Raw genomic sequence first — 56,000 nt, 5'->3', positions numbered from 1 at the left:
TGAAGGCGGCTTCGTTTTCCAACAGCTTGGCGAAATCTTTCGCGACCAGGCTGATCGATACAGGCGCCTTGTCACCGCCGTAGATCACGGCAGGAACGAGGGCAGCGTTACGACGCAGGCGGCGGCTCGCACCTTTCCCCAGGTCGGAACGCGCTTCGGCATTCAGGTTGAATTCATTGCTCATGGTGTTTCTCCAAAAAAACCGTTCCGTACGTTCGCTTGCGACCAGCGATTGAGCGGTTCGGCAAAAAAGCCCCGCACGAGGCGGGGCCGTTGTATCAACGTCGCTTCCGCTTAGCGGAACATGGCGCTGATGGATTCCTCATTGCTGATGCGACGCATCGCTTCCGCGACGACGGGCGCAATGTCCAGCTGGCGAATACGTGTGCAGGCTTGACCGGCAGCGGACAGCGGAACGGTGTTGGTAACGACCAACTCGTCGAGTACCGAATTCTCGATGTTCTCAATAGCGCGACCGGACAGTACAGGGTGCGTGCAGTAAGCGATGACCTTGGCAGCGCCGTGGTCTTTAAGCGCCTTGGCAGCATGGCCTAACGTGCCTGCGGTATCGACCATGTCATCGACCAGAACGCAGGTACGATCCTGAACGTCACCGATGATGTGCATGACTTCGGACTGGTTGGCTTTCGGCCGACGCTTATCGATGATCGCAAGGTCGACACCCAACGATTTGGCAACAGCCCGGGCGCGAACGACACCACCGATATCGGGGGAAACGATCATCAGATTTTCGAAGCGCTGGTCTTCGATGTCGTCGACGAGTACGGGGGAGCCGTAGATGTTGTCGACGGGGATATCGAAGAAGCCCTGAATCTGGTCAGCATGCAGATCGACGGTCAAGACGCGATCGACGCCAACCACCGTGAGCATATCAGCGACCACTTTGGCGCTGATGGCAACACGCGCAGAACGAGGACGGCGATCCTGGCGTGCGTAGCCGAAGTAGGGGATGACAGCCGTGATGCGGGTAGCCGAGGAACGGCGGAAGGCGTCAGCCATCACGACCAGTTCCATCAGGTTGTCATTGGTTGGGGCGCAAGTAGGCTGGATGAGGAAGACATCCTTGCCACGCACGTTCTCGTTGATCTCGACGCTGATTTCACCGTCGGAGAATTTGCCAACGGACACGTCGCCCAGAGGTATATGCAGCTGGCGCACTACTCGGCGAGCCAGGTCGGGGTTCGCGTTCCCCGTGAAGACCATCATCTTCGACACACGCAGTTCCTGCCGACTTTTTGGGTAAACCTGATAAACAAAAAGCTGTTCAAAAGCGAGAGCGTTGGGGCTTTCGTTCTGAACAGCTTTCTAAGATATGGCAGGGGCGGCTGGATTCGAACCAACGCATGGCAGGATCAAAACCTGCTGCCTTACCGCTTGGCGACGCCCCTATAGTGCTCATCGAGTCAGTGATCGCATCTTTTGGTGCAACGGTGAAACATTGCAACCCTTCGCTACGAACCCTGGCAGGTGGGCTGGAAGTTGGGCCGAGACTTTATCAGCTTCGACTTTGTTTGGGAAGGCCCCAAATACACATCCGCCAGTTCCGGTCAGTTTTGCTGTCGTGAAATTATCCAGCCAATTCAGCGCGTTACGAATTGCTTCATAGCGCTCTGCTACTACCGGTTGACAGTCATTTCGACCGCCCCGCTCGAGAACGGTGCGCACTTTAATGGCGGGCGTATCACGTGTCAACTCCGGTGCGCAGAAAATTTCTGCTGTGCTGACAAATACTTGCGGCGCTATAACGAGATACCAAGGCTCTTCGAGGGTTACAGGCTGCAGGCGTTCGCCCACGCCTTCAGCAAAAGCGGCATGCCCACGGACGAAAACAGGGACGTCTGCGCCCAGCGCGAGGCCGATGTCGGCCAGCGCATCTTCATCGAGCCCGGTACTCCATAGGTGGTTCAACGCAACGAGCGTCGTTGCAGCATCGGAGCTTCCGCCGCCGAGTCCGCCGCCCATTGGCAGATATTTTTCCAGCCAGATATCCGCACCCGTGCCGTTTTGCGCATGACGCTGCAGCTTACGCGCTGCGCGCACGATCAAATTGTCGTCGTGAGCGACCCCCTCGATCGGGCTATGCAGGTGTATTTCACCGTCCGATCTCGGGGCAAAGCCAAGTTGGTCGCAGTGATCGATGAATTGGAAGAGGGTCTGTAATTCGTGATAACCGTCAGCGCGGCGACCCAGAATGTGAAGCATGAGATTTAGCTTGGCGGGCGCCGGAAGAATCAATGCAGCGTCTTTCATGTCAATGACCGAGCACCCGTGGCTGCCACTCCTTCACGACAAGAATCACTTCCACATCTTGGCCAGTGAGCTTGAGTCGTTCAGGAAGCGTGTAGCCGTCGAAATCGGCGTAACGCGTGTATTCGATCGACCAGCCGTCCTGCTCTAGTCGGGCAAGATGGCTTCCTGCATCCAGGGAAACGCGGCTTTTGCTATCGGGCGCGGGCAGGCCACGAATCCACCAGAGCAGATTGGATACGGGCAATTGCCAACCGACTTGCCGGGTCAAGAGAGCTTCGGGTGACTCGGCGGCGTAGCGGCCTTCGCTCGATTCGAGTTGGACGGCGCCAGGACGTCCGGTCAGGCGCGCGGCGCCACGGCCCAGGGGGCCGGAGAGCCGGATATCGTAATAGTCCTGTCGCTGGAGCCAGAAAAGCGAGCCGCTTCCGGAATCGCGCGGTGCGCGGATGCCGACCTTCCCACTGATTTGCCAACCGTCCAGCGTGGCGACGCGCGCTTTGTGTTCGGCCCATTGCCTGGGGTCGCCTTGACCCTCTACCGCTTCGCGTTGACCCACTCCGGCGCAGCCAGCGAGCAGTGCGAATACGAGTCCTAGCGTGAGATAACGTGCCAGCATGTTTAGGGTGTCTCCGATCCAGTCAGGCGTTTCAGGGTGCTGCGCAGTACCGTGCTTTCGGGCTCTGCCTGGTACGCGGTGCGCCAAATGTCTCGCGCCTCCTGTTTTTTACCCTGTGCCCAGAGCACTTCACCCAGGTGCGCAGCAATCTCGCCGTCTGGATAGCGTTGCAGCGCATCGCGCAGATGACGCTCGGCTTCAGGAAAGTTGCCTAGGCGGAAATTGACCCAGCCAAGGCTGTCGAGCACTGCAGGGTCCTCGGGAGCAAGTTTGTACGCGGCCTCGATAAGCTGTTTGGCCTCGTCGAAACGGTCGGTTTGATCCGCCAGGGTGTAACCCAGCGCGTTCAGGGCCATCGCGTTTTCGGGCTCGCGCTCTATGATTCGGCGCAGATCGGATTCCAGTTTCTTGAGGTCGCCGCCTTGTTCGGCAAGCATTGCGCGGGTGTAAAGAAGGCTCGCATCGTCTGGGAATTGCGTCAGCGCCGTATCCAATACGCGCTGGGCATCGGCGTATCGCTCGCGCTCCTTGTAGTTTTCCGCCTCGATCAAGAAGAGTTGGATGGCGAAGTCGGGCTGCGCCTGACGTGCATTGGCAAGTTGGCGCCGCGCTTCGTCTTCGCGGCCAGCATCGAACAGGATGACGGTGTGCCGTAACTGGGCGGATAGGTAGTCCGCGCCTGGGCCAACCTGCTCGTATTCACCGAGTGCGCGAAGCGGCTCGCCTTGTTCTTCGTACACGCGTCCGAGGTTGAAGTGGACCGTATCCAGATCGGTGCCCCGAGCGAGCAATTCCTCGAGATAGGACTGGGCCTCGTTCCATGCACCGGCTTCCATGCTGACCAACGCAAGGGAAAAACGCAGGTCGTCATCGGTTGGGAACTGCTGCAGGAGCGTGGCAAATTCGTTCTTGGCATCATCGATCCGGCCGTTTTCCACCAGTGTCCGGGCGTAAGCGAGACGCAAGCGTTTATCGTCGGGATGCTCTTCGATACCGTCACGCAACGCCGGCAGTGCTTCGTCGCCCCGGTCGAGTTCTTGCAGCAGCCGAGCACGCAGCAGGACCGGTGCCACTTCCATGTTGTCCCCCAGTAATGTGAGGGCCTCTTCGGATTTGCCGTCTTGCTGTAGCAGGACCGCTTTACCGAACAGCAATTGGCTGTTGCTGGGATATTTTTCCAGTAGACGATCGAAGCTGCTCAGCAGGCCTGCGCGAGTGGCAGGATCGGTTTCTGCAGCCGAGAGCGCGAGGAAGTCGAAATGTGTCGCGCCTTGCCGCTGCAGCACTTTCTCCATGTACGTCATGGCTTCGTCGTACCGGCCGGCACGTGCCAGTTGCATGGCAGCCGCGCGCTGCGCGTCCAGGTTGTTGCGTGCGGCGTCCGCCCAAATCATTGCGCTGTCCAAGGCGGCTTGTTCCGCGCCCAGGTATTCGGCGATACGAAATGCACGTTCCGCGACCGCAGGGTCGCGCGTGGCATTGGCTTGTTGCACGTAATTGCCTAGGGCGATATCGAACCGGTTCCGCTGGCCAGCCAGTTCTGCGGTCAGCAGCGCATAGAGCGTATCTGCACTGAACGAGCCGTATTGCTCCGGTGCTGCCACTGCATCCTTATTCTCCGAAGGCGGTGACGTCTCCTGCTCAGGCGGGGTGAAACTCTGGCAGCCACCGAGCATGAGAAGGGCGGTCAGCAATGCGGGAAGTTTTTTCATAGATATAGAGGGCGCTGCGGCTTACCTGCGGTTTGGTCATCATGACATATGCGATCTGGCAAGCACATGGGCGAGGTCGGCTGGAGTTACCTAGGTGTAAGACACACCTGCTGTGGGTTCGTGCGGCGCTTTTGGCGCTTCGCTATTAGCACGATCTATCGGTCAGTGGTTGTCGCATGTTCAGCGAAGTAGGACAATTGCCGGCTTCGTAGTTCCGTCTCCTATTCCGCATGGCTTTCATCGCGCTCGGCATCAATCACAAGACCGCTTCTGTGGACGTACGCGAGCGCGTGGCGTTCACGCCGGAGCAGCTGGTCGACGCGTTGAAACAGTTATGTCAGATCACGCCCAGCCGCGAAGCGGCGATTCTCTCGACGTGCAACCGTAGCGAGCTGTACCTGGAGCAGGATGATCCGGCGCCGGACAGCGTGCTTGCCTGGTTGGCCGACTATCACCACCTTGACCTCGACGAGTTGCGCGCCTGCACCTACGTGCACGCCGAAGACGAAGCCGTGCGCCACATGATGAGGGTCGCTGCCGGGCTCGACTCCATGGTATTGGGCGAGCCGCAGATTCTTGGGCAGATGAAATCTGCGTACGCCGTGGCGCGTGAGGCCGGGACCGTCGGCCCGTTGCTGGGGCGGCTGTTTCAAGCGACCTTCAGTACCGCCAAGACCGTCAGAACGGATACGGCGATCGGGGAAAATCCCGTTTCGGTGGCATTCGCCGCGGTCAGCCTGGCCAAGCAGATATTCACCGATCTCCATGACAGCCAGGCGTTGTTGATCGGTGCCGGTGAGACCATCACGCTCGTGGCACGCCACCTCCACGAACAGGGCATCAAGCGCATCGTCGTCGCGAACCGTACGCTCGAGCGCGCCGGGATGCTTGCCGAGCAGTTTGGCGCTCACGCGGTGCTCCTGGCGGATATTCCTGAGCAACTCGTGCACAGCGACATCGTCATCAGCTCCACGGCCAGCCAGCTGCCGATCCTGGGCAAGGGCGCGGTTGAGCGAGCGATCAAGGTGCGCAAGCACAAGCCAATGTTTATGGTGGACATTGCCGTACCGCGTGACATCGAGCCCGAGGTGGGTCAGCTCGACGACGTGTACTTGTACACCGTCGATGACCTGCACGAAGTCGTCGCGGAAAACCTCAAGAATCGGCAGGGCGCCGCGCAAGCGGCCGAGGAACTGGTAAGCAATGGCGCTGGCGATTTCATGTTGCGCCTGCGTGAACTGGCTGCCGTCGACGTACTCAGATCCTACCGCCAACAGGCCGAGCGCCTCCGTGACGATGAGTTAGCCAAGGCGCAGCGCGCGCTGGCGAACGGGGCGAGCCCGGAAGAGGCCATGGCCCAATTGGCGCGTAGCCTGACGAACAAATTGTTGCATGCACCGAGCGTGCAGATGAAAAAATTCTCCGCGTCCGGGCGTTTCGAGGCCTTGGGCGTCGCACAGGAACTCTTTGCTCTCGACGAGGGCGAGCCAAAATCATGAAAGCTTCACTGCTCAATAAGCTCGACACCTTGCAGGATCGTTACGAAGAGCTCACGGCGTTATTGGGGGACGCGGAAATCATTTCCGATCAGACGCGTTTTCGCGCCTATTCCAAGGAATACGCCGAAGTCGAGCCTGTGGTTTCGACCTTTCAGCATTTCCGTAAGGTACAGAACGATCTCGAGGGCGCGCTGGCACTGCTGAAGGACAACGACCCGGACCTTCGCGAGATGGCCGAGGAAGAAGTAGCCGAGGCCAAGGCACGGCTGGTCGAGTTGGAAGAAGCGTTGCAGCGCAGTCTGCTGCCGAAAGACCCCAACGATGGCCGCAACGTGTTTTTGGAAATTCGCGCCGGTACGGGTGGCGACGAAGCCGCGATCTTTTCCGGAGACCTGTTCCGCATGTATTCCCGTTACGCCGAGCGGCAGGGCTGGCGAGTCGAGGTGTTGTCCGAAAACCCAGGGGAGCATGGCGGCTACAAGGAAGTCATCTCGCGCATCGAAGGCGACAACGTCTACAGCAAACTCAAATTCGAATCCGGTGCGCATCGCGTGCAGCGTGTTCCGGAGACGGAGTCGCAGGGGCGTATCCATACCTCGGCGTGCACCGTAGCAGTATTGCCCGAGCCTGATGGTCAGGCAGCGATCGAGATCAATCCGGCAGATCTACGTATCGATACCTATCGTTCGTCGGGAGCGGGCGGGCAGCACGTCAACACCACCGATTCGGCCATCCGCATCACCCACTTGCCGACCGGTACGGTGGTGGAGTGCCAGGAAGAACGCTCGCAGCACAAGAACCGCGCAAAAGCGATGTCGTGGCTCGCCGCGAAGCTGCAGGATCAGCAGGAAGCCGCCGCGCATAAGGAAATCTCTGATACGCGTCGTCTGCTGGTCGGCTCGGGTGACCGCTCCGAGCGCATCCGGACCTACAATTTTCCGCAGGGGCGGGTGACCGATCACCGCATCAACCTCACGCTTTATTCGTTGAACGAAGTCGTCAGTGGCGCCGTCGAGCAAGTTATCGAGCCGCTGTTGCAGGAATACCAGGCCGATCAGCTCGCCGCGCTGGGCGATTGAGCCGTCCTTCGAGGAGTTCTATGTCAACGATAGCGGCGGCGCTTGCCGAAGCCCAGCTGCCGGCCTCGGCGACGGCGCGGTTGGACGCTGAAATACTGCTCTCGCATGTCCTCGGTAAAACGCGAAGCTACCTGCGTACCTGGCCGGAAAAAACGCTCGATGGGGCGCAAGCCCTTGCATTCGAACGGCTTATTGAACGCCGGCGTGAAGGCGAACCCATTGCCTATCTCATTGGGCACCAAGGTTTCTGGACGCTGGATCTCGAAGTGGCTCCGGATACCCTGATTCCACGACCCGACACCGAATTGCTGGTCGAGACGGCGCTTTCGCTGCGGCCGGACACGCCCGGCAAGGTGCTTGACTTAGGGACAGGAACCGGCGCAATCGCGCTGGCCCTGGCGGTGGAACGCCGCCATTGGCAACTGACGGGTGTGGATCGCATGCCCGGCGCCGTGTCCTTGGCCGAGCGCAACCGGTGCCAGCATGCCGTTAAGAATGCGCGGTTCCTCTGCTCAGATTGGTTCAGCGCACTGGCGGGTGAGCGCTTCGAGTTAATCGTCAGCAATCCGCCCTATATCGCGAAAGACGACCATCACCTTGATGAAGGCGATGTGCGATATGAGCCGCGCAGTGCGCTCGTTGCGGGCGACGACGGCCTGGACGATATCCGCCTCATCGTCGGGCAGGCGCCAGCCTATCTGCAACCAGGTGGTTGGCTGCTCCTCGAGCACGGTTTCGATCAAGCCGAAGACGTTGCAGCTTTACTGGTCGCACAGGGGTTTCAACAGATATCCAGCCGGCGTGATCTGGCTGGCCATCCCCGTATCACGCTTGGGAGCTATCCACTGTGAGCCACGACGTTCTCGATGACGACGCACTGTTGCGCTACAGCCGGCAGATCCTCCTGCCACAAATTGACATCGACGGGCAGATGCGGCTGCGTAATGGCCGCGCGCTCATCGTCGGGCTGGGTGGCCTGGGCTCGCCTGTAGCGTTGTATCTCGCGGCAGCGGGCGTGGGAACGCTGCACTTGGCCGACTTCGATACGGTAGACCTCACCAACTTGCAGCGCCAGATCATTCACGACACCGGCTCGTTGGGCAAAGAGAAAGTCGATTCCGCAGCTGCACGGCTTTTACGCATCCAACCCGCGGTGCAACTCCACTGCCATCGTAGGGCGCTGGACGAGGACTCACTCGACGCAGTCGTGGCGCAGGTCGATGTCGTTTTGGATTGTTCCGATAATTTCGGCACGCGCGAAGCGGTGAACCGCGCGTGCGTGAAGGCTGCCAAGCCCTTGGTGAGCGGTGCTGCCATCCGACTCGAAGGTCAGCTGTCCGTGTTCGATACCCGGCTCGAAACGAGCCCGTGCTATCACTGCCTGTATGGGCACGGCAGCGAGGCGGAACTGACGTGCAGCGAGGCCGGGGTTCTTGGGCCGCTGGTAGGGCTTGTCGGCAGCTTGCAAGCTCTGGAGGCGTTGAAGGTCATTGCGGGCTTTGGCGAGACCTTGATGGGCCGACTGTTGTTGATCGATGCCTTCGGTAGCCGCTTCCGTGAGCTGAAGGTCCGGCGTGACCCGCGCTGCGAGGTCTGCCGTGAGCGATGAGCGCCCGATAGGCGTTTTCGATTCAGGCGTAGGCGGGCTTTCCGTTCTGCGTGAAATCCATGCGCGCCTGCCGCTCGAATCGCTGATTTATGTCGCCGACAGCGGCCATGTCCCTTATGGCGAAAAGACCCCCGAATACATTCGCGAACGGTGTCGGGCGATTGCCGATTTTCTGCTGCTGAAAAATGCCAAGGCGCTCGTCGTTGCGTGCAATACCGCCACCGCTGCTGCAGCGGCTGATCTTCGTGAGCGGTATCCCGAGTTGCCAATCATCGCCATGGAGCCAGCAGTGAAGCCGGCTGCGGCCGCGACGCGGAATGGCGTCATCGGCGTTCTCGCAACCTCCGGTACATTGGCGAGCGCCCGCTTTGCTGCGTTGCTCGATCGTTTCGCGGCTGATATCTGCGTCGTCACGCAGCCCTGTCCGGGGCTAGTCGAGCAGGTCGAGGCGGGCAAGCTGGACGACCCGGAAACGGAACGCCTGTTGAAAACGTTCACAGGGCCGCTATTGGCCCAAGGCTGTGACACGGTCATTTTGGGCTGCACCCACTATCCGTTCTTGCGGCGTGCGCTTGAGCGAATGCTTCCGCCCGAGGTGACACTCGTAGATACCGGCGCGGCAGTTGCCCGACAGGTGGAACGTTTGTTATGTAACAAAAGTCTCACCTCTGCTGGCGCCAGCACGACCTCGTTCTGGACGTCATCGGAACCCGACGTTCTGCAAAAGCGACTACCTTTGCTGTGGGGCGCAAAGGCCGACGTAGGCCGCTTCTAAAAGCGGTTATTTGCGTTCTATTCGGATGACGCTCTCCGAGTGCTATCCCACCATCGAAGAAAAAAAGATAAGGACGGATCTGATGAATAAACTGTTTACCGTGACTGCAGCGGCAGTGATTGCGCTGAGCCAGGCATACGTTGCAAACGCGGCGGACTTTTCCGTATCGGTGGGGCGGACGGGGCAATCCTCGACGACTGCGCGCCTTGGCCTTCAATTCGATTTCAACCGTAGCTGGTGGCAGACGGATACGGGTCGCCTGACCGGATACTGGGACGCGGGCTACACGTTCTGGAAAGGTGACGATCGGTCCGACAATCACAGCCTCTCGCTTGCGCCTGTATTCGTCTATGAATTCAACGGCGACAGCGTCAAGCCTTACATCGAAGCGGGTATCGGTATCGCCGGTTTCAGCCGCACGCATGTCGAGGATCGAGATCTCGGTTCGGCATTTCAATTCGAAGATCGTATTGGAGCAGGCTTGCGCTTTGCTGGCGGCCACTCCCTGGGCATTCGCGCTATTCACTATTCGAACGCCGGTATCAAGGGCCCCAATGACGGCGTAGAAACCTACAGCCTCAACTACAGCATGGCGTTCTGATCTCCGGACGACTGAAAAAAGCGGCGTTTGCCGCTTTTTTTTGCCCGCAGCAAACCTTCGGAACCCCCGGATAATCGTCGCGACCCCGATGCGCGTTGCGAGCGGTGACTGATGCGTCGCGATCAGGATCGAACGCGTTGGCGACGAATGCTGTGAACGGTGGGACGCTTCCACTGCCAAAGCCAATAGTACGTACAGCGCCCGAGCCCCTATCGATCCTCGTGTTCGAAGTCGCAGACGGCAGCACGGCGAGCAAGTGGTACTGGGACGTCGATTCGCAATCGCGCTACGGGACTTGTAGACTTGCTCATCCATTTATTCTTTTCAAAGGTCTTTGCCTCATGCTGATCGCCGCCAACAAGGCCGTCTATATCGACTACACCCTGAAGAATGACGCTGGCGAAGTCATTGACAGTTCCAACGGTGGCGCGCCGCTCGCCTATCTGCATGGCGCCGGCAACATCATCGGGGGTTTGGAAAAAGCCTTGGAAGGCAAACAAGCGGGCGACGAGCTGAAAGTGGCTGTCGAGCCGGCCGATGCCTACGGTGAGTACAGTGCCGAGCTGGTCGCCAATCTGAACCGCTCGATGTTCGAGGGTGTGGATGAGTTGGAAGTCGGCATGCAGTTTCATGCATCCGGCCCCGACGGAAGCATGCAGATCGTGACCATCCGCGACATCGATGGCGAAGACGTCACTGTCGACGGTAACCACCCACTGGCGGGCCAGCGTCTCAACTTTGAAGTGAAAGTTGTCGACGTTCGCGATGCGAGCCAGGAGGAAGTTGCCCACGGTCATATCCACGGCGAAGGCGGTCATCACCACTGATCGACGCCGTGTAGAAAAAGACGCCTTTTTTGGCGTCTTTTTTATGCGCGTCGATTAAATGGCGCAACGTACAGCTGTATTAACATTTCTGTCACTTCGAGTTACATATTATGTGCCCTTGGCCGCTTTGAAGTCGTTGGCGGCGTTTGAGACTCCATCACTCTCTGCGAGGGCTTCATGGCTAATTACGTCGCTTCAGGCGGTACTCCATCCATTGATGCGGCTGGCGGCTTTTCTCGAACCAGCGTGTTTTTCGCGGCACTCATGCTTGGCGTTGGGGGTTATTTCCTTTATTGGGGCTTGGGGTACATACAGGGCAATTACACGTTCCTGTTCGTGCTGGCGACGCTGTTCGGGCTGTTCATGGCGTTCAATATCGGTGGTAACGATGTCGCCAACTCCTTTGGGACGAGTGTCGGTGCGGGCACGCTGACGATTCGCCAAGCCCTGTTGGTCGCTGCGGTCTTCGAAGTCAGTGGCGCGGTGATCGCCGGCGGTGAAGTGACCAGCACGATCCGCGGTGGCATCGTCGATCTGGGCAGCATGGCCGTGGCGCCGATGGACTTCGTCTACATCATGATGTCTGCCTTGATCGCAGCAGCGCTTTGGCTGCTGTATGCGACCCGCAAGGGATACCCGGTATCGACGACGCATTCGATCGTAGGCGCCATCGTGGGGAGCTCGATTGCGCTTGGCATCATGATGACCGGGGCGGACGCGGCATTTGCCCTGGTCCAATGGGACAAGATCGGGCAGATCGCTATCTCTTGGGTCGTCTCGCCGCTGCTGGGCGGTCTCGCCGCTTACCTGTTGTTCGCGCAGATCAAGAAACACATCCTCAGCTACAACGACGAGGCCGAGTCGCGGCTGAAAGAGATCAGGGCCGAGAAGAAGGCCCAAAAGCGTAAGCACAAGGAAGCGTTCGAGCGACTTTCCGAAATCCAGAAGATTTCCTACACGCACATGATGGCGCGGGACATGCAGGTCATTCACGACCGCGACTTCCAGCCGGAAGAGCTGGAGTCAGAGTACTACCGAGACATGTACCAGATTGACCAGCAGCGCAGCAGCGTGCATGCCCATCGGGCACTGGAAGCCTGGGTGCCGATGATCGCCGCCGTTGGCGCTATGATCATTTCATCGATGCTGCTGTTCAAAGGCCTGAAGAACATGAACCTCGGCCTGACCACGCTGCACAACTACCTGATCATGGGCATGATCGGCGCGGCGGTGTGGATGGGCACGTTCATTTTCGCCAAGACCCTTAAAGGTGAGTCACTCGGCCGTGCGACGTTCCTTATGTTCAGCTGGATGCAGGTGTTCACGGCGTCGGGCTTCGCGTTCAGCCATGGCTCCAACGACATCGCCAACGCGATCGGGCCTTTTGTCGCGATCCTTGAGGTGCTACGGACGGGGCAGGTGGGTTCGGAGGCGTCGATCCCGCCGGTGGCGATGATCGCGTTCGGGGTCGCATTGATCGTAGGGCTTTGGTTCATCGGCAAAGAGGTCATCGCCACGGTCGGTCATAACCTGACCGCCATGCACCCCGCGTCCGGTTTCTCGGCAGAACTGGCCGCTGCCGCGGTGGTGATGCTGGCATCTCTGCTGGGCTTGCCGGTGTCGAGTACGCATATCCTGATTGGCGCAGTACTGGGGATCGGCATGGTCAATCACAGTACCAATTGGGCTTTGATGAAGCCCATCGCCCTGGCATGGGTGATCACGCTGCCCGCGGCGGCAATCCTGGCCGCCATCGCGTTCGTGATCATGCGTTCGCTGTTCGGGGTTTGATTACTACTCCTAAACGCAGGCTGCGTTCGATGCTCGACATCGAGCGCAGCTTGCGCTTGAAATGGACCCGGCCATCCTCGCTCGTTGGGTATTAACTGCCGCCGGGACCGGGCTGGGTCGCTATCGATCCAGGCGGATGTTGCCCTGGCCGCCTTCCCGAACCCAGAACAGCGTCGCGCCTGCCACAGCGGCGGGCATCATCAGCACGTTGACGAACGGGATCAGCAGCACGAGATAGACGCTGCCGCCGAACCCCAGGCTGCGCCAGCGACGCTCACGCAGCCAAGTCATCATCTCGTTCCATCCCAGTTTGTTGTTGTCCGCCGGATAGTCGATGTACTGCACTGCCATCATCCAGACGCTGAACAGGATCCAGAGCGGAGCGGCGACGAGATTGACGACCGGGATGAAGGACAGGATCAGCAGCCCGAGCGCGCGCGGAAGAAAATAGCGCAGCTTGCGCATTTCCCGGCCGAACGTGCGGGGCACCATGGCGAAAAGCTCTGCCCAGCTGAAAGGTGGGAAATCGTCCCGGCCGCGGGCGACCACTTCGACTTTTTCCGCCAGGAATCCGTTGAAGGGCGAGGCGATGATCGTCGCCACCAGATTGAAGGTGAAGTAGACGATCACGAGCACCAGCAACACGAACAATGGCCAGATCAGGTACTCCAGAAATTGCAGCGCGCTCGGCAGGCTTGGCATCAACGTGTCGACCCATCCGCCGAACTGGTGAATGGCCAGCGTGAACAGACCCACGAACACGACCAGGTTGATCGTCAGCGGCAAGATGACGAATAGCCTCAGGCCAGGACTGAGCATCAGGCGCAAACCTTCGCGCAGGTATTGAGGGCCGGACAGGGCAGCGGGCAAGGGCATGGCTTACTCCAATAGAAGACGGGCCGACCTTACCGGCTTTGCCGATACGGCGGAAGGTATCTGCCGGCAGGGTGGGTAAATCCCGCGCGGCGCTGCACGGTCTTTCATCATCCTGCCTGCACGGCTCATGGGCTCGAGCAGCGTGGCTGTCTCTATGCTGGGTTCGGCACGATTCCGCCAACGCGTTGCCCAAATCCCGACATCCTTGCCTATCGATCCCATGCATTTCCTATCTTCTGGCGTTCCCCACATTCCGCGTTCCGTCTGGAACGTCACGCTCGCAGGCGTTGCGTTACTGCTGAGCGCCTGTAGCACACGAGATACCCTGACCGGGCCGCCTGAACGTCCCCCCGAGGCCGTTCGTGCGGACGTGATTCGTCTCCTGCCAGCAGCGACCACTGACAAGCCCGGCTGGGCTGACGTGTTCCAGACCGCGTTCAGCATCCAGGGCATCGAACCTTCGCCGGAGAATATTTGCGCCGTGATTGCGGTCACGGAACAGGAATCCACGTTCCAGGCAGACCCTCCGGTTCCAGGCCTGGCGAAGATCGCGCGGGCTGAGATCGACCGGCGAGCAGGGGCATTGCACGTGCCTACGTTCCTCGTGGATGCGGCGCTACGCATTCCGTCCCCGGATGGGCGTTCCTATGCCGATCGACTGGCAAAGGTCAAGACCGAAGGCGAGCTCAGCGCCATCTTCGAAGACCTCATTGGCCTCGTGCCCCTTGGCCAGAAACTGTTTGGCGGTCTCAATCCGGTGCGCACGGGCGGACCGATGCAGGTCAGCATCGCGTTTGCCGAGGCGGACTCGCGCGGTTATCCCTATGAAATCGAAGGCTCGCTACGTCGCGAAGTGTTCGGCCGGGAAGGCGGCATGTATTTCGGCATCGCGCATTTGCTCGGTTATCCCGCTAACTATGACCGCCCGCTGTACCGGTTCGCCGATTTCAATGCGGGTTGGTACGCCAGCCGCAATGCCGCTTTTCAGGCGGCGTTGAGTGCGGCGACAGGCGTGAAGCTGGCGTTGGATGGTGATCTCATCATCCACGGCTCCAGTCGCGCCGGGCAGACCGAAATGGCGGCACGCCGTCTGGGGCCACGCTTGAATATGAGCGAAGCCGAGATACGCCGTGCATTGGAGCGCGGCACAGGGGAAGATTTCGAGCGTACCGACCTATACGAGGCGGTATTCGCCTTGGCCCGTAACCGAACGGGCAAGGTGTTTCCGGCGGCGGTGCTGCCAGGCATCCGTCTGGAAAGTCCCAAGATCACGCGCAACCTGACGACCGCCTGGTTTGCCGATCGGGTAGATGCACGTTGGAAACGCTGCATGAGTCGCGCCGCGGTGCGTTAAACAGCCCCTTGCTTATGGATACAAAAAAGGCCCATCGCCATTTGGACGATGGGCCTTTTGCGTCTATTCAGGCTTTTACAGGCGTGGATAGTCGATATAGCCCACTGGGCCCGATGCGTAGAACGTGCTGGTGTCCGCCGCATTCAAGGGGGCGTTTTTCTCTAAGCGCGCAGGCAGATCAGGGTTGGCGATGAAGGTCTTGCCGAAGGCGATGGCGTCCGCCTTGCCCGCTGCGAGCCAGGCATTGGCCTGTTCCTTGGTAAAGCTTTCGTTGGCGATGACCACGCCGCCGAACACTTCTTTCAAGCCCGGCGTCAGGCTGTCTTCGGCTTCGTGTTCGCGGGTGCAGATGAACGCGACGCCGCGCTTGCCCAGTTCACGTGCAACATAGCCGAAGGTCTCTGCTCGGTTCGAGTCGCCCATGTCATGCGAGTCGGCCCGCGGTGCCAGGTGCACGCCCACACGGCCGGCGCCCCACACGGAAATGGCCGCATCCGTGACTTCCAGCAGCAGCCGAGCGCGGTTTTCCAGGGAGCCACCGTACGCATCGGTACGGGTGTTCGTGCTGTCCTGCAGGAATTGGTCGAGCAGGTAACCGTTGGCGCCGTGGATTTCGACACCGTCGAAACCGGCTGTCTTGGCATTCTCCGCCCCTTTGCGGTAAGCCTCGACAACCTCGGCAATTTCAGCGGTTTCCAGAGCGCGGGGCGTCTCGTAGCCTTTTTGCGGACGGACGAGGCTGACGTGGCCCTCCGGTTTGATCGCGCTGGGCGCGACCGGCAGTTCGCCGTCCAGATAGATCGGGTCGGAGATACGCCCAACGTGCCAGAGCTGCAGAACGATCTTGCCGCCATTGGCGTGTACGGAGCGGGTGATGTTGGCCCAGCCCTTGACCTGATCGTCCGACCAGATCCCCGGCGTGTTCGGGTAACCCACCCCCATTGGTGTCACCGAGGTCGCCTCGCTCAGGATCAGGCCTGCGGACGCGCGTTGGCTGTAATACTCCGCCATCAGGGCGTTCGGCACGCGGCCCTCATCTGCGCGGCAGCGCGTCAGTGGCGCCATGATGATGCGGTTGGACAATTCCAGTTCACCGATCTTGATCGGGTCAAAAAGCGTGGGCATGCATAAGCTCCGTGAATGAAAGCATGGTTCGAAACAGCCAAATGGCTAAAGCGAAGGTGTTCAGAGTTCGCGGGCGAGCCGTTCGAGGAATGCTCGAATAACGACCTCGTCGCGTTTGAAAAAACTCCATTGACCGACGCGCTGGCTGGTTATCAACCCAGCACGTTGAAGTGTGGCCAAGTGAGCGGAAACCGTTGATTGAGACAGCCCGCAACGTTCGTCGAATTTGCCGGCGCAGATACCTAAGTCGAATGGATGATCCTGTTGCTGAAAATAATGCTCGGGTGAACTCAGCCATACCAGCATTTGCCGGCGAACCGGGTGGGCCAGAGCCTTCAGAATTGTGTCGAGATCGACGTGCATCGCGCCTTCCCGTTCCTGCTTTGAAACCATGGGGCGGACTTTATATCGCTCTATCGCGATATGACGATCGAACGCGCGCAATAGTTGCTATCGACACGATCGATATGCGCACGTCCCCTTCAAGCAGCGTAAGCTTCGCCAATGAATTATCTGGCACATCTTCACCTGGGCGGCGAACGGCCCGAGCAAATGCTCGGAAGCCTGTACGGTGATTTCGTTAAGGGTCCACTGGCGGGGCGTTGGCCGGTCTCCATCGAGTACGGCATCCGCCTGCATCGCGCGATCGATGCCTACACCGACAGCCATCCTGTCGTCATCGCCGGCAAGGCACGGTTTCCCCGCGCGCGACGCCGCTTCGCCGGCATACTGCTGGATGTCTTCTTCGATCACTGTCTCGCCAAGGATTGGTCCCGCTATGGCGCTGAGCCGCTGGATGCCTTTACTCGCCGCGTGTATCGGGTGCTCGCGGATGAGCCTGCGTTACCTGGCCGTTTAGCTCAGGTCGCGCCCCATATGGCGCGCGAGGACTGGCTGGGCAGCTATGCCGATTTCGCGGTGCTGGAGACGGTAATCCGTGGCATGAGCCGGCGGCTGAGTCGACCCGAATGGTTGGCAGGCTCGTTCACCGAACTCGAGAACCTGTACGAGCCGCTGTGCGATGACTTCCAGGCGTTCTATCCGGACTTGATCGCTTTCGCCAAGGCGTGGGTGCCGCCGGCCGCGTCATCTGGCTGAATCCTTGGCGCTTTCCCGAAGTCCAAGAGACATGAGTCGCGGTCAGTGAACGTCCGTTGCTCTATGTCAGTACGCGGACTTCGCTTCGCGCATTGAATGCCGGATGAATACGCTGTCAGCAAGGAGAACGCCATGATCAACATGCTTGTCGCAACCGACCTGTCCGAACGATCCACTCCCGCTATCGGGCGAGCTGCGCGCTTGGTGCGCGAGTACGGTGGTCAGTGGACGTTGGTGCACGTGGTGGATAGCGATGCGCCGGCAGACCTTGGCGCTCGGCAAGCCGAGGAGGCCATGTCTGCCTTGAAAGCGTCTGCCGAACGCTTGGCAGAGCAAGCGGGATGCGCGCCCGACATCGTCGTCACTCACGGTGACGTGGTGCCTACGCTCGTCGAAACAGCGGAACAGAGAGGTGTCGATTTGCTGGTGGTCGGCGCGCATCGCAAGTCCGCGCTGCGGGATTTCTTCGTTGGCACGACCGTGGGGCGGGTCATCCGCAGCAGTCACATTCCGGTGCTGCGGGTCGTACGCCCTGCATTGCGTGACTATGTGCGCTCGTTGGTTGCGCTCGACCTTTCCCCGGTTTCAAGCGATGCGCTGCATGCCGCATCCCGTTTGGGCCTGATCGACTCGGTGGATGTCGAAGCGGTCCACGCCGCTGAGTTGCTGCCCGTGGGCGCAATGGCCGAGGTGGTTCCCGATCCAAAGCTGGTGGACGACATGCTCCTAGAAGCACGGCAGAAAGCGCGTGCGTTCTTGCAGGAGGCAGGGTTGGATCTAGCCGACGGGCGCCTACACGTACGTGATGGCGAAGCACGGCAAGTTATCGCGGATCAACTGCGGGATATGGATGCCGATCTGTTGGTGATCGGGACGCACGCCCGCCGCGGTGTGCAACGTGTCCTGGTAGGCAGCGTCGCAAGCTCGCTGCTGGACAGCCTGGATTGCGATGTTCTGACCGTTCCGCCAGCTGCCGGGCACGACGCCTGAGCGCGTCGGTCCCCGCACCACGCGTCGCCAGATTTACCTAAGCGGCCACATGTTCAGCGGGGGCCGCGGGCAGATCCAGCGCGTCGACAATCGCGGTGCGCGCGGCCCGCGCCACCTCGCTGCGCCCTCGATCCTCGGTGGGAATTACCGGTAGCAGCGTGATAATGACGTCGCACGGTGTGGAACGGAGCAAGCGGAACAGGTGCACCGGTAGCGTCTCGTCGCCAATGAAGGGCGAGGACGGGCAGGGCGCACCGTTGCGGCGATAAGCGAGCGAAACCGGTTGGATGGGTAGGTTTCGCTCGACTGCGGCGGTCAGCAAACGCCCATGAAACGGGAGCACCGATAAACCGTCGCCCGTCGTACCTTCTGGAAACATCACCAGCGGATGACGATTTTCGAGATACTCCCCCATCTGCTGAGACAGGGATTGACTTTCCCCAGCGCCACGGCGAATAAACAACGTTCCGCCATGCCTCGCGAGCCAGCCGGCCAGCGGCCAGGCGCGCACTTCGGATTTGGACAGGAACGAAACCGGCGCCAGGTGACCAATCAACGGAATATCCGTCCAGGAGACGTGATTGGCGACCCATAACATGGGTTCGCGGGGGCGCTTGCCCTCGACCCGGACGCGGAAGGGAAGCACCCAGACCAGGCAGGCCATGAATGAACGGCAGAGGGTTTGCCGCACGCTGAGCGGATCACGGACGAAGCGCTCGATCACGCAAGCCAGTACTGCCAGCAGCACGCCGTAGAGCAATACGCCTATCAAGCAAACGAGCCTTGAGTACAGCCGAAAGGACTCCATAAACATCCGGTTCGTTGGAAAGGGCCCGTATTTACCCGGTGCCCGTCTTCTCTGCAAGAACGAATGATTGAATCCGGTTGTGCGCGAACGCATCAGACGGCTGTCTTGAAGTGGCGCGCGTAGCGCGGGCAAAGGTCTTCGCGCTTGAGCAAGACGAATACGTCCGCGGTTTGAAACTCACGGTCCCAACAGGGTTCTCCGCAAATTTTCGCGCCGAGTCGCATATAGGCTTTGAGCAAGGGCGGCAGTTCTGCGGTGACTTGTTCTGGCACTTCTATTGGCGGCACAGGCGTGCGCGGGACGGCCCGCAAGTGGTCGGTGCACAGGTGGCGCTCGCGCAATCGCCGCATGATCGCTTCCACCTGAACCCCATCGTCGCGCATCGGGATGCTCGCGCAGCCCATGAGATAGCGGTAGCGACCTTCGTTGAGCACTTCCGACAGCTCGCTCCAGAGTATGGCGATGGTGCCGCCATTGCGGTGGCTCGCCAGTACGCAGGTGCGGCCAACTTCGAGAATCGGGCCTTCCAGGGCGAGCAAACCGTGCAGTGCGAACTCGCTTTCGCTGTAGAACCGGCCCAGGCGCGCTGCGCTGTGATGGTCCAATAGCCGTGTCGTGGCGACAAGTTTCCCGGTTTCCAGGTCACGTACCCCCAGGTGTGCGCAGTGCGGATCGAAGAGGTCGGCGTCCAGACCAGAGCTGCTGTCGAATGAAGCACCGAAGTCGGAACTGAACACGTTAAAGCGGAGCGCTTGTGCTTCCTGAATGGCTGCGGCCGATACGAGCCGTTCAGCCTGCAGGCGGCGAGAAGCGTTTCTAGACGTGGAAGCAAATGCCATGGCGACCTCCTTGAAGACGTCTGAGTCATGGCGCGCCGCCCAATTGCGGGCTGCGCGGCCCGAGCACCGCCAGACTAGGCAGGCGTGGTGTCGCATCCATGACGGCCAGATGATGCTTCGGTGACAACCTCTCCCGGTGTGCCGCGTCGTCGCGTCACGGATGGAACTCCCGTCCGCGGCCGCCGGACTATATGAGGGCTGCGCGCTACCGAACCCTCTTTTGTGCGTTTAAGGACGTCATGGCCCATACCCTCGAGCGTATCGCCTCTCAAACCGCCGACGCGTTGGCCCCCGGCGCGCGCCGGGGAACCGTGTTTCCCTGGCGGCGCGGGAATCGCTTCGAACTGCTGATCGACGGCGAACAATTCTTTCCGCGCATGCTCGATGCCATCACGCGCGCGACCCGGCAGATCGAGGTCGAGCTGTATCTCATCGAAGATGGAAAGTGCAGTGACCGTTTGGTCGATGCCTTGGCTGCGGCGGCGAGCCGAGGCGTCGCGGTGCGCTGTCTGTTCGACGGGTTCGGGTCGCTAAAGCTAGGGCAACCCTTACGGACTCGCCTGCACGAGGCAGGTGTGGAGGTGATGCAATACAACCCGCTGAATCTTCGTCGCGGCTGGGCAAACCTCTTCCGCGATCACCGCAAACTGCTGTTGGTGGACGACACCTACGGTTATGTCGGTGGCGCGGGGTCCACGGACGAGTTCTGGTTGCCGGACGAGGCTGCGCCCTGGCACGAAATCATGGTGGAAATGAGCGGCCCCTTGCTGCAGGACTGGCGCGCCTTGTTCGACCAGCTGTGGGCGCATTGCCAGCGCAGCGGCTTTTGGTCCCCACGTGTGCCGTTGCGCCCAGCACGCCTGCCACCGGCGCCCTCGGGAGGCGATCGCGAGGGTTGCGGCCGGGTTGCTTACACCGCCTCACGACAGCACCGTGACATCGTGCATGCGCTGTTGCGCAACCTTTCGCGGGCAGAACACCGGGTATGGCTCGCAACCCCTTATTTCTTGCCGACATGGCGGGTGCGAAGGGCGTTGGTCAAGGCCGCGCGCCGTGGCGTCGATGTCCGGCTCTTGTTGACCAGTCGCAATACCGACCACCCGCCAATCCGGTTCGCCGGTCAGCGCTATTACCCACGCCTGCTGCGTGCGGGCGTCCGTATCTTCGAATACCAGCCCAAGTTCCTGCATATGAAAATGGTGCTCGTGGACGACTGGGTCAGTTTGGGGTCCTGCAATTTCGATCATTGGAACCTGCGTTGGAATCTGGAAAACAACCTGGAGTCGGTTGACCCTCAATTGATCGCCGATGCCCAGCAGTGCCTTACCAACGATTTCGTCGCCAGTCGGGAAATCACACTCGAGCGCTGGCACGAGCGCCCGTTGGCGGTACGTGTCTATCAACGTATTTGGGGCTGGCTGGATCGACTGGTCATCAACGTTCTCGATCGCCGGCGATAGTAGGAACGGTGTGTGGTTCCGGTCGATCACCCAGTGGCTCGCGCTGAGTTTTTCAAACGAGCCAATCCGTTCATCCATGCCTGGAGGCATATCAATGGCAAAAGTTCTCGTTCTTTACTATTCGACGTACGGTCATATCGAAACCATGGCTAATGCGATGGCTGAAGGCGCGCGTGCGGGCGGCGCCGAGGTCGACGTCAAGCGCGTTCCGGAAACTGCCCCGGAGGAGGTCGCCAAAACGGCGCATTTCAAGCTTGACCAAGCTGCACCGATCGCCAAAGTGTCGGAGCTGGCGCACTACGACGCCATCATCATCGGGACGCCTACCCGATTCGGGCGTATCAGCAGCCAGATGGCAGCGTTTCTTGACCAGGCAGGCGGTTTATGGGCGCGAGGGGAATTGAACGGCAAAGTTGGCGCGGCTTTCACCTCAACCGCGTCCCAACACGGCGGGCAAGAGACAACGTTGTTCTCCACCATCACCAACCTGCTGCACTTTGGGATGATCGTCGTCGGGCTGCCTTACAGTCATCAGGGGCAGATGACACTCGATGAGATTGTCGGCGGCGCGCCCTACGGCGCCACCACTATTGCAGGTGGCGACGGCTCTCGCCAGCCCAGCGCGATCGAGTTGGAGGGCGCCCGCCACCAAGGTGAGTTGGTCGCGAAAACGGCAACCAAACTATTTGGCTAACGAAAGACGCGTCGCACTTCCATGGCGGGGGAACGGTCTGTTGTAAGGATGCACTTCTGCAAACTGCGGAACAGGTGCGTACAATAGTCGCAGTCGGGATAGTCCGACATTTTTGAAAGAGGTAAATGCTCATGTGGACCAAGCCTGAATTCACAGACCTGCGCATCGGCTTCGAAGTGACCCTGTACTTCGCAAACCGTTGATCGCTCCTGATGCCCCAGCGGCCCGAACGCCTAGCGTTTTCCGGTCGCGGGGCATTTTTCTTTTCCAAGGTTATTGAATGTTCATCCAGATTCTCGGCTCCGCGGCCGGCGGCGGCTTCCCTCAGTGGAACTGCAATTGCCCGAACTGCAAGGGCCTGCGTGCCGGCACGCTGAATGCAAAGGCACGTACCCAGTCATCCATTGCGCTGTCCGACAATGGCGTTGATTGGATTCTCTGCAACGCTTCTCCTGATATCCGTGCCCAGCTGGAAAGCTTCCCGGCGCTGCAGCCAGCGCGGGCGCTGCGTGATACGGCGATCGGCGGCATCATTCTGCTCGACAGCCAGATCGATCACACCACGGGCTTGCTGACACTGCGTGAAGGTTGCCCGCACGAGGTGTGGTGCACCGAGATGGTCCATCAGGACCTCACGACCGGCTTTCCGCTGTTCAACATGCTCAAGCACTGGAATGGCGGCCTGCGCTGGAACCGTATCGATCTTGATGCCGGTTTTACCGTTCCTACTTGTCCGGCACTTCAGATCACGCCCATTCCATTGCGCAGTGCCGCGCCACCGTATTCGCCGCACCGCAACGATCCGCACCCAGGCGACAACATCGGGCTGCTGGTGCGCGATACACGTACGGACCGCACGCTGTTCTATGCGCCAGGGCTGGGCAAGATCAGCGACGCGCTGCTGGAAACCATGCGCGCGGCCGATCTCGTATTGGTAGATGGCACGCTCTGGACCGACGATGAAATGCAGACCCGCGGGGTCGGCAGCAAAACGGGTCAGGAAATGGGTCACCTCGCACAAAGCGGCCCCGGTGGCATGATCGAGGTGCTGGATGGATTGAGTAAACCACGCAAGGTGCTCATCCATATCAACAACACCAACCCGATCCTCGATGAAGATTCGCCTGAGCGAAAAGTCCTCGGCGAACACGGTATCGAGGTGGCGTTCGACGGCATGGGCCTCGAACTGTGAGTGAGGAGGGCAGATCATGACGGCCGAGGCAATGACTCCCGAAGCCTTCGAGCGGGCACTGCGCGCGAAGGGCGACTACTACCACATCCATCACCCGTACCAGGTGGCGATGTACGAAGGCCGTGCGACACGCGAGCAGATCCAAGGCTGGGTCGCTAATCGCTTCTACTATCAGGTCAACATCCCGCTAAAGGATGCCGCCATCCTCGCGAATTGCCCGGATCGCGATACGCGCCGCGAATGGGTGCAGCGCATCCTTGATCACGACGGTGCACCCGGTGAAGAGGGCGGCATCGAAGCATGGTTGCGTCTTGGCGAGGCCGTAGGTCTGGACCGCGAGCAAGTGTTGTCCCAAGAGCTGGTGTTGCCTGGCGTGCGCTTCGCTGTCGATGCCTATGTGAATTTCGCTCGTCGTGCCAACTGGCATGAAGCCGCGAGCAGCTCGCTTACTGAGCTGTTCGCGCCGCAGATTCACCAATCGCGACTGGACACCTGGCCCACGCATTACCCCTGGATCGATCCGGCCGGCTATGACTACTTCCGCACGCGTCTGGGGCAGGCGCGACGTGATGTCGAGCATGGCCTGCGTATCACGCTCGAGCACTACACCACGCGGGATGCGCAAGAGCGAATGCTGGAAATTCTTCAGTTCAAGCTCGACATCCTGTGGAGCATGCTCGATGCGATGAGCATGGCCTACGAGCTACATCGTCCGCCGTACCACACCGTTACTCATGCGCGTGTATGGCACAAGGGTATCGCGCTGTGAGCCCGTGCTCGCCCCGCTTTCAAGAGAGTCTGCCATGACCGTTGCATTGCACCAGACGCCCGTCTTTCGTCGCGGCTACCGCTTTCAGTTCGAGCCCGCGCAGGACGCGCACGTACTGCTATACCCCGAGGGCATGATCAAGCTCAACGGTAGCGCAGCCGAAATACTCAAGCAGGTCGACGGTCAACGCGACGTCGCCGCCATCATCGCCGCGCTGGAAGCGCAGTTCCCCGGATTTCCGACCCTGAAGGACGACGTGGTCGAGTTCATCGAGGTGGCCTGTGGCAAACACTGGATCGAGCTTCGCTAAGCCTGGGGTAGTAGTCGGTCAGCCCTTCTGGTTATTGGCCGAGCTGACCTATCGTTGCCCGCTGCAATGCCCGTATTGCTCCAACCCTGTCGATTTCGCCAAGCAGGGCACCGAGCTGACCACGGACGAATGGATCGACGTCTTTCGCCAGGCGCGTGACATGGGCGCGGCGCAGCTAGGTTTTTCGGGCGGCGAGCCGCTGGTGCGGCAGGATCTGGCACAGCTGATCAAAGCCTCGCGTGACATGGGGTACTACACCAACCTCATCACCTCCGGTATTGGCTTGACGGAAAAGCGTATCGCCGAGTTCGCCGAGGCGGGCCTCGACCACATCCAGATCAGCTTTCAGGCGGCCGACGAGGAGGTGAACAACATGCTCGCCGGGTCGCGCAAGGCGTTCGCGCACAAGCTGGAAATGGCGCGGGCGGTGAAGGCCCACGGTTATCCGATGGTGCTCAACTTCGTTACTCATCGGCACAACATCGACAGCATCGACCGCATCATCGAACTCTGCATCGAGCTCGAAGCCGATTTCGTCGAGCTCGCAACGTGCCAGTTCTACGGCTGGGCGGAACTCAACCGCGCCGGGTTGCTGCCGACCAAGGCCCAGCTCGAGCGCGCGGAGCGGATCACCAGTGAGTGGCGGGAAAAACTCGAAGCGCAGGGGCATCCGTGCAAGCTCATCTTCGTTACCCCCGACTACTACGAAGAGCGCCCCAAGGCGTGCATGAACGGCTGGGGCAATCTGTTTCTCGACATCACACCGGATGGCACTGCCTTGCCGTGCCACAGCGCCCGGCAGCTTCCGGTGCAGTTTCCCAACGTCCGTGACGCCAGCTTGAAGCACATCTGGTACGAGTCTTTTGGTTTCAACCGTTTTCGCGGTTACGACTGGATGCCAGAGCCTTGCCGTTCGTGCGATGAGAAGGAAAAAGACTTCGGCGGCTGCCGCTGTCAGGCCTTCATGCTCACCGGCAACGCGGAGAACGCTGACCCGGTCTGCGGCAAGTCCGAACATCACGGCATCATCCTCGCCGCGCGGGAAGAGGCAGAAATGGCGGCGCTGGGCATGGATCAGCTGCAGTATCGCAATGAGAAGGCGTCGCGGATCATTGCGAAGGTGTGAGGGGGCGAATCCGCTTTTTAGGGGAAACGAATGCAGTTCCATGGACGGGATTTGCAAAAGGGACGGGTGTCCGTACCGAATCAGATTTACGTAGTGACGGCAGTTACGTGCGAGCGAAAGAGGGTATTCGCTGACAGTGCTTTAGCGAAATTTGCCTCTCGGCGTTTGCATGCGGCTTCAGTCGACGACTCAATCAAGACCTTGGCTTGGGTGGTCATGCCAGATCACATTCATTGGATGTTCGCACTGAAGGATGGTCCGCTTTATCGCCCGGTGCAGCGCGTGAAGTCTTTTATAGCGCGCGACATTAATGCGGTTATGAGAGTGTCTGGTCAACTGTGGCAAAAGGGTTATCACGATCGTGCGATGCGGAGTGAGGAGGATGTTCGCGCTCTTGCTCGATACATCGTGCTGAACCCGGTTAGAGCGGGTTTGGTTAGCCGCGCCAGTGATTATCCCTACTGGAATGCGGTTTGGCTTTGAATCACTGTTCGCGAGCAAGCTCGCTCCTACAGGAGGAACGCGGCACTTTTGTAGGAGCGAGCTTGCTCGCGAATGCGATTGGACTGTCCTCACCGTAAAACCGGCTAACTCGGAGAAGAGCCTCATGCCCACCACTCCCTACGGCTTTTGGCCTTCCGACTGGACCGCGGACATGGCGGCGGCTGCCAGCGCCGATTACGCGGAACTGCGGGCGGGGCACGGCGGGGTGTTTTGGGTGGAATACCGACCTGACGAAGGCCGCTGTTCCCTGTGGTTCCATCGCGACGGTCAGGCTCGGGCTTTGACACCACCCAATTACTCCGTACGCAGCCGCGTTTACGAATACGGCGGCGGCGCGTTCTGCGTAACGGATGCTGGCATCGCCTTCGTCAACGAAGCCGATCAACAAATCTACCTTCAGGGGCTGAGCGAAGGATCACCGACGCCACTGACGGCCAATGAGACTCGGCGTCACGGTGACGTGCTTTTCGACCCTATTGGTAACGCCGTCCTCTGTGTAGAAGAGGACCACACTGAAAAGACCGTGCAGCATCGTCTGGTGACGATCGCCATTCCCTCCGGCGAGCGAACGGTGATCGCCGAAGGCGCGGACTTCTACGCGTCGCCTGCCCTAAGCCCCGATGGCCGGCGACTTGCCTGGATCGAATGGGACAGACCGGAGCAACCCTGGACCTCGACACGACTGGTCACGAGCACGCGCTCAACCTGCGGCTCTTGGACAGAGCGTTGCCGGGTCGCGGGAACTCAGGGTGACGCGTCGTTGCAACAGCCGCGTTTCGATGCCAATGACCGTTTGTACTGCCTGAGTGACCGGGCGGGCGCCTGGCAGCCTTGGTGTGAAAAAGCAGGCGGATGGACCCCGGTCGACGCCGAACGCATCGCCGATCACGCGCCAGCGCCATGGCAGCTGGGGGGCTGCAGTTACCTACCATTGGAAGAGGGTAGTTATCTCGCGTGTCGGCTGGAACAGGGCTTTGGCGTACTGGTCGCCTGCCAAGCGGGTGTGGAGCGGCGTTTCGCAACGCCTTACACGCGTTTTCGTAGCCTGGCATCGGATGGCGAACAGGTTTATGTCATTGCCGCCGCGGCGCATTGTGGCTCGGCTGTATTGGCGATCACCTGGGACAACGGCGAGGTGCGCGTCTTAGCGGGTGGCCATGCGCCCTTGGCGGCAGACGAGTTGTCCACCGCGGAGCCATTCGAATACCCCGTGTCTGGGGAGCGCGCGCATGGTTTTTTCTACCGACCACAAAACGCTGCCTCTCACGCACCGGTGGGGACATTGCCGCCTTTGGTAATTTTCCTTCACGGCGGACCGACGTCCGCCTGCTATCCGGTGTTCGATCCGCGCATCCAATTCTGGACGCAACGCGGTTTTGCAGTCGCCGATCTCAATTACCGGGGCAGCAGTGGCTTTGGTCGCGACTACCGCTTCCGCTTGAAAGGCGAGTGGGGGGTTACCGACGTGGAGGACGCCGTTGCGGCGGTGGACTATCTGGCCGCTCAGGGGTGGGCGGATGGTCAACGCGCATTCATTCGTGGCGGCAGCGCCGGCGGGTATACGGCGCTGTGTGCATTGGCCTTCACCGACCGTTTCCGCGCGGGTGCCAGCTTGTACGGAGTGAGCGATCCGCTTGCGCTGGGCAAGGCGACCCACAAGTTCGAAGGGGATTATCTGGACTGGTTGATTGGCGACCCGGACCTCGACCGGGATCGCTACGAGGCGCGTGCGCCGCTTCTGCATGCCCAGCGAATCACCACGCCGGTGATTTTCTTTCAGGGCGGGCGTGATGCGGTGGTGGTACCCGAACAGACCGAGCACATGGTCGAAGCCTTGCAGCGCAACGGCATCGAGGTCGAATACCACCTCTACCCCGACGAGCGCCACGGCTTCCGACAAGCCGCAAACCTCGCGGACGTGCTGGAGAAGGAGCTCGCGTTTTACCAACGGTGCCTGTGAACACGCCCATGGATGCTTGGCCATCGTAGGCTGGGTGCGAACCTGGAGCTCTTCCAAAAAACGCCACAAAAAACCGGAAAATACGCGGGTTTCACCCGCCCTACGGATCGTTCTGTAGGCCGGGTAGAGCCCGGCTTGCGATGAGGCGGGGCAGGCTCCGCAGAAAAGCCCGCCCTAGCCAGCGAACAGCCTAAAGCTTCGCCAGCTCGTCGAGCGTCACCACATCGGTGACGGTTCGTAAGGTCCGGATGGAATCCTCGTGGTCTGCAGTTTCAGCCGCAGCACACGCCTCTTCGAGGATCAAGACCTCGTAGTCGCGATCATGGGCATCCCGAGCGGCGCTCTGGACGGCCATCATCGTACTGACGCCGGCCAACACCACGCGAGTGACGCCGCGTGCACGCAGCGCGGGGTCGAGTTGGGTGCCATAGAACGCATTTACCCGCGGTTTGGTCAGCACGATATCGGCTTTGGCGGCATCCAGGTCAGGATGGAATGCCATGCCGGGGCTGCCTTCTTCCAGCACGCCGTATTCGTGTGCCTTGCCGAATAGCTTCGAGTGCTTGGGCTGGTCGGGATAGCCTTTGGCGAAGCCAACTTTGACCAGCACGGTCAACCAACCCTTTTCCTTGGCGATCGCCAAGGCGCGGTTGGCATTGGCGATGACGTCGCGGTCGATGACCTGTTCTGCCGCGCCGGCCATCTTGCCGTCAGGGTGGGTGATATCGACGATGTAGTCCAAGCCGATGAAAGCGGTTGTCATGCGTCCTCCTGTCGAGTGTCTACGCGCGAATTCACGATGAGGTCCAATACGGACCGCAGATGACGTGCCCGAGTGCAATCGAGCGTGTCACGCCAATGGCTCGTCCGTCGGCAATGAGGTGGTAAGCGTGCCGTCGACGAGGGTTACGCTATGCCCGCCGATCCATGGATCCCCTGAACGGTAGATCACACTCACCCGCCCGTCGCGATGCAAGCGAGTCCCTTGGCGTGCGCGGTATCCATCACGTGTCTGGCTACCGTCCGGGAAGTCTTGTGTTTGCAGCAGACGTGCGAGGCAGGCATTGGCCGAGCCCGTTACCGGGTCTTCGACCAGCGAACCGTGTTCGACGAGGAACGTACGCAGCTCGTACTCGGCGATCAACGCGTCGGGCTGGGGCGCATAGATCGCAAGGCCCGTGGCGTTGCATGCGTGAAGCAGCTCGTTCAGCGCGGCGACGTCGGGCTCGAGTGCAAGGCACGCTTCGAGCGTCGGCACGCGTACCAGCAACCATGGAATTCCCGCCTGCACGCGTGTCGGAGAGGTGCCCGCACAGCGATAGGTTCCAGCCAGCGCGCGGTCTAACGTTGGTAGGTGACGGTCTTCCAACGGGAGGACGTCAGCGGCCGGTGCCCGAAAGGCGAGCGCGCCATCGCTGCGGGTTTCGATCTGGATGAGCCCCGCTGCGCATTCCTGCAGTAATTGTCCTGGCTCGCGTGTTTCCAGCCCCGATTCGAGCAATGCATGCGCGGTGCCGAGCGTTGGATGGCCGGCGAAGGGCAATTCGGTATCCGGTGTGAAGATGCGTACGCGGTAGTCGGCCTCGATCGACGTCGGCGGCAGGACAAAAGTCGTTTCCGAGAGGTTGGTCCAGCGTGCGATGGCCTGCATGTCGGCGTCCGAAAGCCCGTCCGCCTCGAGTACCACGGCCAGCGGGTTGCCTTTGAAAGGAGCCTGGGTGAAGACGTCGACCTGTTTGAAGCGGCGAATCATTGCAAAATCCTCTGGTTAGGCGGCGACAAGACGGATGCGGGTGATCTCCGAGGGTGCGGCAAAGCGAATGGGAGGGCCCCAATAACCGGTGCCTCGGCTGATGTAGACCGTCAGTTTGCCCAGGTGATGAATGCCTGCGACCCACGGCTGCTGCATGCGCACGAAATGCATCCACGGCCAGAATTGCCCTCCATGGGTGTGCCCGGACAATTGAAGATCGAAGCCCGCGTCCCTGGCGGCCTCCGAGGACCGTGGCTGATGCGCCAGCAGGATCTTGCATGCATCCGTTGGTGCGCCCGCGATGGCGGCGCGTGCATCACTCGTGTGGGACGGCTCATACGCGCCCGCGGAATAGTCGGTGATACCCGCAATGACCAGCGCTGCGCCTTCGCGCTCGATGATGCGATGTTCGTTCATCAGTACGGTCAGGCCCATGCGCCGTAGCTCGGCAACCCAGGCCGGGGCACCGGAATAGTATTCGTGGTTACCGGTCACTACGCCCACGCCATGCGCGCCGTTGAGATTCGCCAAGGGTCCGATGTGCTGAGAAAGCTGCGCGACGCTGCCGTCTACTAGATCACCAGTGACGGCCACGTAGTCCGGCTGCAAGCTGTTGACGCGTTCGACGATGCGTTCGATGTAGCGCCGCTTGATGGTCGGCCCGACGTGGATGTCGCTGATCTGCACGATCGTGAAACCTTCGAACGCCTCCGGCAGCCCCTTGAGTGGAATCTGTACGGATTTGACCGGCGCCACGCGCCGAGCGGTGTAGACGCCGACCAGCGTCACCATGCCCACGCCTACCAGCACCGCGATCGCCGAGCCCTGTGCCCAGTGCGCGGCAACGTCCACGCCTACCACCATCAACACGCCCAACACGAGCGCACGGATCAGCGCGAACACCGCCAGGCTGGAGAAGATGCCCATGGTCATCAAGCTCGCCCAGGCCAGCGGCTTGGAATTGATTCCCCGAGACCGGAAGCCGATGGGCATCAGGGCGCAAGAGGCGATCATGTAGAGGCTCGCGAGGGCTTGTCCGAGTGGGCCTATTGGCAGGAAGGGAATGAGCGAGACGGCAACGAGCAGATGAAGACCAACGATGATCGACAGCATGGTAAAGCGGGATCTGAACATGCAGGGGTTGCTCTGGTATCGGGAATGCGGGAATGCAGGGCGCGATGACGGACCGCGGGTGAATTGAGCGGACCAGCCTAACGGTCCTGTTGGGATTGCGAAAGCGCTGGCCGCTGTCCAGCGGCATTGATGTCCGTCAATGAACAGCCGTGTGCGAGCCGGCAAGCTTGCCCCTTCAAGCATCGATTGAGGACGTGGACGTGGCTCATTTCGTCTGGAGCAGTGACCTTGATACGGGTATCGACGTGATCGACGATCAGCATCGACAGATCATCGCGATGATCAATGGACTCGAAGACGCTCGTCGTGGAGTGTCTTCGACCACCGTTGCGGACATCATCGAACAACTGGTGGATTACACGATTTCTCACTTCGCGTTCGAGGAGTCGCTGATGGAGGAAGCAGGCTACGTTTTTTGTCGCGCGCACAAGCGTGTCCACGAAGTATTCATAAAGCGCGTCGAATCCTTGAGAACGCGATTTCGTGAAGGGGAGAACGTGACCGACGAGCTCGGCCAGACGCTAGGTCGCTGGCTGGTGAGTCATATCCGCAGTGACGATCGTAACTACGTCGAGGTGGTAAATCGCAATCTCAAGAAAATCACCAGCGACCATTCGCACGAGGGCTGGTTGGCGAGAGCCAAACGTACTTTTTTTGGACGGCGAGGTTAGGCATCCATAGGGGCAACCGGGCAGCCATCGCCCGGGCCGTCGTACGCTTCAGTTGCCTTCAATGTACGTTTTAAAAGGTGGATGGCTGCGTCCATCCACCCTACGGCTCCTGTAGACCGGGTGTGAACCCGGGTGCCGCCCCGACAAAAGCCACGGATTATGGCTTAAGCCATTCCTTGCGCGTGCGCGCATCGTGAAACGACCACGCCAGGAATCGGCTGCGTTTCTGGCCTTGAGCCATTTCCGCGACCCGCACCTCCACGGCCGAGGTGCGTCCTAACGCACGCTGTAGCGGGTCGAGATTGCCGCCCTTCGAGACGAGGCTCGTGAACCAGAGCACCTGCGTCGCGTAGGCTTCGCTTTCCTCGATCATTCGCCGCAAAAAGGCGAGTTCACCACCCGGACACCACAGTTCATTGCTCTGCCCGCCGAAGTTGAGCGTGGGCAGCTTTCGCTTCGGATCGAGCTTGCCTAGATTCTTCCACTTGCGCCGACTGCCGGCATGGGCCTCATCGGCATTGGTGTGAAACGGCGGGTTGCAGAGCGTCAACTCGAACCGCTCACCCGGTTGCACGATGCCGCGAAACAGCCAGTCGGGATTCGTTTGTCGACGCAGTTCGATGGCCGGTTCGAGCCCGTTGGCGGCGAGCATCGCACCCGCCGCGGACATCGCGCGCTCATCAATGTCCGCGCCAACGAAGTGCCAGCCGTAATCGCCATGACCGAGCAGGGGATAGATGCAGTTGGCGCCGGTGCCGATATCCAACGCCCGGACCGATACGCCTCGCGGTATACGGCCGGCGGCGTCTTCGGCCAACAGGTCGGCAAGCCCGTGGATATAGTCTGCGCGCCCAGGTACCGGCGGGCAGAGATAACCGTCAGGAATGTCCCAGTGGCGAATTCCGTAAAGGTGGCACAGCAGCGCACGGTTCAGCGTACGCACCGCGTGCGGATCGGCGAAGTCGATGCTGCGTTTACCGTAGGGATTGAGGATGACGAATGCCTTCAGCTCAGGCGTCGTCCGCATCAATGCGTCGAAGTCGTAATGCCCCTGGTGGCGGTTGCGAGGGTGCAGCCCCGTGGTTTTCTTGGCCTGGGGCGGTGGGCGTTTGGGCGGGGTCGTTCGGGACATGATCGGTATAGCAGGGTAGGGCGCGCTAGTGTCCCACAAGGCCACGTGGGCGGCGATCCCCGCGAGATGCCACCACTAGCCGGCATTCTCTTTTCTAGGTGTGGTGGTACCTGCAGTGGTTGGGACCGTGCCGCTCTCCATCAATTGCTCGATAGCCTGCTGATAGCGGCCTCCGCTGACGCGCATGCTGTTGTTGTGCGTGCCTCCTGGCACCAGCAGCAACTGCTTGGGATCGCGCGCGGCGGCGAACAGTTCTTCGCTGAAGCGCGCAGGGACATAACGATCGTCCGTGCCATGGACGATGAGCACCGGCATATTGATCTCTTCGATCTTGCCAACCGAATCGAAGCGTTGCGACATGATCCAGCGAATCGGCAGCGAGGTATCGGCCACCGCCGCTGCCGCGTCCGCCAGCGTCGTGAACGTGGATTCGATGATGAGACCGCGTGCCGCTACGGGTTGGCCGGAATCTGCCGCGTCTTGGCCGAGCTCGGCGGCAAGATCCACTGCGACGGCGCCGCCTAGCGAATGCCCATAGATGAGTCGCTTTGCCGGGTCGGGCTGTAATTCCGTCAGCTTCGCCCAGGCCGTGCGCGCATCTTCGTTCACGGTGCGTTCGGACGGGAGCGCCCCCCGGCTTTCGCCGAAACCCCGGTAGTCGACCGCCAGGATCGAAAATCCAAGACGGCGCAGTTCCTGGATGCGAAACAGTTGCCCGGTAAGGTTCCAGCGGGAGCCATGCAGATAAAGCAGCGTTGGCGCGTCCTTATCCTCTGCCGGCCACCACCAGGCATACAGGCTCTCATCCGCACCGAACGTCGGCACGCTCAGGTCCAGTTCCTCGACGCCAGCCGGCAAGCCGGTGTACCAACTGGCAATACCTGGCTCGATACGAAAGACCAGTTCCCGCTCGGTCTGCTCTAGCTTGGCGCAACCTACCGGCCAGCCAATGACCAGGGCGACAAGGAAAGAGAGGCTCAGCCAGCGTTTACGTAAGTTAAGAAACAATGCGGACATTGAAGCACCGTCAACGGAATGTACCGTTATAGATGCCTGCAAGCTTTCTGCCATTCAAGGCGCAGTGTCATGACCGCGTAACGATTTGTTGCTCTACGTTTAGAGTCGGGCTGCTCTGGTAGAAAAGCGATCGCCCACAAGTGGGCTCCTACAAAGGGCTCGCTTTTCTGTAGGAGCCCACTTGTGGGCGATCGCTCTTTTGCCAAGCGCCAACCCGTCAGAGCGAAAACAGCAGCGGTACCAATACCACCGTCGCTACTAGCACTAACACCGTGAACGGTACGCCGATTTTTATGAAATCCACGAACCGATATTGGCCCGGCCCTAGCACCAGGGTGTTGACCGGCGATGACACCGGCGTCATGAACGCAGCGGATGCGGCAATCGCCACGGTCATGGCGAAGGGGTAGGGCGAGACCTGCAGTTGCTGCGCAGCCGTCAGGGCGACCGGAGCCATAAGCACGGCCGTTGCTGTATTGGAGATGAATAGGCCGATGATGGCCGTGAGCAGAAACAGTGCAGCGAGCATCGCGTGCGGACTGGCGTCACCGACCACGGCGATGAGTCCCTCGACGGCTAGATTGATGCCCCCCGTGCGCTGTAAGGCAAGCGCGAACGGCAACATCCCCACGATCAGTAGCAGGCTCGGCCAATGGACGGCACGATAGGCGCTGTCCATATCGATGCAGCGAAACGCGCCCATCATCAGGCAGGCGATCAATGCCGCAACGACATTGGGGACCCAGCCGCTGACCATCAACACAACCATCACTGCTAGGCTGAGCAGTGCATAAGGGGCTTTGCTGGCCGTGGACGCGACCTCGTCGACTTCTGCGGGCAGGGTCAGTACCAGGAAATCCCGGCTTTGCCCCTGAAGAGCATGAATACGTCGCCACTTACCCGCGACCAGCAGGGTGTCGCCGGGCTTGAGCTTCTCATCAACCAATAAACCGTCGAGCGCCTGGCGGTCGCGGCGCAAACCCACGACGTTCAATTTGTGGCGGCTACGGAAACCGAGCTCTTGGATGGTTTTACCGATGAGCTCGGATTCCGGCGGAAGGGCGACCTCCACCAGTCCCAATTCATGGGAGTGAACGGCGTAGTACGAACTTTTAAGCGGCAGTGCTTCCAGACCCAGTTCGTCGTAAGCGCCCAAAAGGGCAATCGCGGGGCTGGCCAGATCGGCAAGCAGCACGTCACCGGGTAATAATTCCGTGCTGCCGGTTGCGATCAGTAGCTCAGTCCGAAAGCCCCGTTTGCGCTCGACGCCGATGACGTTGATTCCGTATTGCTGCCGCAGTTCGAGCGCGTTCAATGCCTGGTTAGCGAGGCGCGAGGCAGGCAGTACACGCAAACGGCATTCGCGCTGCGAAAGATGGTAGGCCTGAGCGAGGTCCGCCAGGGTATGGCGCCGTTGGGTATTGGATTGCTCACCCTGCGCACCGAGCCAGCGCCTGGCGAACAACATATAGACGACACCCATACCCAGAACGACAAGTCCGATGGGTGCGAAGCTAAAAAAGCCGAAACCCGAAAGACCTGCTCGTAGCAACTCGCCATGCACGACCATGTTCGGAGGTGTGGCGACGAGTGTCAGCATGCCGCTGATAAGGCCTGCGAATGCAAGCGGCATCATCAAGCGGCTTGCCGTGACATTCAGGCGAGCGGCGATGCTCAGTACGACCGGAATGAAGATCGCCACTACGCCGGTGGAGCTCATGACCGATCCTAGTCCTGCGACCACCAGCATCAGCAACACCAGCAAACGGGTTTCACTGCTGCCGGCGCGCTTGACCAACCAGTCACCGAGACGATAGGCGATGCCCGTCCGCACCAGTCCTTCGCCGATGACGAACAGCGCGGCAATGAGGACTACGCTCGGGTCGCTGAAGCCCGCAAGGGTTTCCCCTATGCTCAGAATCCCAAGGAGGGGCAGGGCAACGACGACCATCAGACCGACAACGTCCATGCGCGGCTTGTTGATGACGAACAACGTGATGCAGGTGAGCAGTAAGGCCAGGACGATGAAGAGGTCGGTGGTCATTGCCGGCTTCGCCAGAAAGGTTCGAACAGGCTATCAAGGGTAGCCGAGCGTAGCCTTGATCTGGGACAGATTCGCTTCGATCCAGCGATGGTCGATAGGGCCCCAGCTCGCGATCCGATAATGACCGGCGTTATTGCGCTCCCCCTCGGCCTGGACGAATGCGCAATCGATATCCAGATCCGCCAAGGCGAGAACGGTGTCTTGCGCTGTGCGGCGGGGCATTCCAGTAATGGCCATGAGCGCTGGAATGCTGCTCGCGCCGCCGCGGTCGATCAACCAAGCGACGTACAGACGGCGATAAAAGCTGGTTCGGGTCTTGCTCGGTTCCATGTGGCGTCCTGATCCATCGGTGGGAGCAACGAGAGTGCCAGCGCCGACCTTGGCTGGGAAGGCGCCGATATTCGCAACGGCAAGGTGCCCTTGTGGGTTGTAAGCGATGAGAAGTCGACTTAGCTCAACAACAGCGCATCGTCACTGAGCTTTTCACCCCTGACTTTTTCGAACATGGCAAGCAAATCCGGGACGTCCATGCCCTTGCGCTCTTCGCCGGACACATCGAGTACGACCTGACCTTGATGCAGCATCACCGTGCGCTCGCCGACATCCAGAGCCTGGCGCATGCTGTGCGTCACCATCATGGTCGTGAGCTGTTTTTCCGCCACGATCCGTGCCGTGAGCTGCAGGACAAAATCCGCCGTACGCGGGTCGAGTGCTGCGGTGTGCTCGTCGAGCAGCAAGATGCGCGAGGGTTGCAGGGCGGCGATCAGCAAGCTGACCGCTTGGCGTTGGCCACCGGAAAGCAGGCCGATGCGATCGGAAAGGCGGTTTTCCAGGCCCAGGCCAAGCGTCGCCAAGCTTTCGCGGAAGCCGTCGCGCATCGAGGCCCTGACCGCTTTGCCCAGGCCGCGGCGTTCGCCACGTTGCTGCGCGAGGGCCATGTTTTCTTCGATGGTCAGGTCTTCGCAGGTACCGGCCATGGGGTCCTGGAACACGCGTGCGACCCGTTTGGCGCGCTCCCACACCGGCTGCTTCGTGACGTCGGTGTCATCGATGACGATCTGGCCGCTATCGATGGCCAAGTCGCCCGAAACGGCGTTGAGGAACGTCGACTTGCCCGCCCCGTTGGAGCCGATGACGGTCACGAATTGGCCGTTTGGAATGTCCAGGGACAAACCGCGCAGGGCCGGATTCTCGATCGGCGTTCCAGGGTTGAACGTGATCTTGAGGTCTTTGGCGCTAAGCATCAGACGTTCCTCCGGCGAAGCAGGCGTTTTTTCGCCAATGGAATGACGAGGCAGATCACCACCAGCACCGCGGTGATGAGATTGAGGTCCTGTGCCTGCAGGCCAATGAACTCGCTGTTCAGCGCCAGGGCGATGAAAAAGCGATAAACGATGGCGCCGACGATGACCGCAAGGGTCGCCAGCAGCAGTTTGCGCGAGGGCAGTATGCTTTCGCCGACGATGACAGCCGCAAGACCAATGACGATGGTGCCAATGCCCATGGAGATGTCGGCGCCGCCCTGGCTTTGCGCGAACAAAGCGCCTCCCAGGGCGACGAGGCCGTTGGAGATGGCCATGCCGAGAATGATCATGGCGCCGGTGTTGATACCTTGCGCCCGCGCCATGCGTGGGTTGGAGCCCGTTGCACGAATGGCCAGACCTTGTTGGGTGGAAAAGTAGAGGTCCAAGCCGACTTTAGCCAGCAGCACGATGGCGACGAGAATCAATGGTCGTGCGATGTAATCGGTCAGCCACGTAGGCTGAAGGACGCTGAACAGGGTCGGCTCCATGATCAGCGGCACGTTTGGGCTGCCCATGATGCGCAAGTTGATTGAATAGAGCGCGATCATCATGAGGATGCTCGCGAGCAGATCCATGATCTTGAGGTGGACGTTCAGCATTGCCGTGGCGACGCCGGCCAATGCGCCCGCTGCGGTCGCGACGAGCGTCGCGGTGAATGGATCCCAGCCGCTGGCGATGAGGATGGCGGCAACGGCGCCGCCAAGCGGAAAACTGCCGTCGACGGTCAGGTCGGGAAAGCGCAACAAGCGAAAGGAGATGAACACGCCGAGGGCGACGAGCGAGAAGATCAGCCCGATCTCAAGGGCGCCAAAAAGGGAAAACAGGGACATTTAGTGGACCTGGGAAAGAATCTGGCTGTACAGCAGAGCGTTGAGATTTTCGCTGGCGATGCTTGGTAACTCAAAAGCGATCGCCAGCAAGCCCTTCGCAGCCCGGCGGGCTCCTACAAAAGCCGAAACGTTACTTGATGATTTCAGCGGCAGAGTCGAGCACGTCTTGGGACAGCGTGACGCCTTGACGCTCCGCAGCCGTGGTATTGACCCACAGGCTCAGGTTGCTGCTGGTCTCCGGCTTGATCGCGCCAGGCTTCTCGCCTTCCAGAATACGTACGACCATGCGACCGGTCTGTTCGCCAAGATCACGGTAGTCGATGCCGAGCGCCGCAATGGCGCCGCGCTTAACGCTGTCGGTGTCCGATGCGATGAGCGGCGTCTTGGTGTCGATGCCCACCTTCACCAGCGATTCATAGGCGGACACCACGTTGTTGTCGGTGTTGGTGTAAATCACGTCGACCTTGCCGGCAAGGCTGCGAGCGGCGGAGCCTACGTCCACCGTACGCGGTGCGGCGGCCTCGACCAGTTCCAGGCCCATCGAAGGAAGCAATTCCTTCAGGCGCTTCACGACCACGACGGAGTTCGCTTCGCCTGGGCTGTAGACCATGCCGACGCGCTTGGCATCCGGCACGATGCGCTTCACCAGTTCCATTTGCTTATCCAGTTCGAGCAAATCCGAAACGCCTGTGACGTTGGTGCCGGAAGCTTCCCAGCTTGGGATCAGGTGCGCCTCGACTGGGTCCGTCACCGCAGAGAACACCAGGGGTGTACTTTTAGTGCCCGCGACGACCGCCTGGGCGGAGGGCGTTGCGATGGCAACGATCACGTCCGGCTGATCACCAATGAACTTACGCGCGATCTGTGCGGCGGTGCCGGTGTTCCCTTGGGCGCTCTGGTACTGCCACTTCAGGTTCTTGCCGCTCTCATAGCCAGCCTCCGCCAACGCGTCCTTGACCCCATCACGTATGGCGTCCAAGGCGGGATGTTCGACGATGGCGGTGACCGCGACGGATTTTTCCTCGGCGGCTTGACTGCCGAACGAAACGCCTAGGGAAAGTGCCAGGGCTGCGAAGGGTAACCATTTGTTTCGTGTCAGCATGCTCATGTCTCTCCTGCGGCCTTTTGGGCCATCTATTTGTGTTGACGCTTGGTGATGGTCATATACGGTGAGCGGTGAACGCGCCTGGTGGAAATCCCGAAGGACTTCCATCGAAGCCACGCATAGGCCCCCGTGTTTCGTCGTGCTTTGAAGCAAAAGGTGGATTACGCCGCGAGGCGGTTAATCCACCGTACGTTCGGCCTTAAAGGTTGGCGATCTTGCCCCGTTGCTCGGCCAGCTTGGCGACCGCCTGCTCGGCCTCGGCGAGCTTCGCGCGCTCCTTCTCGATCACGTCGGCAGGCGCCTTGGCGACGAAGCCTTCGTTGGACAGTTTGCCACCGACGCGCTTCACCTCACCTTCGAGGCGCCCGATCTCTTTATCCAGGCGAGCAAGCTCGGCTGCCTTGTCGATCAAGCCTGCCATTGGCACCAGCACCTGCATGTCACCCACCAGGGCGGTGGCGGACATTGGGGCGTCTTCCGAGGCGTCGAGCAAGCGAACGGATTCCAGCTTCGCCAGCTTGGTGAGCAGCGGCAGGTTTTCCATCAGACGGCGACGGTCTTCATCATTCGCGTTCGCGAGGATGACGTCGATCCGTTTCGCCATGGAGATGTTCATCTCGCCGCGAATCTGCCGGACACCGAGCATGAAGGCTTTGACCCATTCGATGTCGCCTTCGGCGGCGGCGTCGATACGCGACTCGTTGGGCACCGGCCACGGTTGCAGCATGAGCGTTTCACCGCTGACGCCCGCCTGCGCCTTGATGCGCTGCCAGATTTCTTCGGTGATGAAGGGCATGAACGGATGCGCGAGGCGCAGGATCACTTCCAAAACGCGGATCAGCGTGCGGCGCGTGCCACGCTGACGCTCGATCGGCGCGTTTTCGTCCCAGAGCACGGGCTTGACCAGTTCCAGGTACCAGGCGCAGTACTCGTCCCAGATGAATTCGTAGAGTGTCTGCGTCGCGAGGTCGAAGCGGAAGGCATCGAGGTGACGGGTGACGTCGGCTTCGGTGCGCTGCAGCTGGCTGATGATCCAGCGGTCGACCGACGACAACTCAACGCTTTCGTCGTTGGTACCAGTGTCCTGGCCGTCGGTGTTCTCGATGACGAAGTTCGCCGCGTTCCACAGCTTGTTGCAGAAGTTGCGATAGCCTTCGACGCGGCCCATGTCGAACTTGATGTCGCGACCCGTCGTGGCCAGCGAGCAGAAGGTGAAGCGCAGGGCGTCGGTACCGTAGCTGGCGATGCCTTCGGGGAACTCGGCCTTGGTCTGCTTGGCGATTTTTTCGGCCAGCTTGGGCTGCATCAGGCCGGTCGTACGTTTGGCCAGTAAGGTGTCGAGGTCGATGCCATCGACGATGTCCAGCGGATCGAGCACGTTGCCCTTGGACTTGGACATCTTCTGGCCCTGGCCATCGCGCACGAGGCCGTGGACGTAGACGGTCTTGAACGGAATCTGCCCGGTCAGATGCGTGGACAGCATGATCATCCGGGCGACCCAGAAGAAGATAATGTCGAAGCCCGTGACCAGCACGTCGGTCGGGTGGAAGGTCTTCAGGGCGTCGGTCTGCTCTGGCCAGCCGAGGGTGGAGAAGGTCCACAGGCCCGAGCTGAACCAGGTGTCGAGCACGTCGTCATCCTGGCGCAGCGGCGTTTCTTCGAGGCCATGCTTGGCACGCACTTCCGCCTCGTCGCGACCCACGTAGACGTTGCCCGCCTGGTCGTACCACGCCGGGATGCGGTGGCCCCACCAGAGCTGACGGCTGATGCACCAGTCCTGGATGTCACGCATCCAGGAGAAGTACATATTCTCGTACTGCTTAGGCACAAATTGAATTTCGCCACTTTCCACGACACCAATGGCTTTCTCGGCCAACGGCTTGGTGGAGACGTACCACTGGTCCGTCAGCCAAGGCTCGATCACCGTGCCGGAGCGGTCGCCCTTCGGTACTTTCAGGGCGTGGTCTTCGATCTTTTCCAGCAAACCCTGTGCATCGAAGGCTTCGACGATTCGCTTGCGCGCTTCGAATCGATCCAGCCCGATATAGTCGGCGGGCAATGTGGCGTCGAGCAGTGCGTTGACGCTGCCGTCGATGTTGAACACCTGCGCGCCTGGAAGAACGGCGGCGTCGGCGTCGAAGATATTGATCAGCGGCAAATTGTGGCGCTTGCCGACTTCATAGTCGTTGAAGTCATGGGCGGGCGTGATCTTCACGCAGCCGGTGCCGAATTCAGGGTCGCAATAATCGTCCGCAACGATTGGAATGCGACGGCCCACCAGGGGCAGCTCGATGTATTGGCCGATCAGGTGCTTGTAGCGGTCGTCCTCGGGGTGCACGGCAACGGCGGCGTCGCCAAGCATCGTTTCCGGCCGCGTCGTGGCGACGATCAGGTAGTCATTGCCTTCGGATGTCTTTGCACCGTCCGCCAACGGGTAGCGCAGGTTCCACAGGTGGCCTTTCTCATCATGGTTTTCCACTTCCAGATCGGAAATGGCGGTATGCAGTTTGGTGTCCCAGTTGACGAGACGCTTACCGCGGTAGATCAGGCCGTCTTCGTGCAGGCGCACGAAGGCTTCATTGACGGCATTGGACAGCCCGGCGTCCATGGTGAATCGCTCGCGTGACCAATCCACCGAGGAGCCCAGGCGACGGATCTGGCGCGTGATGTTGCCACCGGACTCGGCTTTCCAGTCCCACACTTTTTCCAGAAACTTTTCGCGGCCAAGATCATGTCGCGAGAGCCCTTCAGCGCCGATTTTGCGCTCGACCAGCATTTGGGTCGCGATGCCCGCGTGGTCGGTGCCGGGTTGCCACAACGTATTGCGGCCCTGCATGCGACGAAAGCGAATCAACGCGTCCATGATCGCGTTGTTGAAACCATGCCCCATGTGCAAGCTGCCCGTGACGTTGGGCGGCGGGATCATGATGGTGTAGGGCTGACCTGCGCCTTGCGGGGCGAAGTACTGGTTGTCTTCCCAAGTCTGATACCAGGAAGTTTCGATGGCGTGAGGCTGGTAGGTCTTGTCCATAAAGGCTTTGGCGGACTCGTCTCGGTTTGGGCGTCTGCGCGACGGCGGCTAGCGCACGGAAAAGCCGCCATTATAGCGGCGCCATCCGTGCGCGTCCCAGCCCATGTTGGCCGGGCGTCGCCGCCAAGCCATTGCGTGCTATTGGCGGGGCAATCAGCCGTTGGACGCGAGCGAGTGCCAAGATCAGGAAGACGGGGTATCGATCTCGTTGTCGGCATCTGATTCACGCCGCGGGGGCTTGACCAAATAGCGGCTACGCTTTCGCCGGTCTTCTCCACTTCGCCGCTCCTGCTGAGGCGGCTCGCAATGTGGCTGAGAATCGTCGGATGGGGGATGCACTCTACGGTTCATGGGGGGAAATACCGTTTAAGGCTAGGACAGTCTTAACGATAGTTCGGGCACGCGCGGGGTGCCAGGCAGAGCGCTGAGGATAGGCGTCCACGCCATTGCGCCAATCCAGGCAACGTGCGCGGCATGCTCCGGGCGGTTGAGTGATCAAACAGGTACTGAGGGCCAGGAAAACCGTTCATGGAATTGCGTCAGCTGAAATACTTCGTTGCGGTTGTCACCGCCGGCAGCATGAGCCGCGCGGCCGTTGAGTTGGGCTTGGTGCAGTCAGCACTCAGCCAACAGATCGGTCGGCTTGAGTCGGAATTGTCGACTCGGCTACTGCAACGTTCGGCCAGTGGTGTCACGCCAACTGCGGCCGGCATGGCTTTTTTCCGCGAAGCACAGTTGACCTTGAGGCATGCCGAACAGGCCATCAGATGCGCGCAGGATTCGCGTCTTTCGGGCAGCGTCAGCATTGGACTCGCCCCAACGACGTCCTCGATGCTCGGGTTGCCGCTGATGCAAGCTATGCGTGAGCGATATCCAGACGTGCGGTTGCATGTGGTGGAAAGCCTGTCCGGGCACTTGGCGACGATGCTTAACGCACGACAGCTCGATCTCGCCATTCTGTTCGATAACACGCCGGGTCGCCGCTGGAGCGTCAGCCCTTTGTTGGCTGAGCGGCTGTTTCATATTCGTACCCGCCGGGATGGCGAACGCAAAGCCCCAAAGACCATGCGAATCGTGGATCTGGCGAATCAGCCGTTAATCCTGCCTACCAGCGCTCACGGCCTGCGCAGTGGACTCGACGCGATCTTCGCCAATGCGGGCCTGGTACCTTCCATCATTCTGGAGGTGGACTCCCTGGCGATGCTGATGGACGCGGTAAACCATGGGCTAGGCGGCACGGTGCAACCGGCCGCGGCGCTCGGTCGCTTTCCCGAGGCCGACCGGGATTTCCATCTTTCAGAGTTGGTGGATGCCGGGGCGTTGCGTCAGAACCTGCTATGCACGCTTCCTGAGGAAGAGCTCTCCCCGGCCGCTTTAGCGATGCAAGTCGTGGTGCGTGATTGCGTCCGAACCGTCGTGCAATCCGGGCGCTGGCGCGGTGCGTCCCTTCAACTGTAAAGACCTTCAGTTATCACGATTCGTGATGGGGGCATGCGTCATGCCTCATTCCCCAGCCATGTCCACGTCCCTATAGTCCGTTCCGCTCCCAGTGAGCGTGATACCTCGACGTGCTTACGGCACCGAAAAACAAAGCCGTTCACACCGTGATCACCTGATCCGCTCAGTTTGCGCGTCAGGTGCGATAGGCAGTAATGCCGTCTCGATAACAACAATAAGGCCATCGAGCCTGGAGGAAACCGTCATGCGTTTATCCGTCATGGTGCGGTCTGCGCCCGTGCTGGCTGCACTCGTCCTGAGTACGGCACTTCATGCCGACCCACGCCGTACGACCTGTGTGGCACCTGCAAGCCCTGGGGGCGGCTTTGACCTGACATGCAAGCTAATCCAGGCCGGCTTCAAAGACGCCAATTTGCTGGAAAAACCATTGCCGGTGACTTACATGCCGGGCGGAATCGGCGCGGTGGCCTATAACGCGATCATTGCCAACCGGCCAGACGAGCCGGGCACGCTGGTGGCCTTTACCAGTGGGTCGCTGCTCAATCTCGCCCAAGGCAAGTTTGGCCGATACAACGAGAACGATGTGCGTTGGGTCGCAGCGGTGGCTGCCAACTACGGGATTCTCGCGGTGCGCAGCGATTCGCCCTACCACACGCTGGACGATCTCGTGAAGGCGCTGCGGGAGGATCCTGCCGTGGTCGCTTTCGGGGGCTCGGGAACCGTGGGCAGTCAGTATTGGACACAGTCGGCCTTGTTTGCCCGCAGCGTAGGCGTCGATCCCAGGGCGATGCGCTATGTCAGCTTCGAGGGTGGTGGTGATGCGTTCAGCGCGGTGCTTGGCGACCACATCCAACTGCTTAGCAGCAACGTCGGCTCGGTACTGCCCCATGTGGAGAGTGGCGACTTGCGCGTGCTTGCGTTGCTCGCCGATGAACCACAAGGCGGACGCTTGGGAGGCATGCCGACCGCCAAGTCGCAAGGGTACGACTTCTCGTGGCCGGTGATCATGGGCTACTACCTCGGGCCGAAGGTATCGGACGAGGATTTCAAATGGTGGGAAGAGCGGTTCACCCAGCTTTTGGACAGTGAGACGTTCGAGCAGACGCGAGAGCGGTTTTCCGTCCAGCCCTTTCGCCTGACGGGGCCAGCGCTCGATGCCTACGTCAAGAAACAGGTCGCGGAATACCGCTCACTGGCCAAGGAGTTTGGTCTGGCCGAGTAGGTCTGGCCGAGTAGGTCTCGCCGGATAAGTCTGGCGGAGTAAGCCGGGTGGATTGGGGAAACTGAATGCAGGAAGAGGTTTTGAAAGCGCCTAGCGGATCCCGAACGGGGGATCCGCTTTACCCGGATGTCCTGGTGGTCGGCGGTGGCAACGCGGCACTGTGCGCGGCCATACGGGCAGCCGAAGAGGGGCGTTCCGTCTTGCTCGTCGAGCATGCGCCGCAGTCGTTGCGCGGGGGCAACAGCCAACACACGCGTAATTTCCGCTGCATGCACGAAGGGCCGAAAGGCATTCTCAGCGGCGCGTACCCTGAGGAAGAGTATTACGCCGACCTATTACGGGTGACTGCCGGGAAAACCACGCCTGCGCTGGCGAGAATGGTGATCCGTCAAACGACCGCGGCTTATGACTGGATGGAGGAGCACGGCGTACGTTTCCAGCCTTCGCTCGGCGGCACGCTGAGCTTGTCCCGCACCAACGCCTTCTTCCTTGGTGGCGGGCGGGCGCTGGTCAACGCGTACTATCACACGGCAGAGCGGCTGGGCGTTCACATCCTTTACGACACGGAAGCCACGGCGCTGACCGTCGAAGAGGGTGTTTTTCGGTTCGCTGTCATTCAGTACAAAGGAATTCGGCACGAGGTTCACGCGCGCGCTTTAGTGCTGGCGTCAGGCGGGTTCGAATCCAATCTGGAATGGCTGGAAGAGGCGTGGGGCCCGAGTGCGCGCAATTTTCTGATTCGGGGCACGCGCTTCAATCGCGGGCGAATGCTTAAAGAAATGATGCGCCACGGTGCGAGCATCATCGGTGAACCGGACCAGTGTCATGCGGTGGCTATCGACGGCCGCGCGCCGCAATTCGATGGCGGTATTGTCACACGACTCGATTGCGTGTCCTTCGGCATCGTGGTCAACGAACAGGCGCAGCGTTTTTACGACGAAGGCGAAGACTTCTGGCCGAAGCGTTACGCCATTTGGGGTCGACTGGTCGCCGCCCAGGCGAATCAAGTTGGGCACGTCATCATCGACTCGAAAGCATTGAACGACTTCATGCCATCGGTCTTCCCCCCACTCGAGGCCGACAGCATCGAGGCGTTGGCGGAGCGCTTGGGGCTCGAACCTGCCGCGCTGAGAAAAACGGTCGACGATTTCAATGCCGCCATCGTGGCAGATCGAGCATTCGACAATCTCGTACTGGATGGCCTTTGCACGCGGGGCCTGGCGGTGGACAAGACCAACTGGGCGCGGCCCATCTGCGATCCCCCTTTTTATGGCTACACGTTGGCACCTGGCATCACCTTTACGTACATGGGCGTGGAGGTGGACGAAAAAGCGCGAGTGCTGTTCGAGAAAACCGGTGCCTCCCCCAACATCTATGCAGCAGGAGAGATTATGGCGGGCAACATTCTCGGACAGGGGTATACCGCCGGCATCGGCATGGCGATTGGGACCGTTTTCGGTCTGATCGCTGGCGAGGAGGCTGCCCATGCAAGTCGTTGATCCGCGAACGTTCGAACGCTCGATGCCGACGCCGGCAAACCCGCTGAGCGTCGTCGACATCACCCAAGAAGCAAGGCGCAACGCCGAGGTCTGCAATGCCTGTCGCTACTGCGAAGGTTTTTGCGCGGTCTTTCCGGCGATCGAGGCCAAGCGGGTTTTCGACGATCGCTACATCGACTATCTGGCCAATCTTTGCCACAACTGCACGGCGTGTTACCACGCGTGCCAATACACCTCGCCACACGTGTTCGATCTCAACGTGCCAAAGGCGCTAACGCAGGTCCGGGTGAGCACCTACAGCCGCTACGTCTGGCCGGCCTTCATGAGTGGTGCTTTCGAACGCAACGGCACGTTGGTTGCGATGGCCACCGCACTGATCTTCACCTTGGTGCTGGTACTTGGCATCCTGCTGACCGACCCAGCTCAGCTGTTCGCGGTGCATACCGGGGATGGGGCTTTTTACCGGGTCATTTCATATGAGGCGATGGTCAGTGTGGCGGGGGCGGTTTTCGTCTTTGACCTGCTGGCAATCTTGCTGGGCTTTGCCCGCTACTGGTCTGCTATCGGCGGTCGATTGAAGCACTTCTTCGACGTTGGCGCGGTCGGGCGGACGCTGCACGATGCGCTGACGCTGCGTCATCTCGGTGGCGGGGACGACGGCAAAGGGTGCAACGAGGAAGACGCGACCTACACGAACCGGCGCAGGCGCTTCCATCACCTGATGGCGTATGGCTTTTTACTGTGCTTTGCGGCAACCAGCGTCGCCACCGTCTATGACCACGTCTTCGGCTGGATCGCGCCCTACGGCTACCTAAGCCTTCCTGTCCTGCTTGGCAGTGTCGGCGGTGTGATGACGATGGTCGGCACTGCTGGGTTGGTGTGGGTGAAGCTCAAGCTTCACGACGGGCCTGCCTGGAAGGCCGTCTTCGGGATGGACTACGCGTTTCTCGTATTGCTGTTCTGGGTGAACTTCACGGGGATGGCGTTATTGGTGCTCCGCGGCAGTTCGGCGATGGGACTGTTGCTCATCGTTCATCTGGGCTTTGTCGCTGCACTGTTCGCCGTGCTGCCCTACAGTAAATTCGTGCACATACTGTTTCGGCTCGGCGCGCTGCTGAAGTACCACACCGAGGTCCGCCGTTAGATCGGTCTCAATATGCGGGTAGGGCAGATGGAAACCGCGGCGTTCGCAGGTTTCCATAGGCCCCTTAGTGCGCGCTTTAAAGCAATTCTTTCATGCGTGCTTCCAATCGGCGCTTGAGCTCAGCCTCGATCTGCGGCACGAAATCGTCGATGACGTCCTGCAGGATAAGCTGTGCGGTCTTGCGCAACTCGGCATCGATGCGTTGTGGCGTGGGTGCGGGGCGCTCCGGCTTGACGACAGGCGCAGAAATTTCGGTCGGCTGAGCGACCGGCGCTGCCGGCGCAGGGGCAGGACGCTCTTCCTTCGCCACGACTTCGGACAGCACGGGGATATCGTCTTCGGCACTTTCCGTCAGCAGTGGCGGCTCTAGCTGATATTTATCCAGCAAGTCCCGGATCGATTTGAGGTCGTCGAGCAATTGGCCGGATTTCTTGTCGTTTGAATTTTCCATCATTTCCCGTCAGATGCGCGTGAGGCGATGATCTTGCAGAGGATAGCCACGCTCGCGGTAGAAGCGGAAGCTCTGCCGTGCCGCTTGTCGGACTACAGGGTCCTCGACGACGATTTCGGCTATCCGAGCAAAGCGTTCAAAAGCAGGGGGTGTCTGGGTCGTCAGGTTGATGAGCAAATCCTGGTGAGCCTCGGGGGGAGCGCCGACGCCTAAGGCAACGTCCGAATCTGGAGCGACTTCCGCATCATCGTGAGGAATGAACGCTTCGCCCTTGAATCGCCATAGGCGTTCATCCAGCTGCATTCGCTGTTCGCCGTCCTGGCAATGAATGTAGACGCGGTGGCCAAGGCGCCATGCCTTTTCGGTCAGTTTGCAGGCGAAAGTGAGCCGGGCGTCCGTTTCTGCCGTTGGCAGGATGTAGAAATCGATTTGCGGCATATGAAGTCCGATGGCCAGATGAGCGCCAGCATCGGCGCTCATCTGGAGGGCTATCAACCTTGGCTACGGTCGAGCAGGTATTGCATCAGCAGCGGAACCGGGCGGCCTGATGCGCCTTTGTCCTTGCCGCCGCTCACCCAGGCAGTGCCCGCAATGTCCAGGTGCGCCCATGGGTATTGCTTGGCGAAACGCGAGAGGAAGCACGCGGCGGTGATGGTCCCGGCTTTCGGGCCGCCGATGTTGGCGATATCGGCGAATGGGCTGTCGAGCTGCTCTTGGTACTCATCGAAAAGCGGCAGTTGCCAGGCGCGATCCGCCGCGTTCTGGCCAGCGGTAAGCAACTGTTGGATCAGGGTTTCATCGTTCCCCATTAGGCCCGACGTGTTGGCGCCGAGCGCGACGATGCAGGCACCGGTCAAGGTCGCCATGTCCACGACGGCCCGTGGCTTGAAGCGCTCGACATAGGTCAAGGCATCACAGAGGACGAGGCGGCCTTCGGCGTCGGTGTTGAGGATTTCTACAGTCTGGCCACTCATGGTGGTCACGATGTCGCCAGGGCGTGTGGCATTGCCGCTCGGCATGTTTTCCGCGCAGGCCATGACGCCAACGACGTTGATGGGCAGCTTAAGTTCGAGCAGGGCGCGGAAGGCGCCGAACACGCTGGCCGCGCCGCACATGTCGTACTTCATCTCGTCCATGTTCGCCGAGGGCTTGATACTGATGCCGCCGGTATCGAAGGTGATGCCCTTGCCGACGAGCACGTAGGGCTGATCGTTCTTGGCGCCGCCGTTGTATTGCATGACGATCATGCGCGGTGGTTGCGCGCTGCCCTGAGCCACGGCCAGGAACGAGCCCGCACCGAGCGCCTTCAATTTCTTCTCGTCGAGTATCTCGACCTTGAGGTCCTTGTACGTCTTGCCGAGCGCCTTAGCTTCATCGGCCAGGTAGCTGGGATTGCACACGTTCGGTGGCAGGTTGCCCAAATCCTTGGTCAGTGCCATGCCATTAACGATGGCTTGCGCATGCGCGGCGCCGCGCTCGACGTCGGGCTGGCCAACTTTGTCCGCCAGCAGGGTGATTTTCTTCAGCGCGCGCGGTTCGGCTTTCTTGCTCTTGAAGCGGTCGAAGACGTAGGCGCCGTCGGCGATCACTTCAACCAGCAAACGAACGCGGCTGTAAGTGTCCCGCCCTTGTGCGTCGAATCCATCAAGGGCGATGACGGCATCTTTGCCACCCAGGTTTTTCAGGCCGTTGGCAATGGCCGCCGCGACTTTGCGCAGGTGCCGATCCGCGAGGGATTCTTTCCCGGTGCCGACCAGCAGGACACGCTCCGCCTTGAGGTTCGCCGGGCCGCTCAGCAGCAGTGTCTGAGCCAGCTTGCCCGTGAAGTCCCCGCGCTTGACGGCGGCGGTTATCGCGCCGCTACTGGCGGTGTCGATCGCTTTTGCCGATTCGCTCAGGGTGTCCGCTTCGGAGACGAGCAGAACGAGCGTGGCGGTTTTCAGCGTTTCGGGACGAGCATTCTTTACGACGAATTCCATTGGGAAGGGTCCTCGGACTAATAAAGGTCACGGGCCATAGGATGACATCTCTTGGACGGCGTCGCACGGCGCCGTTGCGTCTGCGTTCACGTGCGCGCCAAGCCCGTACTTGCCTCTGACTTGCGTGTGGATCAAAGGTTTGCCCCCGCAAGAGGGTGTCGCGTGCGCTTACCGTGACAGCACCGCCCGATCACAGGATAATGGCCGGCATTTTTCGGCTATTCGATCGGTAGGGCGCTGTCATGCCTTTTCCGTATCGCGCCATCAGCATTACCCGCCTCCGGTGCGTTCATCGGGTAGGGCAGGTAGATGATTTGCAGAGGTCCGGCTTGATCGTTTTCCGCTACCTGTCCAGAGAGATGTTGGTCACGTTGAGTGCCGTCACGGCGGTGCTGCTCGTGATCATCATGAGTGGTCGCTTCATCAAATACCTCGCCCAAGCGGCGCAGGGGGTATTGGATCCGAGCGTGCTGCTGTTGATCATGGCGTACCGCATGCCGGGCTTCTTGCAGCTCATCCTGCCGCTGGGTTTGTTTCTCGGCATTCTGTTGGCGTATGGCCGGCTGTATCTCGAAAGCGAGATGACCGTGCTGTCGGCCACTGGGATGAGCCAACAGCGCCTGACGGCCTATACGCTGGTACCGGCTACGGCGATCGCGCTGCTCGTGGGTTGGTTGGCGATGGGGTTGACGCCTCAGGGCATTTCTTCGGTCGAACGCATTCTCAATGAGCAGGATGCATTGACCGAGTTCGATACGCTTGTGCCGGGTCGATTCCAATCGCTGCGCAACGGCTCGCGAGTGACCTATACCGAAGAGCTTTCCCAGGACCGTAGTGAGCTTGGCAATGTGTTCATTTCGGAAAAGCGCGAATCCAGCAGCGGCAAGGGCGAGGGAATTGGGGTCCTGGTCGCCGAGAAAGGGCGTCAGGAAATCCAGCCGGATGGCAGCCGTTACCTGATTCTCGAAAATGGCTATCGCTATGACGGCCTGCCGGGGCAGGCCAATTACCGCGTCATTCGTTACGACACGTATGGCGTGCTCTTGCCGCGACCTGAAGTGGCCGTCGAAGTGGGTGAGCACGAGGCCACCCGAACCGCAGAGTTGATCGGCAGCGATGATCCGCGCGATCGGGCTGAACTCCAATGGCGCCTGTCCTTGCCGATATTAGTGCTCGTGGTAACGCTGATCGCAGTGCCGTTGGCGCGTGTCAACCCGCGTCAGGGGCGTTACCTCAAGCTGCTTCCCGCCGTGTTGCTGTACATGGTTTATCTATCGCTGCTCATCGCGGTCAGGGGAGCTATCGACAAAGGACACTGGTCGCCCGATGTCGGCATCTGGCCCGTTCACATCGTGTTCCTCGCGATAGGGTTGCTGCTGTTGTACTGGGAGCCTATGAAACTGCGTTTGGCAGCCCGTCGTTCCGCTGGAGAAGTGCGCCATGTCTAAATTGGATGGATACATTGGGCGCAGCGTCTTTATGGCGATCCTTTCGGTGCTCGGCGTAATCACGGCGCTGGCGCTGGTGTTTGCCTTCATCGATCAGCTGGGCGACGTCAAAGGCGACTATGGTTTGATGGAGGCGGCCTGGTACGTCGTACTGACCGCGCCTCGGCGTATCTATGAAATGTTGCCGATGGCCGCTTTGATTGGAAGCATGATTGGCTTGGGCACGCTGGCGAGCAACAGTGAGCTGACCATCATGCGGGCAGCTGGCGTATCGATCGGGCGTATCGTCTGGGCGGTCATGAAACCAATGCTGGTCCTGCTCATCGCCGGGGTGCTCATCGGTGAATACGTGGCGCCATGGTCCGAGAACAAGGCTCAAGGCGACCGCTCGCTCGCTCAGGGCGGCGGTGAAGCGCAAAGCTCACGCTACGGTTACTGGCACCGCCAGGGCGATCAATTCGTCCATATCAACTCCGTGCAGCCCAACGGTTTGCTGCTGGGCATCACGCGTTACGAGTTCGATGGTGAAAGAAAGCTGCTCTGGTCCAGTTTCGCCCGCGAGGCGACGTTCCAGCAGGATCACTGGCGTCTGCAGGACATCACGACCACCCGCTTCAATGGGGATTCGACGGAAGTCGTCCGCGAGCCGACGCAGGAGTGGGACCTTGCGCTCAACCCGCAGCTACTCGGCACGGTAATGCTCGAGCCGGAAGCGCTGTCGATGACGGGGCTATGGGGGTATGCGGGCTATCTGTCCGATCAGGGATTGAATAACGGACGCTATATGCTGGCGTTCTGGAGCAAACTATTGCAGCCGTTGGTCACGGCGGCGCTGGTACTGATGGCGATTTCCTTCGTGTTCGGCCCGCTACGTTCGGTCACGTTGGGACAGCGGATCTTCACCGGTGTCGTAGTGGGATTCGTGTTTCGAATTACCCAGGACCTGCTCGGGCCATCGAGCCTTGTCTTCAACTTTTCGCCGCTATTCGCAGTGCTGGTGCCCGCGGCCATTTGTGCAGTGGCAGGCGGTATTTTGTTGAGGCGCGCTGGCTAACAGAGGCTGGCGCAGGGAAGATATCTCCACTGCGCCAGCCCTTTTCAATGGCATAAAAAAGCCCCCAGTGCGCGAACACTGGGGGCTTTTCTAGTATTGCTGCTAATTAGCCAACGAGTTGGACTTGATCAGCTTGCATACCTTTCTGGCCCTGCACAGCAACGAAAGTCACTTTCTGGCCTTCTTTCAGGCTCTTGAAGCCGTTACCTTCGATGGCGCGGAAGTGCACGAACAGGTCCGGACCGCTCTCAGGGGTGATGAAGCCGTAGCCTTTCTCATCGTTGAACCACTTAACGGTGCCGTTTTGACGGTTGGACATACTTAATTCCTTGAAACTCTTTGGTGTTAGTGACTGCCTCGCGCGCGCGCACCGAGGGTCTGGAACTGGGTTTTGCAAGGAGTTAAGAGAAGTCGAGCGGGATGTAGCGGATCGGAAGATCTACTGCACCAGGTCACGATTCACAGCGACCCATGCAAACACAGTGTCAGGCACTCTACGCTAATTCGATCTGGAAAGCCAACCCCTAAAAAGCACGGAAATCCGCGGTTTCCAGTGGGGATGCAGATAGGTGGGAAAAGGTTACGAAAGTACTACGGTAGAGCGTCTTTTTCGTGAAGGGTAACAGGGCTTTGGGAAGGTTCGACACGAAGCGGTCTGACCCAAGGTCGAGAATTGACCGCTTCATCACAGGCATCACCAGCCGCAATTGGCTCTCAATTCGCGAAACGCAACGCCAGCGCCTTTCAAATCGAACACGGCCTTTATAGGGCTGCCACCGAACGGAGTGACTTCCGCGCTCCAGGTCGACGCGGTTGCCATGCGCATGAGGTACGGGACCGGCGCGTCAGGAAAGAACGTTGCCCGGCCTTCGGTCGAACTGGTCCATGTGGTCGTCTTCGGGGGTTCGCTGTCGAGCCGGTAGGTGACTTCGGTCTGCCGGCTGCCGAGAAAGTAGCCCCAGTCGACGAAGAATTCCATCTTGCCTCCGTCGCAGCGCGTCCACAGTTCTGCGGCCTGACCTTCGGTCGTGCTCTGCGGGCCCGCCTTTAGCGAAGCAATGTACGCCGTCGTGCCGTCAGCAGGATTGGTGCTGTTGTAGGCTTTCCAAAGTCCGGGGTCTGGCGCCGGCAGCGTTTGCGCGGCAGCGACTGGCGCAGGGGACAGCTTGTGACGCACGGCGATGTCGTCATAGCAGCCTAGCCTTTCCACGAGATTGGTCTTGGCTGCGCAGTCTCTGATTTCCTTGTCGTCCACCGCCCATGCCGCGAGCGGAAGCAACGCCCCGAGCAGTACCACCTTTCTGATCATATGCTGTCCTTCGTCAATGGCTGCAACGTCACGGGCAGATGCTTGCGGCCCGAATCGGGGCTATGACCGGCATCTTCCAGTTCTGTTCGCTCTAAACTGGCGGAAAGACCTTTTAGCCCTAAAGCACGAGCAGTACCGCAGCGGCTGTGACGCAGAGTACGACTGCCCAAGCTGGCCACTTCCAGGCGCTTAGAAGAAGGACGCCACCGATCGACAGCGCCACGTCTAAGCCTGTCGAAACGGCGCTCGTCCAGACCGGACGATACGCCGCAGCTGCGAGTAAGCCAACGACCGCCGCGCTGACGCCTGCGATGGCGGCACGCGCATTAGGGATGCGCCGCACCTGGTTCCAGAATGGGAGAGCCGCAAGGAGTATCAGCATGCCGGGCAGGAAGATGGCCAAGGTCGCGATGGCCGCGCCCAGCACTCCGTTTGGACTTGGCGTCACGAGGGCCCCGATATAGGTGGCGAATGTGAACAGCGGTCCCGGTACCGCTTGTGCCGCCGCATACCCTTGAACGAAGGTATCGGCGGATATCCAGCCCCGCGGGACCACTTCCGCTTCGATGAGCGGCAGCACGACATGGCCGCCACCGAATACCAGCGATCCGCTTCGGTAAAATGCATCGGCGAGCGCCACGCCTTGCCCTAGCCCAGCCAGTACTGGAAGGGCTATCAGTAGCAATAAATGTAACGTCAGAGCGCTGAAAGCGCTGGCCCGTCCAATCGAAAAGCCAAGCTCATGCCCTATGGGCGCCGAGCTGGATTGGCAAAACCATTTTCCCAGCAGGGCACCAATGCAGATGACGACCAGCTGTGCCCAGCTTTCGGGCCAGGCCAACGTTATGGCCAGTGCCAGTAGCGCGATGCCGATGCGAGCCGCGTCCGTGCAGATACCTCTCGCCATGCTCCAGACGGCACGCAGTACGACCGCCACCGCCGCCAGCTTCAAACCATGAACCAGGCCTTGGCCCAGCGGGCCTTGCAAGTCGGTGGCAAGGTACGCAAAGAGCACAAGTACTATTGCGGACGGAAGCGTAAAGGCGATCCAGCTAAAAAGCGCTCCCAGGTAGCCGCCGCGGAACAGTCCGATAGCGAATCCGAGTTGGCTGCTCGCGGGGCCAGGTAGGAACTGGCAGAGCGCGACGAGCTCGGCAAAGTCGGCATCGCTGAACCATCGGCGCTTCTCGACGAAGGCCGTCCGAAAGAAGGCAATATGTGCAGTCGGACCACCGAAAGACGTAAGCCCGAGTAAGAGAAAGATCCGGAATAGCGCGAAAGGAGACGTCTTCGTCATGTGCAGGGCTGGCCGGGGACATGCCCAGAATGCTAACCGGAGGACGCGGTCACGTCGCTGCACGGTCTTATCGAGATACACACTTCGTTGTTACGCGGCGGGGAGAACGTTTTGCGCCTGCCGTTAGGCGTGGAATCCAAACGCTAGAAAAAGAGAAGCCCGCGAGAAGCGGGCTTAATCACACACCATCGGAGCCGGATGGGGCCGGCGATTTGAAGGCTACGCTCGCGCCTGTGAAAGGTTCGTGCGGCAAATGTGAAAAAACCGTTTACATACACTATTTCTTGAATTCAGCCGCTTATCGGTATTGCTAGATAGTCCATGCAATGACGAACTCCATTCGTTCAGGTCCCACAGTTCTTTTACCGCTCTTGGCACTGCTTACCCTACAGGGAACCCAATAGCGTTATGTATCTAAAGACGCCTGACGGCCGCTACTTCGTCGTTAAGGGCACGCTATGGCGATGCACGAATCCTGCGCTCTCGGAGTCGACGCGTGAGCGACTCGTCAAAACGCTGATGGATGCCCGGCGTGCGGTCAAACAAGCCAAGGCACAGGACGATGCGTCGTCAATACGTGCGGCTCGCCGGCAGGTCGATGAAGCAAAAGTGGCGCTGGGCGAGCGCGGCGAGGTGTGGTGGACAGATGGTGCGCCTGATTACAACCGGCATAAGGCGATCAATACGCCTTATGCCGATTGGTACCGATCGACGGTTTCGGACACTGAATAAGCCGAGTCCTACCCATCGGCGTACCGGTCGCGATTACAGTTTGAACCTCAGCACCAAGCCATTGAGCGCTACAGCAAGGTTCGACAGTTCGTTACTCGCGGCAGACGTCTGATTAGCCCCTGCCGCGCTCTGGATTGACAGGTCACGTATGCGCACGAGGTTCTGGTCGACCTCGCGCGCGACATGGGCCTGCTCTTCCGAGGCGGTCGCGATTTGCAGGTTTCGCTCTTCGATCAGGTTCACTGACGCGGTAATTTCCTCGAGCGCCTGGCCTGCCAGGTCTGCGGAGCGACTGGTCGACACGGCTTTTTCTCGGCTTCGCTCCATGGACACCGCGGCGTCTTCGGTACCCCGCTGGATGGCCGAAATCATTTCTTCGATCTCCAGCGTCGACGTTTGGGTGCGATGGGCCAGCGCACGAACTTCGTCGGCGACGACTGCGAACCCTCGGCCTTGTTCGCCAGCACGCGCAGCTTCGATCGCAGCGTTCAGCGCGAGCAG

At 60.2% G+C, this 56,000-nt stretch carries 56 protein-coding genes and 1 tRNA gene (2 of these 57 cut by a window edge); 28 read left to right on the top strand and 29 right to left on the bottom strand.

Annotated elements, in window-relative coordinates; genetic code table 11:
* From IEY47_RS09270 to IEY47_RS09245, 6 genes are all read right to left on the bottom strand, one after another.
* On the bottom strand, positions 1-184 hold the 5' end (the start) of the coding sequence (locus tag IEY47_RS09270; protein WP_188982907.1) for a 50S ribosomal protein L25/general stress protein Ctc. 440 nt of this gene lie to the left of the window's left edge; only the first 184 of its 624 coding nucleotides appear in the window; the start codon lies at positions 182-184; its stop codon lies beyond the left edge, outside the window.
* Between the two features lie 110 nt (positions 185-294).
* Positions 295-1,236, bottom strand: coding sequence for a ribose-phosphate pyrophosphokinase (locus tag IEY47_RS09265; RefSeq protein WP_188982906.1), 942 nt, complete (start codon positions 1,234-1,236; stop codon positions 295-297).
* Positions 1,237-1,334: 98 nt separating this feature from the next.
* Positions 1,335-1,409: transfer RNA gene (locus IEY47_RS09260), tRNA-Gln, on the bottom strand.
* A 7-nt stretch (positions 1,410-1,416) separates the two neighbouring features.
* The gene (ispE, locus tag IEY47_RS09255; RefSeq protein ID WP_188982905.1) at positions 1,417-2,271 is read right to left on the bottom strand and encodes a 4-(cytidine 5'-diphospho)-2-C-methyl-D-erythritol kinase; all 855 of its coding nucleotides are present in this window, start codon (positions 2,269-2,271) and stop codon (positions 1,417-1,419) included.
* A gap of 1 nt (position 2,272) precedes the next feature.
* Complete coding sequence (lolB, locus tag IEY47_RS09250) at positions 2,273-2,887, bottom strand: lipoprotein insertase outer membrane protein LolB (protein ID WP_188982904.1); 615 nt, start codon at positions 2,885-2,887, stop codon at positions 2,273-2,275.
* A 2-nt stretch (positions 2,888-2,889) separates the two neighbouring features.
* Entirely contained in the window at positions 2,890-4,599 is a 1,710-nt protein-coding gene (locus IEY47_RS09245) for a tetratricopeptide repeat protein (RefSeq protein ID WP_188982903.1), read from the bottom strand.
* Between the two features lie 230 nt (positions 4,600-4,829).
* Between IEY47_RS09245 and hemA the strand changes: the two genes are divergently transcribed.
* The 8 genes from hemA (at position 4,830) to IEY47_RS09205 (ending at position 12,780) form a co-directional block, all read left to right on the top strand.
* Entirely contained in the window at positions 4,830-6,098 is a 1,269-nt protein-coding gene (hemA, locus tag IEY47_RS09240) for a glutamyl-tRNA reductase (RefSeq protein WP_188982902.1), read from the top strand.
* Positions 6,095-7,177, top strand: a complete 1,083-nt coding sequence (gene prfA, locus IEY47_RS09235) for a peptide chain release factor 1 (RefSeq protein ID WP_188982901.1) — start codon at positions 6,095-6,097, stop codon at positions 7,175-7,177. Before hemA ends, prfA begins: the two co-directional genes overlap by 4 nt.
* Before the next feature lie 20 nt (positions 7,178-7,197).
* Positions 7,198-8,028 carry a peptide chain release factor N(5)-glutamine methyltransferase gene (prmC, locus tag IEY47_RS09230; protein ID WP_188982900.1) on the top strand — a complete coding sequence of 277 codons (831 nt, stop codon included), beginning with the start codon at positions 7,198-7,200 and terminating at the stop codon, positions 8,026-8,028.
* Entirely contained in the window at positions 8,025-8,786 is a 762-nt protein-coding gene (locus tag IEY47_RS09225; RefSeq protein WP_188982899.1) for a molybdopterin-synthase adenylyltransferase MoeB, read from the top strand. The genes prmC and IEY47_RS09225 overlap by 4 nt, the downstream gene beginning before the upstream one ends.
* The gene (murI, locus tag IEY47_RS09220; protein ID WP_188982898.1) at positions 8,776-9,561 is read left to right on the top strand and encodes a glutamate racemase; all 786 of its coding nucleotides are present in this window, start codon (positions 8,776-8,778) and stop codon (positions 9,559-9,561) included. The genes IEY47_RS09225 and murI overlap by 11 nt, the downstream gene beginning before the upstream one ends.
* A gap of 82 nt (positions 9,562-9,643) precedes the next feature.
* Positions 9,644-10,162, top strand: coding sequence for an acyloxyacyl hydrolase (locus IEY47_RS09215; protein WP_188982897.1), 519 nt, complete (start codon positions 9,644-9,646; stop codon positions 10,160-10,162).
* Positions 10,163-10,503: 341 nt separating this feature from the next.
* Positions 10,504-10,989: an FKBP-type peptidyl-prolyl cis-trans isomerase gene (locus IEY47_RS09210; RefSeq protein ID WP_188982896.1), complete on the top strand. Its 486-nt coding sequence runs from the start codon at positions 10,504-10,506 to the stop codon at positions 10,987-10,989.
* A 177-nt stretch (positions 10,990-11,166) separates the two neighbouring features.
* On the top strand, positions 11,167-12,780 hold the full coding sequence (locus IEY47_RS09205; RefSeq protein WP_188982895.1) for an inorganic phosphate transporter: 1,614 nt from the start codon (positions 11,167-11,169) through the stop codon (positions 12,778-12,780).
* Positions 12,781-12,900: 120 nt separating this feature from the next.
* Here the strand turns inward: IEY47_RS09205 and cysZ are convergent, their stop codons facing one another.
* Positions 12,901-13,656 (bottom strand): sulfate transporter CysZ, encoded by a 756-nt coding sequence (gene cysZ / locus IEY47_RS09200; RefSeq protein ID WP_188982894.1) that lies wholly within the window; start codon positions 13,654-13,656, stop codon positions 12,901-12,903.
* A gap of 220 nt (positions 13,657-13,876) precedes the next feature.
* Here cysZ and IEY47_RS09195 point away from each other — a divergent pair, with 220 nt between their 5' ends.
* Entirely contained in the window at positions 13,877-15,010 is a 1,134-nt protein-coding gene (locus IEY47_RS09195; RefSeq protein ID WP_188982963.1) for a DUF1615 domain-containing protein, read from the top strand.
* Positions 15,011-15,085: 75 nt separating this feature from the next.
* On the opposite strand, the gene IEY47_RS09190 is transcribed toward IEY47_RS09195, so the two are convergent.
* The gene (locus tag IEY47_RS09190) at positions 15,086-16,135 is read right to left on the bottom strand and encodes an alkene reductase (protein WP_188982893.1); all 1,050 of its coding nucleotides are present in this window, start codon (positions 16,133-16,135) and stop codon (positions 15,086-15,088) included.
* 60 nt (positions 16,136-16,195) lie between these two features.
* Positions 16,196-16,498: an ArsR/SmtB family transcription factor gene (locus IEY47_RS09185; RefSeq protein WP_188982962.1), complete on the bottom strand. Its 303-nt coding sequence runs from the start codon at positions 16,496-16,498 to the stop codon at positions 16,196-16,198.
* Positions 16,499-16,639: 141 nt separating this feature from the next.
* On the opposite strand from IEY47_RS09185, the gene IEY47_RS09180 reads away from it, so the two are divergent.
* Positions 16,640-17,233: an acyl carrier protein phosphodiesterase gene (locus IEY47_RS09180; protein WP_188982892.1), complete on the top strand. Its 594-nt coding sequence runs from the start codon at positions 16,640-16,642 to the stop codon at positions 17,231-17,233.
* Positions 17,234-17,365: 132 nt separating this feature from the next.
* Positions 17,366-18,223, top strand: coding sequence for a universal stress protein (locus tag IEY47_RS09175; protein ID WP_188982891.1), 858 nt, complete (start codon positions 17,366-17,368; stop codon positions 18,221-18,223).
* Positions 18,224-18,260: 37 nt separating this feature from the next.
* Here IEY47_RS09175 and IEY47_RS09170 read toward each other — a convergent pair whose 3' ends face one another.
* Positions 18,261-19,031, bottom strand: a complete 771-nt coding sequence (locus IEY47_RS09170; protein ID WP_188982890.1) for a lysophospholipid acyltransferase family protein — start codon at positions 19,029-19,031, stop codon at positions 18,261-18,263.
* Between the two features lie 92 nt (positions 19,032-19,123).
* Positions 19,124-19,870 (bottom strand): GNAT family N-acetyltransferase, encoded by a 747-nt coding sequence (locus IEY47_RS09165; RefSeq protein WP_188982889.1) that lies wholly within the window; start codon positions 19,868-19,870, stop codon positions 19,124-19,126.
* A 239-nt stretch (positions 19,871-20,109) separates the two neighbouring features.
* Between IEY47_RS09165 and IEY47_RS09160 the strand changes: the two genes are divergently transcribed.
* From IEY47_RS09160 to IEY47_RS09120, 9 genes are all read left to right on the top strand, one after another.
* On the top strand, positions 20,110-21,330 hold the full coding sequence (locus IEY47_RS09160; RefSeq protein ID WP_188982888.1) for a phospholipase D-like domain-containing protein: 1,221 nt from the start codon (positions 20,110-20,112) through the stop codon (positions 21,328-21,330).
* Positions 21,331-21,424: 94 nt separating this feature from the next.
* A complete protein-coding gene (gene wrbA / locus IEY47_RS09155; protein ID WP_188982887.1) occupies positions 21,425-22,024 on the top strand; it encodes an NAD(P)H:quinone oxidoreductase in 600 nt (199 codons plus the stop codon).
* Between the two features lie 131 nt (positions 22,025-22,155).
* Positions 22,156-22,227, top strand: coding sequence for a pyrroloquinoline quinone precursor peptide PqqA (gene pqqA, locus IEY47_RS09150; protein ID WP_188982961.1), 72 nt, complete (start codon positions 22,156-22,158; stop codon positions 22,225-22,227).
* Between the two features lie 77 nt (positions 22,228-22,304).
* A complete protein-coding gene (pqqB, locus tag IEY47_RS09145) occupies positions 22,305-23,216 on the top strand; it encodes a pyrroloquinoline quinone biosynthesis protein PqqB (protein WP_188982886.1) in 912 nt (303 codons plus the stop codon).
* Positions 23,217-23,232: 16 nt separating this feature from the next.
* On the top strand, positions 23,233-23,985 hold the full coding sequence (pqqC, locus tag IEY47_RS09140; RefSeq protein ID WP_188982885.1) for a pyrroloquinoline-quinone synthase PqqC: 753 nt from the start codon (positions 23,233-23,235) through the stop codon (positions 23,983-23,985).
* Positions 23,986-24,019: 34 nt separating this feature from the next.
* On the top strand, positions 24,020-24,295 hold the full coding sequence (gene pqqD, locus IEY47_RS09135; protein WP_188982884.1) for a pyrroloquinoline quinone biosynthesis peptide chaperone PqqD: 276 nt from the start codon (positions 24,020-24,022) through the stop codon (positions 24,293-24,295).
* Positions 24,267-25,421, top strand: a complete 1,155-nt coding sequence (gene pqqE / locus IEY47_RS09130; protein ID WP_188982883.1) for a pyrroloquinoline quinone biosynthesis protein PqqE — start codon at positions 24,267-24,269, stop codon at positions 25,419-25,421. The genes pqqD and pqqE overlap by 29 nt, the downstream gene beginning before the upstream one ends.
* Positions 25,422-25,451: 30 nt before the next feature.
* Positions 25,452-25,904, top strand: coding sequence for an REP-associated tyrosine transposase (locus tag IEY47_RS09125; RefSeq protein ID WP_188982882.1), 453 nt, complete (start codon positions 25,452-25,454; stop codon positions 25,902-25,904).
* A 124-nt stretch (positions 25,905-26,028) separates the two neighbouring features.
* Positions 26,029-27,885, top strand: coding sequence for a S9 family peptidase (locus tag IEY47_RS09120; protein ID WP_188982881.1), 1,857 nt, complete (start codon positions 26,029-26,031; stop codon positions 27,883-27,885).
* A 190-nt stretch (positions 27,886-28,075) separates the two neighbouring features.
* Here IEY47_RS09120 and IEY47_RS09115 read toward each other — a convergent pair whose 3' ends face one another.
* From IEY47_RS09115 to IEY47_RS09105, 3 genes are all read right to left on the bottom strand, one after another.
* A complete protein-coding gene (locus IEY47_RS09115) occupies positions 28,076-28,648 on the bottom strand; it encodes a cysteine hydrolase family protein (protein WP_188982880.1) in 573 nt (190 codons plus the stop codon).
* A gap of 87 nt (positions 28,649-28,735) precedes the next feature.
* The gene (locus tag IEY47_RS09110) at positions 28,736-29,638 is read right to left on the bottom strand and encodes a PhzF family phenazine biosynthesis protein (RefSeq protein ID WP_188982879.1); all 903 of its coding nucleotides are present in this window, start codon (positions 29,636-29,638) and stop codon (positions 28,736-28,738) included.
* A gap of 15 nt (positions 29,639-29,653) precedes the next feature.
* Positions 29,654-30,772: a metallophosphoesterase gene (locus IEY47_RS09105; RefSeq protein ID WP_188982878.1), complete on the bottom strand. Its 1,119-nt coding sequence runs from the start codon at positions 30,770-30,772 to the stop codon at positions 29,654-29,656.
* 200 nt (positions 30,773-30,972) lie between these two features.
* Here IEY47_RS09105 and IEY47_RS09100 point away from each other — a divergent pair, with 200 nt between their 5' ends.
* The gene (locus IEY47_RS09100; protein WP_188982877.1) at positions 30,973-31,443 is read left to right on the top strand and encodes a bacteriohemerythrin; all 471 of its coding nucleotides are present in this window, start codon (positions 30,973-30,975) and stop codon (positions 31,441-31,443) included.
* A 157-nt stretch (positions 31,444-31,600) separates the two neighbouring features.
* On the opposite strand, the gene rlmF is transcribed toward IEY47_RS09100, so the two are convergent.
* The 8 genes from rlmF to IEY47_RS09060 form a co-directional block, all read right to left on the bottom strand.
* On the bottom strand, positions 31,601-32,575 hold the full coding sequence (gene rlmF, locus IEY47_RS09095) for a 23S rRNA (adenine(1618)-N(6))-methyltransferase RlmF (protein WP_188982876.1): 975 nt from the start codon (positions 32,573-32,575) through the stop codon (positions 31,601-31,603).
* A gap of 75 nt (positions 32,576-32,650) precedes the next feature.
* Positions 32,651-33,592 (bottom strand): alpha/beta hydrolase, encoded by a 942-nt coding sequence (locus tag IEY47_RS09090; RefSeq protein ID WP_188982875.1) that lies wholly within the window; start codon positions 33,590-33,592, stop codon positions 32,651-32,653.
* A 217-nt stretch (positions 33,593-33,809) separates the two neighbouring features.
* A complete protein-coding gene (locus tag IEY47_RS09085; protein WP_188982874.1) occupies positions 33,810-35,636 on the bottom strand; it encodes an SLC13 family permease in 1,827 nt (608 codons plus the stop codon).
* Between the two features lie 33 nt (positions 35,637-35,669).
* Complete coding sequence (locus tag IEY47_RS09080; RefSeq protein WP_188982873.1) at positions 35,670-35,966, bottom strand: winged helix-turn-helix domain-containing protein; 297 nt, start codon at positions 35,964-35,966, stop codon at positions 35,670-35,672.
* A gap of 119 nt (positions 35,967-36,085) precedes the next feature.
* Complete coding sequence (locus IEY47_RS09075; protein WP_188982872.1) at positions 36,086-36,880, bottom strand: ABC transporter ATP-binding protein; 795 nt, start codon at positions 36,878-36,880, stop codon at positions 36,086-36,088.
* Positions 36,880-37,770: an ABC transporter permease gene (locus tag IEY47_RS09070; RefSeq protein ID WP_188982871.1), complete on the bottom strand. Its 891-nt coding sequence runs from the start codon at positions 37,768-37,770 to the stop codon at positions 36,880-36,882. Before IEY47_RS09070 ends, IEY47_RS09075 begins: the two co-directional genes overlap by 1 nt.
* Positions 37,771-37,900: 130 nt before the next feature.
* The gene (locus tag IEY47_RS09065; RefSeq protein ID WP_188982870.1) at positions 37,901-38,878 is read right to left on the bottom strand and encodes an ABC transporter substrate-binding protein; all 978 of its coding nucleotides are present in this window, start codon (positions 38,876-38,878) and stop codon (positions 37,901-37,903) included.
* A gap of 196 nt (positions 38,879-39,074) precedes the next feature.
* Positions 39,075-41,906: a valine--tRNA ligase gene (locus IEY47_RS09060; RefSeq protein ID WP_188982869.1), complete on the bottom strand. Its 2,832-nt coding sequence runs from the start codon at positions 41,904-41,906 to the stop codon at positions 39,075-39,077.
* Between the two features lie 528 nt (positions 41,907-42,434).
* Here IEY47_RS09060 and IEY47_RS09055 point away from each other — a divergent pair.
* The 4 genes from IEY47_RS09055 (at position 42,435) to tcuB (ending at position 47,229) form a co-directional block, all read left to right on the top strand.
* Positions 42,435-43,364 (top strand): LysR family transcriptional regulator, encoded by a 930-nt coding sequence (locus tag IEY47_RS09055; RefSeq protein WP_188982868.1) that lies wholly within the window; start codon positions 42,435-42,437, stop codon positions 43,362-43,364.
* Between the two features lie 244 nt (positions 43,365-43,608).
* Positions 43,609-44,586, top strand: coding sequence for a Bug family tripartite tricarboxylate transporter substrate binding protein (locus IEY47_RS09050; RefSeq protein WP_188982867.1), 978 nt, complete (start codon positions 43,609-43,611; stop codon positions 44,584-44,586).
* A gap of 65 nt (positions 44,587-44,651) precedes the next feature.
* Positions 44,652-46,085: an FAD-dependent tricarballylate dehydrogenase TcuA gene (gene tcuA / locus IEY47_RS09045; RefSeq protein ID WP_188982866.1), complete on the top strand. Its 1,434-nt coding sequence runs from the start codon at positions 44,652-44,654 to the stop codon at positions 46,083-46,085.
* Positions 46,072-47,229 carry a tricarballylate utilization 4Fe-4S protein TcuB gene (gene tcuB, locus IEY47_RS09040; protein WP_229779318.1) on the top strand — a complete coding sequence of 386 codons (1,158 nt, stop codon included), beginning with the start codon at positions 46,072-46,074 and terminating at the stop codon, positions 47,227-47,229. The genes tcuA and tcuB overlap by 14 nt, the downstream gene beginning before the upstream one ends.
* A gap of 76 nt (positions 47,230-47,305) precedes the next feature.
* Here the strand turns inward: tcuB and IEY47_RS09035 are convergent, their stop codons facing one another.
* The 3 genes from IEY47_RS09035 to IEY47_RS09025 are packed head-to-tail and all read right to left on the bottom strand — an operon-like array spanning position 47,306 to position 49,659.
* Positions 47,306-47,683 carry a DNA polymerase III subunit chi gene (locus IEY47_RS09035; RefSeq protein ID WP_373293546.1) on the bottom strand — a complete coding sequence of 126 codons (378 nt, stop codon included), beginning with the start codon at positions 47,681-47,683 and terminating at the stop codon, positions 47,306-47,308.
* A 6-nt stretch (positions 47,684-47,689) separates the two neighbouring features.
* Positions 47,690-48,118 (bottom strand): DNA polymerase III subunit chi, encoded by a 429-nt coding sequence (locus IEY47_RS09030; protein WP_188982865.1) that lies wholly within the window; start codon positions 48,116-48,118, stop codon positions 47,690-47,692.
* 53 nt (positions 48,119-48,171) lie between these two features.
* Positions 48,172-49,659 (bottom strand): leucyl aminopeptidase, encoded by a 1,488-nt coding sequence (locus IEY47_RS09025; RefSeq protein ID WP_188982864.1) that lies wholly within the window; start codon positions 49,657-49,659, stop codon positions 48,172-48,174.
* Between the two features lie 329 nt (positions 49,660-49,988).
* Between IEY47_RS09025 and lptF the strand changes: the two genes are divergently transcribed.
* The gene (lptF, locus tag IEY47_RS09020) at positions 49,989-51,107 is read left to right on the top strand and encodes an LPS export ABC transporter permease LptF (protein ID WP_188982958.1); all 1,119 of its coding nucleotides are present in this window, start codon (positions 49,989-49,991) and stop codon (positions 51,105-51,107) included.
* Positions 51,100-52,161: an LPS export ABC transporter permease LptG gene (lptG, locus tag IEY47_RS09015; RefSeq protein ID WP_188982863.1), complete on the top strand. Its 1,062-nt coding sequence runs from the start codon at positions 51,100-51,102 to the stop codon at positions 52,159-52,161. Before lptF ends, lptG begins: the two co-directional genes overlap by 8 nt.
* Positions 52,162-52,267: 106 nt before the next feature.
* On the opposite strand, the gene IEY47_RS09010 is transcribed toward lptG, so the two are convergent.
* The 3 genes from IEY47_RS09010 to chrA all read right to left on the bottom strand — a co-directional run bounded on the left by IEY47_RS09010 (position 52,268) and on the right by chrA (position 54,767).
* Complete coding sequence (locus IEY47_RS09010) at positions 52,268-52,480, bottom strand: cold-shock protein (protein ID WP_188982862.1); 213 nt, start codon at positions 52,478-52,480, stop codon at positions 52,268-52,270.
* Positions 52,481-52,855: 375 nt separating this feature from the next.
* Positions 52,856-53,470: a type VI secretion system-associated protein TagO gene (locus IEY47_RS09005; protein WP_188982861.1), complete on the bottom strand. Its 615-nt coding sequence runs from the start codon at positions 53,468-53,470 to the stop codon at positions 52,856-52,858.
* 118 nt (positions 53,471-53,588) lie between these two features.
* A complete protein-coding gene (gene chrA / locus IEY47_RS09000; protein ID WP_188982860.1) occupies positions 53,589-54,767 on the bottom strand; it encodes a chromate efflux transporter in 1,179 nt (392 codons plus the stop codon).
* Between the two features lie 408 nt (positions 54,768-55,175).
* On the opposite strand from chrA, the gene IEY47_RS08995 reads away from it, so the two are divergent.
* Entirely contained in the window at positions 55,176-55,499 is a 324-nt protein-coding gene (locus IEY47_RS08995) for a hypothetical protein (protein ID WP_188982859.1), read from the top strand.
* 33 nt (positions 55,500-55,532) lie between these two features.
* Here IEY47_RS08995 and IEY47_RS20755 read toward each other — a convergent pair whose 3' ends face one another.
* Positions 55,533-56,000, bottom strand: partial view of a methyl-accepting chemotaxis protein gene (locus IEY47_RS20755; RefSeq protein WP_373293554.1) — the 3' portion only. Its footprint extends 321 nt past the window's final position; only the last 468 of its 789 coding nucleotides appear in the window; its start codon lies off the right edge, out of view; it ends in the stop codon at positions 55,533-55,535.

Source organism: Pseudomonas matsuisoli (assembly GCF_014647635.1).
In the GTDB taxonomy this organism is placed as follows: Bacteria; Pseudomonadota; Gammaproteobacteria; order Pseudomonadales; family Pseudomonadaceae; genus Pseudomonas_P; species Pseudomonas_P matsuisoli.
Note: the sequence above shows the minus strand (reverse complement) of the source record. Positions and strands in the feature narration are given on the sequence as shown.

Coding starts and splice junctions, on each gene's coding strand:
- ispE (WP_188982905.1), bottom strand. CDS start 2,271: ATGAAAGACGCTGCATTGATTCTTCCGGCGCCCGCCAAGCTAAATCTC.
- lolB (WP_188982904.1), bottom strand. CDS start 2,887: ATGCTGGCACGTTATCTCACGCTAGGACTCGTATTCGCACTGCTCGCT.
- IEY47_RS09245 (WP_188982903.1), bottom strand. CDS start 4,599: ATGAAAAAACTTCCCGCATTGCTGACCGCCCTTCTCATGCTCGGTGGC.
- hemA (WP_188982902.1), top strand. CDS start 4,830: ATGGCTTTCATCGCGCTCGGCATCAATCACAAGACCGCTTCTGTGGAC.
- prfA (WP_188982901.1), top strand. CDS start 6,095: ATGAAAGCTTCACTGCTCAATAAGCTCGACACCTTGCAGGATCGTTAC.
- prmC (WP_188982900.1), top strand. CDS start 7,198: ATGTCAACGATAGCGGCGGCGCTTGCCGAAGCCCAGCTGCCGGCCTCG.
- IEY47_RS09215 (WP_188982897.1), top strand. CDS start 9,644: ATGAATAAACTGTTTACCGTGACTGCAGCGGCAGTGATTGCGCTGAGC.
- IEY47_RS09210 (WP_188982896.1), top strand. CDS start 10,504: ATGCTGATCGCCGCCAACAAGGCCGTCTATATCGACTACACCCTGAAG.
- IEY47_RS09205 (WP_188982895.1), top strand. CDS start 11,167: ATGGCTAATTACGTCGCTTCAGGCGGTACTCCATCCATTGATGCGGCT.
- cysZ (WP_188982894.1), bottom strand. CDS start 13,656: ATGCCCTTGCCCGCTGCCCTGTCCGGCCCTCAATACCTGCGCGAAGGT.
- IEY47_RS09195 (WP_188982963.1), top strand. CDS start 13,877: ATGCATTTCCTATCTTCTGGCGTTCCCCACATTCCGCGTTCCGTCTGG.
- IEY47_RS09190 (WP_188982893.1), bottom strand. CDS start 16,135: ATGCCCACGCTTTTTGACCCGATCAAGATCGGTGAACTGGAATTGTCC.
- IEY47_RS09185 (WP_188982962.1), bottom strand. CDS start 16,498: ATGCACGTCGATCTCGACACAATTCTGAAGGCTCTGGCCCACCCGGTT.
- IEY47_RS09180 (WP_188982892.1), top strand. CDS start 16,640: ATGAATTATCTGGCACATCTTCACCTGGGCGGCGAACGGCCCGAGCAA.
- IEY47_RS09175 (WP_188982891.1), top strand. CDS start 17,366: ATGATCAACATGCTTGTCGCAACCGACCTGTCCGAACGATCCACTCCC.
- IEY47_RS09170 (WP_188982890.1), bottom strand. CDS start 19,031: ATGGAGTCCTTTCGGCTGTACTCAAGGCTCGTTTGCTTGATAGGCGTA.
- IEY47_RS09165 (WP_188982889.1), bottom strand. CDS start 19,870: ATGGCATTTGCTTCCACGTCTAGAAACGCTTCTCGCCGCCTGCAGGCT.
- IEY47_RS09160 (WP_188982888.1), top strand. CDS start 20,110: ATGGCCCATACCCTCGAGCGTATCGCCTCTCAAACCGCCGACGCGTTG.
- wrbA (WP_188982887.1), top strand. CDS start 21,425: ATGGCAAAAGTTCTCGTTCTTTACTATTCGACGTACGGTCATATCGAA.
- pqqB (WP_188982886.1), top strand. CDS start 22,305: ATGTTCATCCAGATTCTCGGCTCCGCGGCCGGCGGCGGCTTCCCTCAG.
- pqqC (WP_188982885.1), top strand. CDS start 23,233: ATGACGGCCGAGGCAATGACTCCCGAAGCCTTCGAGCGGGCACTGCGC.
- pqqD (WP_188982884.1), top strand. CDS start 24,020: ATGACCGTTGCATTGCACCAGACGCCCGTCTTTCGTCGCGGCTACCGC.
- IEY47_RS09125 (WP_188982882.1), top strand. CDS start 25,452: ATGCAGTTCCATGGACGGGATTTGCAAAAGGGACGGGTGTCCGTACCG.
- IEY47_RS09120 (WP_188982881.1), top strand. CDS start 26,029: ATGCCCACCACTCCCTACGGCTTTTGGCCTTCCGACTGGACCGCGGAC.
- IEY47_RS09115 (WP_188982880.1), bottom strand. CDS start 28,648: ATGACAACCGCTTTCATCGGCTTGGACTACATCGTCGATATCACCCAC.
- IEY47_RS09110 (WP_188982879.1), bottom strand. CDS start 29,638: ATGATTCGCCGCTTCAAACAGGTCGACGTCTTCACCCAGGCTCCTTTC.
- IEY47_RS09105 (WP_188982878.1), bottom strand. CDS start 30,772: ATGTTCAGATCCCGCTTTACCATGCTGTCGATCATCGTTGGTCTTCAT.
- rlmF (WP_188982876.1), bottom strand. CDS start 32,575: ATGTCCCGAACGACCCCGCCCAAACGCCCACCGCCCCAGGCCAAGAAA.
- IEY47_RS09090 (WP_188982875.1), bottom strand. CDS start 33,592: ATGTCCGCATTGTTTCTTAACTTACGTAAACGCTGGCTGAGCCTCTCT.
- IEY47_RS09085 (WP_188982874.1), bottom strand. CDS start 35,636: ATGACCACCGACCTCTTCATCGTCCTGGCCTTACTGCTCACCTGCATC.
- IEY47_RS09080 (WP_188982873.1), bottom strand. CDS start 35,966: ATGGAACCGAGCAAGACCCGAACCAGCTTTTATCGCCGTCTGTACGTC.
- IEY47_RS09075 (WP_188982872.1), bottom strand. CDS start 36,880: ATGCTTAGCGCCAAAGACCTCAAGATCACGTTCAACCCTGGAACGCCG.
- IEY47_RS09070 (WP_188982871.1), bottom strand. CDS start 37,770: ATGTCCCTGTTTTCCCTTTTTGGCGCCCTTGAGATCGGGCTGATCTTC.
- IEY47_RS09065 (WP_188982870.1), bottom strand. CDS start 38,878: ATGAGCATGCTGACACGAAACAAATGGTTACCCTTCGCAGCCCTGGCA.
- IEY47_RS09060 (WP_188982869.1), bottom strand. CDS start 41,906: ATGGACAAGACCTACCAGCCTCACGCCATCGAAACTTCCTGGTATCAG.
- IEY47_RS09055 (WP_188982868.1), top strand. CDS start 42,435: ATGGAATTGCGTCAGCTGAAATACTTCGTTGCGGTTGTCACCGCCGGC.
- IEY47_RS09050 (WP_188982867.1), top strand. CDS start 43,609: ATGCGTTTATCCGTCATGGTGCGGTCTGCGCCCGTGCTGGCTGCACTC.
- tcuA (WP_188982866.1), top strand. CDS start 44,652: ATGCAGGAAGAGGTTTTGAAAGCGCCTAGCGGATCCCGAACGGGGGAT.
- tcuB (WP_229779318.1), top strand. CDS start 46,072: ATGCAAGTCGTTGATCCGCGAACGTTCGAACGCTCGATGCCGACGCCG.
- IEY47_RS09035 (WP_373293546.1), bottom strand. CDS start 47,683: ATGATGGAAAATTCAAACGACAAGAAATCCGGCCAATTGCTCGACGAC.
- IEY47_RS09030 (WP_188982865.1), bottom strand. CDS start 48,118: ATGCCGCAAATCGATTTCTACATCCTGCCAACGGCAGAAACGGACGCC.
- IEY47_RS09025 (WP_188982864.1), bottom strand. CDS start 49,659: ATGGAATTCGTCGTAAAGAATGCTCGTCCCGAAACGCTGAAAACCGCC.
- lptG (WP_188982863.1), top strand. CDS start 51,100: ATGTCTAAATTGGATGGATACATTGGGCGCAGCGTCTTTATGGCGATC.
- IEY47_RS09010 (WP_188982862.1), bottom strand. CDS start 52,480: ATGTCCAACCGTCAAAACGGCACCGTTAAGTGGTTCAACGATGAGAAA.
- IEY47_RS09005 (WP_188982861.1), bottom strand. CDS start 53,470: ATGATCAGAAAGGTGGTACTGCTCGGGGCGTTGCTTCCGCTCGCGGCA.
- chrA (WP_188982860.1), bottom strand. CDS start 54,767: ATGACGAAGACGTCTCCTTTCGCGCTATTCCGGATCTTTCTCTTACTC.
- IEY47_RS08995 (WP_188982859.1), top strand. CDS start 55,176: ATGTATCTAAAGACGCCTGACGGCCGCTACTTCGTCGTTAAGGGCACG.